Raw genomic sequence first — 56,610 nt, 5'->3', positions numbered from 1 at the left:
CACAGATCCCTGCCAGCCTGGACTACCGCCAGGTGCGCCAAGCGGTGAAGCTGGCGGTGCTGCCGGTGTTCCCAGGGTTGTGTGCGGATTACCTGCACGGGCTGTTCGACGCGGGGGTCCAGGGCTTGCTGCTTGAGTGCTATGGCAGCGGTACCGGCCCGTCCGATGACCAGGCACTGCTCGACGCGCTGCACGGTGCGCGTCAACGCGGGGTGATGATCGTCGCGATCAGCCAGTGTCCCGAGGGCGCGGTGGTGTTCGACACCTATGCCGCCGGCAGCAAGCTGCGCGATACCGGGCTGGTCAGTGGTGGCGGGATGACTCGCGAAGCGGCGCTGGGCAAGATGTTCGCGCTGTTGGGGGCTGGGTTGGATGTGGAGGCCGCAGAGCGGTGGTTTGCATTGGACCTGTGTGGGGAGCGGGCTTAGGTTTCAGCCTGTCATGGCCTCTTCGCGGGCAAGCCCGCTCCCGCAGGGATTTCCACAGTTCTTGAGAATTGTGCTGTACCTGTGGGAGCGGGCTTGCCCGCGAAGAGGCCTGGCGAAAATGGCGGAAGGCAGCGGGAGTCGAACCTGCCCGGGAACGGCTGCCGTCCCCAACCGGGTTTGAAGCCCGGCCGCGCCACCGGGCGCGATTGCCTTCCTTGAACTCAGGGCCTGGCCTGCTGCCGGGCCAGCGCGCTATCGGCGCGGATGTGACGTTGCTCGGCAACCCTGCGGGTCAGGCCAAGCCGGTCGAAGTACTCGAGAATCTGCACACTGCGCTTGCGACCGATGCCCAACATATCGCGAAACGCCGCCACCTGCACTACCGGCGTGTCCTGTATCTGGCGCAACAACATCTCGGCCATGCGCTGGATCGTCTCCTGCGGGTAGAACAGGTCGCGCACCACCTGGTGCAGCACTCCCAGCCGCGCCAGCTTGCGCATCAGCAGGCGCACCTGGGTTTCCTCCACCTGCTCGGCTGCAGCCAGGGTCCTGACCCAGGGCGGATCGAACGCACCTTCCAGCAAACGCGGTTGCAGACGCTCCCAGAGCGCAGTATCGGCGTCACTCAACTGCACCTTGTGATCCGGCAGGTGCAACCATGGGCCGCTGCTGGCGACTGCGCCCTCACCGAGCAACTCGTCCAGCAGGCTGACAAAGGCGGCACGCTCCAGCGGCAAGGCGCAGAAGCGGCGCAGGCGGTCGCGGTCGGGGCCAAGCTGATCGGGCTCCTGCTCGTGGAACTGCGCCAGTTGCTCGAGCACTTCATGCCTGAGCGCCTGCCATTGCTGACGATCGAACAGCAACGGCCCCTGGCGGGTGGCAATCACCTGGACGTCATCGGGCAACCGCCAACTGTCGCGCAGACGGTTGAACTGTCGCTCCAGGCGCTGCGGGTCGAGCCCGGCGGGAGCCGCCGCCAGAAGGGCCGGCAGGGCCTGCTCCAGATCGCAGGCATCGCGCAGCACCTGCAGTTGGCGCAAGCGCGACTCGCTGCGGCGCTGCCTGCTGGGGGCGAAAGGGTCGAGCACCCGACCACCGCCGAGGGTGCGCTGGGCACGCTGGTCGCGCAGCACCAGGCGGTCGCCATGCACCGCCTGCAGCGGCGCGTTGAGCAGCAACTGAGCGAACATGCGTTGGCCTGCCGTCAGAGCCTCGCCCTCCAGCAGCGCCACCCGCGCGGTCACGTCCTGGGTACCCAGGTGCACATGCACCGCGCTGAAATGCTCGAAGGTGCGCGTTTCGCCCGGCAACAATGACAACTCGATATCGATACGCGAACTGGGCGCATGCAGCCACTCGGGCACCAGCCAATCGCCACGGTGCACGTGCTCCACGGCCAGGCGCTCGGCACTGATGTTCAGCGCCACGCGCTGCCCGGCCTCGGCCACCAGCGCGGCCTGGTTCTGTGCATGCAGGCCACGCACCCGCACAGCTTTGCCAGCCTTGCCCAGCAACAGGGTGTCGCCCGCGCTCACCTGCCCGGCCAGCGCGGTGCCGGTCACCACCACACCGGCACCGGAAACGGCGAAAGCACGGTCAATTGCCAGCCGAAAGCCTCCTTGGCTCCCACGCCGCAGCACCTGCGTGCGCGCCTCGACCAACGCCTGGCGCAGCACTTCGACGCCTTCACCGGTCACGCTGGACAAGACGAACTGACGAGCCCCGGCATAAGGCCCGGGGGCCAGCAGCGCTTCGACCTCGTGCTGGACTTCCAGCAGTCGCGGTGCCTCGACCCGATCGCACTTGCTGATCGCCACCAGCGCTTGGGGAATGCCCAGCAGCTCGATGATCGCTAGGTGCTCACGGGTCTGCGGCATAACGCCGTCATCAGCGGCCACTACCAGCAACACCAGGTCGATACCGTGGGCGCCGGCGAGCATGTTGTGGATAAAACGCTCGTGACCGGGGACGTCGATGAAGCCGGTCAACGGCTCGCCTTCGGCCAGGGCCGCATAGCGATAGCCGAGGTCGATGGTCATGCCCCGGGCGCGTTCTTCCTGGCGCTGGTCGCCGGCCTGGCCGGTCAGGGCCTGGAGCAGCGCAGTCTTGCCGTGATCGATATGCCCGGCGGTGCCGACGATCACTGCACCGGCCCCAGCTGCAACGCCGGCAACTGCGCCAGCCACTGGGTTTCGTCATCCAACTGACGCAGGTCGAGCCACAGGGCATCGTCATCGATGCGTCCAAGCACCGGCACCGGCAACTCGCGCAGTGCGCGCTCCAGCACCCTCAGGCTGCGACCACGCAGCTTCTTCGACACCTGTGGCCGCAAGCACAGCGCCGCGCTTGGCAGCCGCGCTACCGGCTGGCTGCCGCTACCGATCATGCCCAATGCGGGCTCGACCGCGACCGTCCACTGCTCGCCCAGTCGCGCGGCCAGTTCTGGCGCCAGGCGCTGCGCCTGGGTTGCGATCTCGTCCTGGGGCCGGGTCAGCAGGCGCAGGCTGGGCAAGCGTTCGGCCAGGCTATCGGGGTCGCGGTACAGCGCCAGCACCGCCTCGAGCGCCGCCAGGGTGATCTTGTCCACACGCAGCGCGCGCTTGAGCGGGTTCTTCTTGATCCTGGCGATCAGCTCCTTGCGCCCGACGATGATGCCCGCCTGCGGACCACCCAGCAGTTTGTCGCCGCTGAAGGTGACGATATCGGCGCCGTCCGCCAATGCCTGACGCACCGTCGGCTCGGCGGGCAGGCCCCAACGGGTGAGGTCGAGCAGGCTGCCGCTACCCAGGTCTTCGAGCAGCGGCAGATCATGTTGATGGGCGATGCGCGCAAGCTCGGCGGTCGGCACCTGGGTGGTAAAGCCCTGGATGCTGTAGTTGCTGCAATGCACGCGCATCAGCAGGCCGGTGCGCGGATTGATCGCCGCCTCGTAGTCGCGGGCATGGGTGCGGTTGGTGGTGCCGATCTCGTGCAGGCGCACACCGGCACGGGCCATGATGTCGGGAATGCGGAAGGCGCCGCCGATCTCGATCAGCTCGCCACGGGAGATGATCCCTTCCTTGCGCGCACCCAGGCTGTTGAGCGCCAGCAGCACGGCAGCGGCGTTGTTGTTGACCACGGTGACTGCCTCGGCGCCGGTCAGCTCGCGGATCAGGCCCTCGATCAGGTCATCACGGTCACCGCGCTTGCCGGTGGCCAGGTCGAACTCGAGGTTGAGCGGATAACGGGCGGCGGTCTGCATCGCCTGTACGGCCTCTTCCGGCAACAAGGCACGACCGAGGTTGGTGTGCAGCACCGTGCCAGTGAGGTTGAAGACCCTTCGCACCTGGCTGCGCTGCTGGATCGCCAGGCGCTCGCCGGCGCGGCCAAGCAGGATTTCAGCAGCCAGTTCGACGGCGCTCAACTGGCCAAGGCGAGCGGGTTCGCGCAGGTCGTCTAGCAGTTGACGCAGGCTGGCCAGGGTGGCGTCGCGGCCATGGCGATCGAGCAAGGGCTGGCAGGCGGGGTGGCGTAGCAGGGTGTCGATGGAGGGCAGGCGTGGCGCTTGATTGGCGAGGCTTGACGACATGCGGTACTACCTTGGTTGATCCGGTGTCTGTAATGGCCCTTTCGCGGGCAAGCCCGCTCCTACAGGTTACCCGTCGTCCGCAAAGGTGGCGGGGTCATTGCAGGAGCGGCGGTTCGCCGCTGCGACTTGCCCCGCGATAGGGGCGGCTCGGTGTGCAGTGTAGACCCTCATCCTCCTCCAGGCGCCAACATCAGGTTCGGCGCCAGCCGATGAAAGCCCTCCTCGTCCAACCGGATATCCAGCGCCAGGCTGGCCAGGTCATCGGCCAACACCTCGCCCATCGCGTCATTTTCCAGGTAGCAGTGCTTGAGGTAGGTGCTGCAACCAGGGCAGCACTCCGCCCGCAGCGGAGCCTTGCCCGGGGCATGACGATCATCCTCAAGGCTGGAGTAGCGCAAATCCTTGCTCGACTCGCAGTACACACACTTGACCCGCACCACATGCCACTCACAGGCGCACAGCGAACAGGCCAGGTAGCGCAGCCCGTTGTGCTTGCCGCGGTTGCGCACCAGGCCCGCCATCGCTGGCGAGCCGCAGCACGGACACTGCGCGAGGCTGCTGCCGGGCTTGAGCTCATCGCTGGGCAAGCCCCGCCGCCAACTGGCCCAGGCCGCCTGCAACGCAGCGCCGATGAAAGGCACCAGCGCCGCGGGCACGGCATCGTACTGACCGCTCAGCAAGGCGATACCCCAACCTTTACGCTGGCTCTCTTCGCTGCTGTGCAGAACCTTCAGGGCATCCGCCAGGGCACCCTGCTCCGGGACCTCGAAGCGATCCAGCAGCGCCTGCAGCCAGAGCAACCACGGCCCTTCCCGCACCAGGCTGTCGGCCGCCAGCGGCGGCAGGCCGTGGCTGATGCACAGGCGCTGACGCTGCTCGGCGACCGGCACGCCGGAGGGTGGATTGTCGAGCAACTGCTGCTGCACCCGGCACAGGCGCGCAACCAGCCTCAGGTAGTCGCCAAGGGCATGGCCCTGGGCAAGCTGCTCCAGTCGCGCCGCGCGCAGTTCGAACAGGTTGTCGGCGGGCTGGTGGAGAAACGGCGGCATTACCGCCGACGCTTCGATCTGCCCGGGTTCGAGAATCGTGCTCAAGCGCTCATCCTTCTTTCCGTCCGGGGTTGTGCGGCGTCTTGTCGCCAGTCACGTCCCGGTACCACAGCTCATGATGTTTGCGTGCCCAGGCGCGGCTGACCCAGCCGTGCAGCATGGCGCCGACCGAGCCCTTGATCCAGATCCCGGCATAGATGTGCACGATGATGCTCAGCACCAGCACGAACGCCGCCAGGGCGTGCAGCAAGGTGGCCAGGCGAATCGCGCCGATGTCGAAGTACTGGCTGAACCAGGCGCGCCAGATCACCACGCCACTGACCAGCAGGATCAGCATGCACACCAGCAAGGTCCAGAACAGCAGCTTCTGCCCGGCGTTGTACTTGCCGATCGGCGGCACGCCTTCTTCCTCGTTGCGCATCACCCGATCCACACGGCGCAGCCACAGGCGGTCGTTGGCGGTGATGAAGTTGGCCCGCCAGAAGCGGATCACCAGCCCCAGGAAGAACACGAACATCGCCACCCCGAGGAAGGGGTGCAGGATGCGCGTCCAGGGGCCGCCACCGAACAGGTTGCTGAGCCAGAACAGCGCCGGATGGAACAGCGCCAGCCCCGACAGCCCGGCCATGAAGAACAGGATCGCGACGATCCAGTGGTTGGTCCGCTCGTTGGCGTTGTAGCGCAGGATAGGCTTGTTGTCGTTCATGGCCGCTGCTCCCCTTGCCCGCCGGGCTTGCCCGGGTCATAGACGTGCACTGCCGGGTCCACCTGGTGCACGCTGGTATCGGTCGGAGCGGGATGCTCGTCCTCCTCGACCCGCTGCGGCCCGACCCGCACATAGTGGAAGAACCCGGCCAGGACCGCCGCGCCCATGGCCAGCAGCGCCAGCGGTTTGCTGATGCCCTTCCACAACCCTACCAGCGGGCTGATCACCGGCTGGTCCGGCAGGCCTGCATACAGCCTGGGTGTATCGGCGTGGTGCAGCACGTACATCACGTGGGTGCCACCGACACCGTCCGGGTCGTACAGGCCGGCGTTCTCGTAGCCGCGCGACTTGAGGTCGACGATGCGCTCGTCGGCATGCACCTTCATCTCGTCCTTGCTGCCGAAGACGATCGCCCCGGTCGGGCAGGTCTTCACGCAGGCCGGCTCCAGGCCCACGGCCACGCGGTCGGAACACAGGCTGCACTTGTAGGCCTTGTGGTCTTTCTGCGAGATTCGCGGGATGTTGAACGGACAGCCGGTGATGCAATAACCGCAACCGATGCAGTGGTCCTGGTTGAAGTCGACGATGCCGTTGGCGTGCTTGATGATCGCGCCGGGGCTCGGGCAGGCCTTGAGGCAGCCAGGGTCGGCGCAGTGCATGCAGCCGTCCTTGCGGATCAGCCACTCCAGGTTCCCGTCGTCGCGCTCGTGCTCGGTAAAGCGCATCAGGGTCCAGGTGTCGGCGGTGAGGTCCTGCGGGTTTTCGTAGGTGCCGTGGTTGTGGCCGACCTCGTCGCGCAGCTCGTTCCACTCCGAGCACGCCACCTGGCAGGCCTTGCAGCCGATGCACTTGGTGGTGTCGATCAGCTTGGCGACCTGCTCCTGCTGGCGTACCGAAGGCGGTACGGTCGTGGTGGCCGAGCGGGCGATGATATCTTGCTGGGCCATCAGATTTTCTCCACGTTGACGAGGAACGACTTGGACTCCGGCGTCTGGGTGTTGCCATCACCGAGGAACGGCACCAGCGTGTTGGTCAGGTAGCCATGCCGGGTCGAACCGGTGAAGCCCCAGTGCAGCGGGATGCCGATCTGGTGCACGGTCTGGTTATTGACCTGCAGCGGACGGATCCGCTTGGTCACCACCGCTACCGCCTCGATATGCCCACGCTTGCTCGACACCCGCACCCGATCTCCCGCCTTGATGCCCTTCTCGCCGGCCAGCACTTCGCCAATCTCGACGAACTGCTCGGGCTGGATGATCGCGTTCAGGCGGCAGTGCTTGCTCCAGAAGTGGAAGTGCTCGGTCAGCCGGTAGGTGGTCGCTGCGTAGGGGAACTCCTCGTGCTTGCCGAGGGTGTCCCATACCGAATCGAAGATCCGGCCTGCCGGGTTGCTGGTGGCCTTCTTGTTGTTCGGGTGCAGCGGGTTGATCCCGATCGGTGTCTCGAACGGCTCGTAGTGCTCGGGGAACGGCCCCTCGGCCATCTTGTCGATGGCGAAGAAGCGCGCCACGCCTTCGGGGTTCATGATGAACGGATTCATCCCCGCTTCAGGCGGAGAGTCGACCTTGAAGTCGGGCACGTCAGTGCCGCCCCAGGCCTTGCCGTTCCACCACACCAGGCGTTTCTTGTGCGGGTCCCACGGGTTGCCCTGCGGGTCGCTGGAGGCGCGGTTGTAGAGGATGCGGCGGTTGGCCGGCCAGGCCCAGGCCCAGTTCTGTACCTGGTGCATGCCGTAAGGGTCGCTATTGTCGCGCCGGGCCATCTGGTTGCCTTGCTCGGTCCAGCAGCCGGCGAAGATCCAGCAGCCGGATGCTGTGCTGCCGTCATCTTTCAACTGACCGAAGCCCGACAACTGCTGACCGCCCTTGATGGCCAGGCCACTGGCGTCGGTCATGTCGCTCACCGCCCAGCCGTTCATTTCCTTGGCGAGCTCTTCGGGGGAAGGCTCCTCGGGGATCTTGTACGGCCAGCTGATGTTGAGCATCGGGTCGGGGTAAGCGCCGCCTTCCGACTTGTAGCGCTGACGCAGACGCAGGAACAGCTCGCTCATGATCTGCACGTCGGTGCGCGTCTCGCCGGGGCCGTCAGCGCCCTTCCAGTGCCACTGCAGCCAGCGGCTGCTGTTGACCAGCGAGCCGTCCTCCTCGGCAAAGCAGGTGGTGGGCAGGCGAATCACCTCGGTCTGGATATTGGCCGTATCGACATCGTTGTACGGCCCGGCGTTGCGCCAGAACTCGGATGTCTCGGTGGCCAGCGGGTCCATGATCACCAGCCACTTGAGCTTGCCCAGCGCCGCAGTGACGCGGTTCTTGTCCGGCAGCGCGGCGATCGGGTTGAAACCCTGGCACATGTAGCCGTTGACCTTGCCCTGGCTCATCATCTCGAACATGCGCAGCACGTCGTAGGCCGCTACATCGAGCTTGGGCAGCCAGTCATAGCCCCAGTTGTTCTCGGCGGTGGCGTTGGCGCCATACCAGGCCTTCATCAGGCTGACATGGAACTTGCCATAGTTCTGCCAATACGAGAGCTGGCCCGGACGCAGCGGCTTGGAGGCGCGCTTGTCGATGAACGCGGCGTAGTCCTGCTCGGCATCGCCGGCCAGCGTCAGGTACCCCGGCAGCGAGTTCGACAGCAGCCCCAGGTCGGTCAGCCCCTGGATGTTGGAATGCCCGCGCAGGGCGTTGACCCCACCGCCGGGCATGCCGACATTGCCCAGCAGCAGCTGGACCATCGCCGCACTGCGGATGATCTGCGCCCCGATCGAATGCTGGGTCCAGCCCAGGGCGTAGAGGATCGTCATGGTCTTGCCCGGCACGGCGCAGGTGGCGATCTCTTCCCAGACTTTCATCATCTGGTCCTGCGGCATGCCGCAGGTCATGCTGGCGATTTCCGGCGTGTAGCGGCTGTAGTGCTGCTTCATCAACTGGAACACGCAGCGCGGGTGCTGCAGCGTCGGGTCGACCTTGGCGAAGCCGTCCTCGCCCAGCTCGTAGCCCCAGCCGGACTTGTCGGCATAGATCCGCTTGGCCGCGTCATAGCCACTGAACAGGCCGTCTTCGAAGCCATAGTTCTCTTTGACGATGAACGACACGTCGGTGTAGTTGCGCACGTATTCGTGCTGGATCTGGTCGGTCGTCAGCAGGTAGTTGATCAGCCCTCCCATGAAGGCGATGTCGCTGCCGGTGCGAATCGGCGCGTAGTAGTCGGCCACCGAAGCGGTCCGGGTGAAACGCGGATCGACCACGATCAGGCGCGCTTTGTTGTGCGCCTTGGCCTCGGTCACCCATTTGAACCCGCAGGGGTGGGCCTCGGCTGCGTTGCCGCCCATGACCAGCACCAGGTTTGCGTTGGCGATGTCAGACCAGTGATTGGTCATCGCGCCACGGCCGTACGTCGGGGCAAGACTTGCCACCGTCGGGCCGTGTCAGACACGCGCCTGGTTGTCGAACCCCAGCATGCCGAGTGAACGGATGACTTTATGAGTCAGGTAGCCTGCTTCGCTGGACGCTGCCGACGCCGCGAGGAAGCCCGTACTCAACCAGCGGTTGACCGTCTGGCCCTGGGCGTTCTTCTCGATGAAGTTGGCATCGCGGTCCTGCTTCATCAGCGTGGCGACGCGGTCGAGCGCCTCGTCCCAGCTGACCCGCACCCATTCCTGGCTGCCCGGCTTGCGCATCTCGGGGTATTGCAGGCGGCTGGGGCTGTGGATGAAGTCGAGCAGCCCGGCACCTTTCGGGCACAGGGTGCCGCGGTTGACCGGATGATCGGCGTCGCCTTCGATGTGGATGATGTTCTGTTTGACGTTCTTGCCCGCATCGCCCTGGCTGTACAGGATCAGGCCGCAGCCGACCGAGCAGTAGGGGCAAGTGTTGCGGGTTTCTTTGGTGTGCGCCAGCTTGAAGTGGCGCACCTGCTCGGCGAACGCGGCTGTCGGGGCCATGCCCAACGCCGCGAGGCTCGAGCCTCCAAGGCCGACGGCGGCGACCTTGAAGAATTGCCGACGGTTCAGGTCCATCGTGCACTCCTGATCAGGTTTGGACGCACGGGACATTGCCGGCGCCTCTGGACTTCACGGTGGCGGTAGACAGATACCGCCAGCGTTAAGCCTAGACAAGATTCCGAGAAGTGCTATGACAAGGGTCAATGGATGCCGCCAAGGCACCTCGGCTTCCTGTAGGAGCGGGCTCGTCCCGCGATGGCGGCGGTGTGGCCAACATCGCATCGCGGAGCAAGCCCGCTCTACGAAAAAGCCCCGGACGGTCCGGGGCTTTTTCAGTTCATCCGCCTGACCTCACCCGCGCATGACACGCCAGGCCGGCACATCATCGTTGGGCTTGTAGGTCAGATCGCTCTTGTCGGTCTTCTCCACCCCGATCGCCTTGAGCCAGGTGTCCAGGTCACCCGTGCTGATCTTGCCGTCACGACGATCGTTCTTGGCCAGGTTGTCGAGCTGGTCGAAGAAGCCCTGGTTGTCGAGCAGGAAGCGCGCGGCCTTCTTCTCGGCGTCGCTGCCGTCGCCATCGGCGATCTTTTCCAGATCCTTTCTGCTGACGATGTCATCCTTGCCGTTCCAGTCGTCCCAACGGTCGCGGATGGTATCGATGATGTCCTTGTGCTCATCGAAGAAACCGCGGCCGTAGCCATCCTCGTGGGCACCGACGATCTTGAGCCAGGTGTTGAGATCGTCGGTGCTCACCTTGCCATCCTGGCCACCCTTGCCCCACTGGGTATCGAGCTGATCGAAGAAGCCCTCGTGCTCGAGCAGGAATCGCGCCGCCGCTTTTTCCTGCTCGCTGCCGCCGCCCTCGGCGATCTTGTTCAGATCCTTCCGGCTGACGATGTCGTCCTTGCCGTTCCAGGCATCCCAATATTCACGGATGTCGTGGATCACTTCACGGTTGTCCTGGTAGAACGCCTTGTCGTAGGTGTTCAGGTGCTTGTCGTCGTCCAGGCGGTTGACCGACGAGCCGCCCTCCTGCGGCGTCTCCCTGAAGTGATCCCACTCGTCCTTCTGGTAATCGAAGATGCTCTGCCCGTCCGGCGCATCGCGACCGTCGTATTCGTAGAAGCTGTAGCGGGCATATTCGAGCTTGTCGCCCCAGTCATCCTGCGTCAGGCCGATATCGGCGAGGTCCTTGAACCACTGACCTTCCTTGTCCGTGGCCTTCTGGCGCTTCTCGTGGTCGACGAAGATACCGATGATACCGGTGATCAGCCCAAGCCCAGCAGTCACCAGGAACAGCGGTCCGGTCACACCCGCCAGGGCGCCGATGTTGGCGACCAGACCAACCGTGCCGATCACCCCGGCACCGAAACCTGCCGCCCCACTGACCACCTGCAGCGCACCGTTGGCCTTGCCCAGGGCGCTGCCGCTCTTGATGGCGTCCTTGATCGCCAGGCCGCCGACAACGATGTCGGCAATGCTCAGCAGGTCCGGAGCCACGCCGAGCACTTTGGTCAGCGAGCCACCGATCTTCGCCGCAACGCCCGGCTTGACGGGTGGCTTGTCGGTGGTCGTGAGTGCGTCCTGGACGGTGCGGGTATCGATCACGCTCGGGGTAGACGGGGTGTTGCGGATGGACTCGTTGATCGGCTCAAGCGCGTCATCGATGACATCGGCCGGTGGCGGGGTGCGGTTGTCCAACTCGTACATCTCGTTGATGGATTCGCGATCCAGCTCGAAAGTGTCCGGGTGCGGGAGCTCCCCGCTACCCACCGAGGCACCACTGCCACGGTAGTTCTCGGGATCATTCCAGATCTGGTCGAAGGACCGGCGGCTCGGCGGCGTAAGATTGCGCGACTCGAAATACTCCACGACCCCTTCGTAGATCGAGGTGACGGTGTCGGAGGAGCTGATCGAGGGTGTGCGATGAGCCGAGTCCTGGACGCGCTCGGTGAACTCGAACACCGAATCGTCATCCGGCAGATCGCCCAAGCCATTGGCCGCACGGCGCTCGCTGATGCTGTCTCTGATGATCTCGTCGGTCAGTTCCACCCCCTGGTCCTGCGCCAGCTGCGACAGGGTCTGGTAGCGCGAGTAATCCGTAGGCGGCGTTCCGCCTGCGCGGGTGACGATGTCATCGAGCAATTCGCGGCTGCCGTTGTCCTCCAGCGAGCCGAGCCCCGAAGCTTCCCCGGACAGCCTGACCTCATCCAGTACGTCACCGCCGCCGCTGTTGTGCAGCGAGCCCAGCTCGATAAGGCTGCCGACCCGATCCGCCGCAGGATCCGGCACTCCGGAAATACCTTTGTCGTGCAGGGATTTCTCGATTTTCTTGCCGAGCGAGCTTTCTTTGCCCCAGATTTCCGGCAGGGTCTTGCTCAGCCCCAGCAACTTGGCGGTGTCGGTACCGGTCAACAGGTCGAAAACCTTGGTCTTTTCGAACTGCGCGCCAGCCCCGAGGAAGCCGATGAAGTCGCGGGCGATGGCCAGACGCTCCAGCGGCTCGTCTGCCAACTGGCCGTTCTTCGCCGACAGCGCATAGATGGCACCGCCCAATGAGCCGAACGCCGAAACGCTGCCCAGTACGCCGTACTTGTTGAGCGTCCCTATCGCCTTGGTGAAGTCGTTGCTGCTGACATCCAGCGGCTTGTACTTGCCAGTGAGCTCTTCGTTGAACTTGTCCTGGGTGATCTCACCACTGTTCAGGCGCTCGGTGAGCTTGTTGAAGTCGTCGAGCTTGGTCTTGTCGTTGAGCAGCTCGTTGTAGAACTTCTCGATGCTGTCTGCGACCCGACGTGGAATGTCGGCCGACTTGAGGATCGTCTTGACCAGCGCGCCGAAGTCTTTGTAGGCCAACTCCTTGTATTCATCGGGAATCGCTCCCGGATCACCGAGCAGGGTGTCGATCTCGGCGACGATGCTGTTCTGCTGCAACTGGGCCTCGGCCTTGCGCGCGCGCTCAGGGTCGAGCATCTCGAGGCTTGAGGTGAGGCCGGCGACTTCGGCCTTGGCCTCGGACTCCATGCCGTTCTTCTTCAGATCGGCCAGGTATTTGACGTAGTCGGGGCTGGTCAGGGTGTCGTAGAGCTGGTCGGCCAGCTTGTCCTTGTCTTCGCTACTGACCTTCTTGATCGCTTCATCGAGTTCGGCCTGGTACTCCTTGCCGATCTTGTCCTTTTCGCCGTTGCCGTTGGTGAACAGCTCATTGAGCAACTTGTCCACGGAGTTGCCATCGAGGATGTCCTGCATGTCCTCCTTGCTCAGGGTTTCCCCGTCACCGAACTGCCGCCAGGTTTCGCCGCCGCGCGGATCCTCGATGTAAGGCGTGATGCTGTGCCCGCCCTCCATGGTCGCCTTGGCTTCGATGGCCTTGACCAGTTTGTAGACGTCGCTGTCCTTGTCCACCTTGCCGTCGTCGACCAGCTTCTTGTACTTGTCGAGCAGGTTCTTGGTGGCCAGTTCGACCACCGACATCGACTCCTTGTCGTCCTTGTCGGCCTTTTCACCGGTCTTCTTGTTGAGCAGGTCCAGGCTGTCGAGGTCGGGCAGGTCGTATTTGTCGCGCAGATCCTGGATCGAGCCCTCGCTCTTGTTGTAGTCGCTGCGCTTGGAGGCCACGCGATCGTACATTTCCTTGTTCTCGAACTCGGAGACGACGTATTTCTTGCCGTCCTTGGTCTCGAACTGGATCACGCCATTGCCGAACTCGTCCGGCCAGCCGAAGGTGGAAATATCGTGGTCGGCAACATAGGTATCGGCGCCAGCGACTTCGCGGCCATCGTCGGCGCGCTTTTCCAGGGTGTAGCGCGACAGGGCCATGGGTTGCAACGAAGCGAAGAGCTCGGGTGTCAGGGCTTTCGACACCGTTACGGTTTCGCCGTCCTTGGTGGTGTAGGTGATGACCTCGGCTTTTTCCAGATCGCCCTTCCACTCGAACTGATCGTAGTTGCCCCACTTCTTCAATTCGGTATTGCGGTCGGCGATGGCATGATCGTCTTTCATCGCAGCGACCACCTGGGCCTTTTGCCCAGGCGATTTGTTCAGCTCGAAGAGATTGGCCAGGAACTTGTAGAGCTCGGGGTTTACCGAGCGCTCCACCACCACACCCTTGCCATCCAGCTCGTAGCGAATCTTGCCATCCAGTGCCGGCTCGACCTCGGTCTTGTCCACCGGCGGCCACTTCTCGTTGTCGGTGGCGGTACGGTCGTCGTTCGCTTTTGCATTCACCTTGGCGTTGAGCACGACCCCATCGAATCGCTTGCCGTCGGTTTCGGATCTTTCGCTGGAGCTCGGGTTCAGTGGTTTCACGTTCACGGTGCGGTCCTCGCGTGGCGGTAGCGTTTGGCCAAGCCCTTTCACAGATGCTTTCATGTTGTGCATCCGTGATCGGGAGCTGTCCATCGTTAGCCCATGTGGCGTGAATTGCTGTGAAACGCTGAGAATCGATGTGAACGGTAGGGAAGTTGAAACATTTATCGTTTTGGCGATGACGTGTCCTGGTTCTCGCCTGTTCTGTGAAGAGGTAATAAAAAACCCGATGAATCAAAGACTCATCGGGTTTTTTATTACCGGGCTAGCCGATGCAACAGACGCGATCAGAACGGAATATCGTCATCGAAGCTGTCGAAATCAGCGGCAGGCTGCGGAGCCTGCTGTTGCGGCGCTGGGCGCTGTTGCGCCTGCTGCGGACGCGGCGCCTGCTGGCGTGGCGCCTGGTTGTACTGTTGCTGCTGGCCACCGCCCTGGTTGTAGTTGCCGCCGCCCTGGTTGTACTGATCGCCACCCTGGCCCTGCGGACGGCCGCCGAGCAGCTGCATGGTGCCCTGCATGTCGACGATGATCTCGGTGGTGTAGCGCTTGATGCCGTCTTTTTCCCACTCGCGGGTCTGCAGCTTGCCCTCGATGTAGCACTGCGAACCCTTGCGCAGGTACTCGCCGGCGATCTCGGCAACCTTGCCAAACAGCGAGACACGGTGCCATTCGGTGCGCTCGACCTTCTGCCCCGACTGCTTGTCGGTCCACTGCTCGCTGGTGGCCAGGCTCAGGTTGGTCACGGCGTTACCGTTGGGCAGGTAGCGGACTTCGGGATCCTGGCCGCAAGTACCAACCAGAATGACTTTGTTAACCCCACGGGCCATAACGTTCTCCTAGGCTTCGCACGCCGCCGAGGCTGGGTTCACCAGACGCTCGAGGGTCGCACGGTCCAAAATTTTCGTATCCAGTTTGATATAGATGGCGGCTTCTTCTGCCACCACCACGGCGTCGGTTACACCTGGCACAGCCATCAGGCGCTCGGTCAATCCGGCTTCGCGAACAGCCTCCGGTGTCAACGGCATGCGCAGGCTGGTGACGTACGGCGGTTCGTTCATGCCCAGGGCAGATACCAGCCAGATACCACACAGTACAGCACATCCCAGGAACACCATGCCAAGGCCACCGTGCTGGTACAACCAGCCACCGATGATTCCTCCCAGCGCGGCACCCAGGAACTGGCTCGTGGAGTAGACCCCCATGGCCGTTCCCTTGCCGCCGGCGGGCGACACCTTGCTGACCAGCGAAGGCAAGGATGCCTCCAGCAGGTTGAAGGCGGTAAAGAATATCACGGTGCCGGTCACCAGTCCTCGCAAGTCGTCAGCCCAGCGCCAGAAGAACACCTCGATCAGCAGCAGCACAGTGACCGCACCAACCAACACGCGTTTCATCTTGCGCTTCTTTTCGCCGTAGATGATGAACGGCACCATTGCAAAAAATGAGACGAGCAAGGCGGTCAGGTATACCCACCAGTGCTCTTCCTTGGGCAGGCCGCCACGCTCGACGAAGGCCAGCGGCAGGGCCACGAAGCTGGCCATGAGGATCGCATGGAGGATGAAAATGCTCAGGTCCAGACGCAGAAGGTCCGGATTACGCAGGGTCGGGCCGAGCGCCTGGCGTGCGACACCCGATTCACGGTGTTGCAGTGCGCTATGCGCGCTGGGCACGACGAAGGCGATCAGGGCGATACCGACGACGGCAAGTCCTGCGGTAGCGAGGAACAATCCCGACAAGCCAAAGGCACTTGTCAGCAGCGGCCCTATCACCATCGCCACCGCGAACGACAGGCCGATGCTCATGCCGATCATGGCCATGGCCTTGGTGCGATGCTGTTCGCGGGTGAGGTCGGAGAGCAAGGCCATGACCGCTGCGGAAATCGCCCCCGCGCCCTGCAGGATGCGTCCGGCGATCACGCCCCAGATCGAATCGGCCTGGGCCGCCAGCAAGCTGCCAAGGGCGAAGATCACCAGGCCCAGGTAGATCACCGGACGGCGCCCGATGCGGTCGGAAATCACCCCGAACGGGATCTGTAGCACGGCTTGCGTCAGGCCGTAGGCGCCAATGGCCAGGCCGATCAGCGCGGGCGTGGCACCGGCGAGGTCCATGCCATAGGTGGCCAACACGGGCAGGACCATGAACATGCCCAGCATACGAAAGGCAAAGACCAGGGCAAGGCCGCCTGCGGCGCGGGTTTCGCTGCCACTCATGCGCTCGTTGTGGGTGTCGTGCATGGATAAACCTCGTGTGAACCGGCGGCGATTCTATCAGTCCGACGGCTAGACGGCATATACGCGACGCTTTGCCGCGTAGTGGCAGCGCGCCGTATACTTCTTTGTTTATGCCCGCCAAGCGAGGCCGTAGTGGACAAGATCCTGATCCGTGGGGCACGTACCCACAACCTGAAGAACATCGACCTGACCCTGCCCCGGGACAAACTGATCGTGATCACCGGTCTGTCCGGTTCCGGCAAGTCGTCACTGGCCTTCGACACACTCTACGCCGAAGGTCAGCGTCGCTACGTGGAGTCGCTGTCGGCCTATGCCCGGCAGTTTCTGTCGATGATGGAAAAGCCCGATGTCGACACCATCGAAGGTCTGTCACCGGCAATCTCCATCGAGCAGAAGTCGACCTCGCACAACCCGCGTTCGACCGTCGGCACCATCACCGAAATCTACGACTACCTGCGCCTGCTCTATGCCCGCGTCGGTACGCCACGCTGCCCGGACCACGACATTCCGCTGGAAGCGCAAACGATCAGCCAGATGGTCGACCTGGTGCTCGAGCAACCCGAAGGCAGCAAGCTGATGCTGCTGGCACCCGTGGTGCGCGAGCGCAAGGGTGAGCACCTGGCGGTGTTCGATGAGCTGCGCGCCCAGGGCTTCGTTCGTGCGCGGGTCAACGGCAAGCTGTACGAACTCGACGAGTTGCCCAAGCTCGACAAGCAGAAGAAGCACAGCATCGATGTGGTGGTCGACCGCTTCAAGGTGCGCAACGACCTGCAGCAGCGCCTGGCCGAGTCCTTCGAGACCGCGCTGAAGCTGGCCGACGGTATCGCCCTGGTGGCGCAGATGGATGACGAAAGCGCCGAGGACATGATCTTCTCCGCGCGCTTCGCCTGCCCGGTCTGCGGCCATGCGATCAGCGAGCTCGAACCCAAGCTGTTCTCCTTCAACAACCCGGCTGGCGCCTGTCCGACCTGCGATGGCCTGGGCGTGAAGCAGTTCTTCGACACCAAGCGTCTGGTCAACCACGAGCTGACCCTGGCCGAAGGCGCGATCCGCGGCTGGGACCGGCGCAACGTCTACTACTTCCAGATGCTCGGCTCGCTGGCGGCGCATTACGGCTTCAGCCTCGACGAACCGTTCGGCCAGCTCTCGGCCGATCACCAGAAGGTGATCCTGCAAGGCAGCGGCAAGCAAAGCGTCGACTTCAAGTACCTCAACGACCGCGGCGACATCGTCAAGCGCTCGCACCCGTTCGAAGGCATCGTGCCGAACCTGGAGCGCCGCTACCGCGAGACCGAATCGGCGACCGTACGCGAGGAGCTGGCCAAGTTCCTTGGTACCCAGCCGTGCCCGGACTGCCGCGGCACCCGCCTGCGTCGCGAAGCGCGCCATGTATGGGTGGGCGAAAAAAACCTCCGGCCGTCACCAACCTGCCGATCGGCGATGCCAGCGAGTACTTCGCCGCCCTGACGCTCAGCGGTCGACGCGGAGAGATTGCAGCGAAGATCCTCAAGGAGATCTGCGAGCGCCTGCAGTTCCTGGTCAACGTCGGCCTGGACTACCTCACCCTCGACCGCAGCGCCGAAACCCTTTCGGGTGGCGAGGCCCAGCGAATCCGCCTGGCCAGCCAGATTGGCGCCGGCCTGGTGGGGGTGATGTACATCCTCGACGAGCCGTCGATCGGCCTGCACCAGCGTGACAACGACCGTCTGCTCGCCACGCTCAACCACCTGCGCGACCTGGGCAATACGGTGATCGTGGTGGAGCACGACGAGGACGCCATTCGCCTGGCCGACTATGTCGTCGACATCGGCCCGGGCGCCGGGGTGCATGGCGGGCAGATCGTCGCCGAAGGCTCACCACAGGAAGTCATGGCGCACCCCGACTCGGTGACTGGCATGTACCTGTCCGGTCGCAAGAAGATCGCCGTGCCGGCCAAACGCACGCCACGCAACAAGAAGCTGTCGCTCAAGCTCAAGGGGGCACGCGGCAACAACCTGCAGAACGTCGACCTGGAAGTGCCGATCGGCCTGCTGACCTGCGTCACCGGTGTGTCCGGCTCGGGCAAGTCGACGCTGATCAACAACACCCTGTTCCCTCTCGCAGCCACTGCGCTCAATGGTGCCAGCAGCCTGGAAGCGGCAGCGCACACCAGCATGGATGGCCTGCAGCACCTGGACAAGGTGGTCGATATCGACCAGAGCCCGATCGGCCGCACACCGCGCTCGAACCCGGCCACCTATACCGGCATTTTCACGCCGATCCGCGAACTGTTCGCTGGCGTGCCGGAGTCGCGTTCTCGGGGTTATGGCCCTGGGCGCTTCTCGTTCAACGTCAAGGGCGGGCGCTGCGAAGCGTGCCAGGGCGATGGCTTGATCAAGGTGGAAATGCACTTCCTGCCGGATATCTACGTGCCGTGTGATGTGTGCAAGAGCAAGCGCTATAACCGCGAGACGCTGGAGATCAAGTACAAGGGCAAAAATATCCACGAAGTCCTGGAAATGACCATCGAGGACGCACGCGAGTTCTTCGACGCAGTCCCAGCGTTGGCGCGCAAGCTGCAGACACTGATGGACGTGGGCCTTTCGTACATCAAGCTAGGACAGTCGGCTACGACGCTTTCAGGCGGTGAGGCGCAGCGGGTGAAGCTGTCGCGCGAGTTGTCCAAGCGCGACACCGGCAAGACCCTCTACATCCTCGACGAGCCGACCACCGGCCTGCACTTCGCTGACATCCAGCAGTTGCTGGACGTGCTGCATCGCCTGCGCGACCACGGCAACACCGTGGTGGTGATCGAGCACAACCTGGACGTGATCAAGACCGCCGACTGGCTGGTGGACCTGGGGCCGGAAGGTGGCTCCAAGGGCGGCCAGATCATTGCCAGCGGCACGCCCGAGGAACTGGCCAAGATGAAGCAGTCGTATACCGGGCATTACCTCAAGCCCCTGCTGGAACGCGACCGGGCCTGACGAAAAAAGCCCCTGGCATGCAAATGCCAGGGGCTTTTCTCTCTATGCGTGCCCACTGCAGGGACGTTACATCTGCGATTGCAGGTAATTCTGCAGCCCGATGGACTTGATCAGGCCCTGCTGCTTCTCCAGCCAGTAGGTGTGATCTTCCTCGGTGTCGGCCAGTTGCGCGCGCAGGATATCGCGGCTGATGTAGTCTTTGTGCAGCTCGCACAACTCGATGCCCTTGCACAATGCGGCGCGGACCTTGTACTCCAGGCGCAGGTCGGCAGCGATCATGTCAGGCACGGTGGTGCCCACGTCGAGGTCATCCGGGCGCATGCGCGGGGTGCCTTCGAGCATGAGAATGCGGCGAATCAGGGCATCGGCGTGCTGCGCCTCTTCTTCCATCTCGTGGTTGATGCGTTCGTAGAGCTTGGCCAAGCCCCAGTCTTCGTACATGCGCGAGTGAATGAAGTATTGGTCACGTGCCGCCAGTTCGCCCGTCAGCAACGTGTTGAGGTAATCGATTACGTCCGGGTGACCTTGCATCGCCCTGATTCTCCCTGAGTGAAAGCTTGATAGGAGATAGTGTGAACCATGATTTCTTCAAGGTCACTGAAAAATGCGCAATTTGTGTGAAAAAAGCGGGCAAACCGTAGTGATTTTCATTGAAAAACCGCCCAAATGAGGGCGGTTCTCCTTATCACTTCGACTTAGGCCAGCTTGATGCCCAAGGCGTTTGCAATCCCCTCGCCGTAAGCAGGATCTGCCTTGAAGAAGTGCTGCAACTGACGCTGCACCACATCTTCGCTGACGCCTTGCAGGGTGCCGGCAATGTTGTTTATCAACAGGGCTTGCTGCTCGGCGTTCATCAAGCGGAACAGCGCACCCGCATGGCTGTAGTAGTCATTGTCCTCACGGTGGTCGTAACGATCCGCCGCACCATTGAGGGCCAACGCGGGCTCGGCATGACGAGGCGACTGCTTGGGCGCATCGGCATAGCTGTTCGGCTCGTAGTTCGGAGCGCTGCCGTAGCTGCCCATGGTCATCGCCCCATCGCGCTGATAGCTGTGCACCGGGCTACGTGGCGCATTCACCGGCAAATGCTGGTGATTGGTACCAATGCGGTAGCGGTGGGCATCAGCGTAGGCGAATACGCGGCCCTGCAGCATGCGATCTGGAGACAGGCCAACACCTGGCACCATGTTGCTCGGCCCGAACGCGGCCTGCTCGACTTCAGCGAAGTAGTTGAGCGGGTTGCGATTGAGTTCCAGCACACCTACCTCGATCAGTGGGTAGTCCTTCTGCGACCAGGTCTTGGTGACGTCAAAGGGGTTCTCAGCGCGATTGGCCGCTTCTTCTTCACTCATCACCTGGATGCAGACGGTCCAGCGCGGGTAGTCGCCGCGATCGATCGCTTCGAACAGGTCACGTTGGGCGTAGTCTGGATCGGTACCCGCGATACGTGCCGCATCGGCCGGGGCCAGGTTCTTGATACCTTGCTGGGTCTTGAAGTGCCACTTGACCCAGGTCCGCCGGCCATCGGCGCTCAGCAGGCTATAGGTATGGCTGCCGAAACCGTGCATGTGGCGGTAGCCGTCCGGAATACCCCGATCAGAGAACAGGATGGTGACCTGGTGCAGCGCCTCGGGCGAATGTGACCAGAAGTCCCACATCATCTGGGCGTTCTTCAGGTTGGTCTGTGGGTGACGCTTCTGTGTGTGGATAAAGTCCGGGAATTTCAGCGGATCGCGAATGAAGAACACGGGGGTGTTGTTGCCGACGATGTCCCAGTTACCTTCTTCGGTGTAGAACTTGACGGCAAAACCACGTGGGTCACGCTCGGTGTCGGCCGAACCGCGTTCGCCTCCGACAGTGGAGAAACGCAGGAAGGTTTCGGTCTGCTTACCGATGCTCTCGAACAGACGAGCGCTGGTGTATTGCGTGATGTCTCGAGTGACGGTGAAGGTGCCGTAAGCGCCCGAGCCCTTGGCGTGCACGCGGCGCTCAGGGATGTTCTCGCGATTGAAGTGGGCCAGCTTCTCGATCAGATGGAAGTCGTCGAGCAGCAGCGGGCCGCGTGGGCCTGCCGAACGGGAATTCTGGTTATCGGCTACAGGTGCACCGCTGGCGGTAGTGAGAATCTTGCTCATGGGCTCTCCTTATCGGTCTCGAAATGCCGGCTCATCGGCCTGAGAGCAAGTATGGGTGCGCAACATGACAAGATCTAATTTATAGATATGCTTATATCGATAGTTTTTTACAATTTATTAAGACACAAAAAACCGGGCACTAGGCCCGGTTTCTTGTAGCAGACAGAACGTCTTACTCGGCAGCTTCTACAGCACCACCGACTGGACGATCAACCAGCTCGACGTACGCCATAGGCGCGTTGTCGCCAGCGCGGAAACCGCACTTCAGGATGCGCAGGTAGCCGCCCTGACGGGTGGCGTAACGCTTGCCCAGGTCGTTGAACAGCTTGCCAACAGCGGATTTCGAACGGGTACGGTCGAAAGCCAGACGACGGTTGGCGACGCTATCTTCCTTGGCCAGGGTGATCAGCGGCTCGGCAACGCGGCGCAGTTCCTTGGCTTTCGGCAGGGTGGTTTTGATCAGCTCGTGCTCGATCAGCGACACTGCCATGTTCTGGAACATAGCCTTGCGGTGAGAGCTGGTACGGCTCAGGTGACGTCCACTTTTACGATGACGCATGATTCATTCCTTACCAAACACTACGTTCGGTGATTACGACGATCAGGCAGTCGCCTTGTCGTCTTTCTTAAGACTTGCAGGCGGCCAGTTGTCGAGGCGCATGCCGAGAGACAGACCACGAGAGGCCAGGACGTCCTTGATTTCGGTCAGGGACTTCTTGCCCAGGTTAGGAGTCTTCAACAGCTCTACTTCGGTACGCTGAATCAGGTCGCCGATGTAGTAGATGTTCTCCGCCTTGAGGCAGTTGGCCGAACGTACAGTCAGTTCCAGGTCGTCAACCGGGCGCAGCAGGATCGGATCGATCTCGTCTTCCTGCTCGACCACGACCGGCTCGCTGTCACCTTTGAGGTCGACGAACGCGGCCAGCTGCTGTTGCAGGATGGTCGCGGCCCGACGGATGGCCTCTTCAGGGTCCAGGGTGCCGTTGGTTTCCAGATCGATGACCAGCTTGTCCAGGTTGGTACGCTGCTCAACACGGGCGTTCTCGACCACGTAGGCGATACGACGCACCGGGCTGAACGAAGCGTCCAGCTGAAGACGGCCAATGCTGCGGCTTTCATCTTCGTCAGTCTGACGGGAATCGGCCGGCTCGTAACCGCGACCACGAGCTACGGTGAGCTTCATGTTCAGGGCGCCGTTGGACGCCAGGTTCGCGATTACGTGATCGGGATTGACGATCTCGACATCGTGATCCAGCTGAATATCGGCAGCGGTAACCACCCCCGAACCCTTTTTCGACAAGGTCAGCGTAACTTCGTCACGACCGTGCAGCTTGATCGCCAGGCCTTTGAGGTTCAACAGGATTTCAATGACGTCTTCCTGTACACCTTCGATCGCGGAGTACTCATGGAGTACGCCATCGATCTCGGCCTCGACTACTGCACAGCCAGGCATGGAGGACAACAGGATGCGACGCAGCGCGTTGCCCAGGGTATGTCCGAAACCACGCTCGAGAGGCTCGAGCGTGATCTTGGCGCGGGTTGGACTGACTACCTGCACGTCGATGTGACGGGGAGTCAGGAACTCATTTACCGAAATCTGCATGGATGCACCTATTTTCTAGCCCTTACTTGGAGTAGAGCTCGACAATCAGGTTTTCGTTGATGTCGGCGGACAGATCGCTGCGAGCAGGAACGTTCTTGAAAACGCCCGACTTTTTAGCAGAATCAACGTCTACCCACTCAACGCGGCCACGCTGGGCGCACAGTTCAAGGGCTTGAACAATGCGCAGCTGGTTCAGCGACTTCTCACGAACCGCGACCACGTCACCCGGACGAACTTGGTAGGATGGAATGTTTACGGTCTTGCCGTTAACGCTGATCGCTTTGTGCGAAACCAGCTGACGGGATTCGGAACGAGTCGAACCGAAGCCCATACGGTAAACGACGTTGTCCAGGCGGCATTCCAGCAGTTGCAGCAGGTTCTCACCAGTAGCGCCTTTTTTCGAGGCTGCGACTTGGTAGTAACCGCGGAACTGGCGCTCCAGGACACCGTAGATACGGCGGACTTTTTGTTTCTCGCGCAGCTGGGTACCGTAGTCGGACTGACGGCCACGGCGCTGGCCGTGTACACCTGGGGCTGCTTCGATGTTGCACTTCGATTCCAGAGCGCGAACACCGCTCTTCAGGAACAGGTCAGTGCCTTCACGGCGAGACAGTTTGCATTTTGGACCAATGTAACGTGCCATTTATCTGTCTCCTGATTACACGCGACGCTTCTTCGGCGGACGGCACCCGTTATGCGGGATTGGCGTCACGTCGGTGATGCTGGCGATCTTGTAGCCGCAGCTGTTCAGTGCACGAACGGCGGACTCACGACCTGGACCTGGACCCTTGACGTTCACGTCGAGGTTCTTCAGACCGTATTCCAGCGCAGCTTGACCAGCGCGCTCAGCAGCGATCTGAGCTGCGAACGGGGTGGATTTGCGCGAACCACGGAAACCCGAACCACCGGAAGTCGCCCAGGACAAAGCGTTGCCCTGACGGTCGGTGATGGTCACGATGGTGTTGTTGAAAGACGCATGGATGTGGGCGATGCCATCAACCACTGTCTTTTTGACTTTTTTACGAGGACGAGCAGCAGGTTTTGCCATGTCTATATTCCTGGGCGATTACTTGCGGATCGGCTTACGCGGGCCCTTACGGGTGCGTGCGTTGGTCTTGGTGCGCTGACCGCGAACCGGCAGACCTTTACGATGACGCAGGCCGCGGTAGCAACCCAGGTCCATCAAGCGCTTGATCTTCATGTTGATGTCACGGCGCAGGTCACCTTCGGTGGTGAACTTCGCGACTTCGCCACGCAGGGTTTCGATTTGCTCGTCGCTCAGATCCTTGATCTTAGCGGCTGGATTTACACCAGCGTCTGCACAGATTTTCTGTGCAGTTGTGCGACCGACACCATAGATGTAGGTCAGCGAGATAACAGCATGCTTGTTATCTGGAATGTTGACGCCTGCAATACGGGCCATTCAGTGGGACTCCAATTGACAGCTACCTACGCCCCGGAAGCCAAGAAATAGGGCGCGAGATAATATCGCTGTAGAAACGAATAATCAACCCAGCAGCACACTAGCTGCTGGGTTTGAAGCGCAGATCACACTCAGCCTTGGCGCTGCTTGTGACGCGGTTCCGCGCTGCAGATCACGCGCACGATACCTTCGCGACGAATGATCTTGCAGTTGCGGCACAGCTTTTTCACCGATGCACGAACTTTCATTACCGACTCCTCGAACCTTAGGGGTCTATCAGCGCAGCAGACCGCTGCCACCGTAGCCTTTCAGGTTGGCTTTCTTCATCAGGGATTCGTACTGGTGCGAAACGAGGTGCGATTGTACTTGGGACATGAAGTCCATCACAACCACTACCACAATCAGCAACGAGGTCCCGCCAAGGTAGAACGGCACGTTTGCTGCCACCACCAGGAACTGGGGCAGAAGGCAGACGGCCATCATGTAAAGAGCACCGAACATGGTCAAACGAGTCAGAACGCCATCAATGTAGCGCGCCGACTGCTCACCAGGACGGATACCCGGAATAAAGGCACCGGACTTCTTCAGGTTTTCCGCTACGTCTTTCGGGTTGAACATCAACGCTGTGTAGAAGAAGCAGAAGAAGATGATCCCTGCACTAAACAGCAGAATGTTCAACGGCTGACCAGGAGCGATCGACTGCGAGATGTCCTGCAGCCAGCCCATACCCTCGGACTGACCGAACCAGGCACCCAGCGAAGCCGGGAACAGCAAGATGCTGCTCGCGAAAATGGCAGGAATGACGCCCGCCATGTTCACTTTCAGCGGCAAGTGGCTGGTCTGCGCAGCGAAGACCTTGCGGCCCTGCTGACGCTTGGCGTAGTGAACGGCGATACGACGCTGACCACGCTCAATGAACACCACAAAACCGATAATCGCTACTGCAAGCAAACCGATAGCGACCAGGGCGAAGATGTTGATATCGCCTGTGCGCGCAGACTCGAAAGACTGCCCGATTGCTCTCGGAAGACCGGCAACGATACCTGCGAAGATCAACATCGAGATACCGTTGCCCACACCGCGCTCGGTGATCTGCTCGCCGAGCCACATCATGAACATTGCGCCAGCCACGAAGGTGGAGACGGCAACGACATGGAAGCCCAGGCCAGCAGAAAACGCCACGCCCTGGTTGGCCAGGCCAATGGACATGCCAATGGCTTGAACCAGCGCCAGGATAACGGTGCCGTAGCGGGTGTACTGGCTGATCTTGCGACGGCCAGCTTCACCTTCCTTCTTCAACTGCTCCAGCTGAGGGCTGACTGCGGTCATGAGCTGCATGATGATCGATGCCGAGATGTACGGCATGATCCCCAGTGCAAAGATGCTCATGCGCTCCAGCGCACCACCGGAAAACATGTTGAACAAGCTAAGAATGGTCCCCTCATTCTGTCGAAACAGATCCGCCAGACGGTCTGGATTGATGCCAGGCACCGGGATATGTGCGCCGATCCGATAGACGATGATCGCCATGAACAGAAAGCGCAGACGAGCCCAGAGTTCCGACATCCCGCCCTTACCGAGCGAAGAGAGAGCACCTTGCTTAGCCATTTATTCCTCGAACTTGCCGCCAGCTGCTTCGATAGCCGCACGCGCACCTTTGGTGACGGCGATGCCCTTGATAGTGACTGCGCGAGTGACTTCGCCGGACAGCATGATTTTCACACGCTGTACATGCTGGCCAATCACGTTGGCGTCTTTCAGGGACTGTACGGAGATCACGTCGACTTCCACCTTGGCCAGCTCGGACAGACGCACTTCGGCGCGATCCATGGCTTTCAGGGAAACGAAGCCGAACTTCGGCAGACGACGGTGCAGCGGCTGTTGACCGCCTTCGAAGCCCGGAGCGATGGTGCCACCGGAACGGGAGGTCTGACCTTTGTGACCACGGCCACCAGTCTTGCCCAAACCGCTACCGATACCACGACCCGGACGATGCTTCTCGCGACGGGAACCCGGCGCTGGACTCAGATCATTGAGTTTCATCGATTAACCCTCGACGCGCAGCATGTAGTAAGCCTTGTTGATCATCCCGCGATTCTCGGGAGTATCCTGGACTTCTACAGTGTGACCGATGCGACGCAGACCCAGGCCTTTAACGCACAGGATGTGGTTAGGCAGGCGGCCGGCGGTGCTCTTGATCAGCGTTACTTTTACGGTTGCCATGATCAGAAGATCTCCTCAACGCTCTTGCCGCGCTTGGCAGCAATGGATTCAGGAGATTGCATGGCTTTCAGACCCTTGAAGGTGGCGTAAACCACGTTCACTGGGTTGGTCGAACCGTAGCACTTGGCCAGAACGTTCTGGACACCAGCAACTTCCAGGACAGCACGCATTGCGCCGCCGGCGATGATACCGGTACCTTCCGAAGCAGGCTGCATGTAAACCTTCGAGGCGCCGTGGGCAGCCTTGGTGGCGTACTGCAGGGTGGTGCCCTTCAGGTCAACCTGGATCATATTGCGACGGGCAGCTTCCATGGCTTTCTGGATCGCGGCAGGTACTTCGCGCGATTTGCCACGGCCGAAGCCGACGCGACCTTTGCCATCACCTACCACGGTCAGCGCGGTGAAGGTGAAGATACGGCCGCCTTTAACGGTTTTAGCAACGCGGTTAACTTGAACCAGCTTCTCGATGTAGCCTTCGTCGCGCTTTTGATCGTTATTTGCCATAACTTAGAACTCCAGTCCGCCTTCACGAGCAGCATCGGCCAGCGCCTTGACGCGACCATGGTACTTGAAGCCGGAACGGTCAAAGGCAACTTGAGATACACCGGCGGCTTTCGCACGCTCAGCTACCAGCTTGCCAACCTTAGTGGCCGCGTCGATGTTGCCGGTGGCGCCATCACGCAGTTCTTTGTCCAAGGTCGAGGCGCTTGCCAGAACCTTGCTGCCGTCGGCCGAAATGACCTGGGCATAGATGTGCTGCGAGGAGCGGAACACGCACAGACGCACGGCTTCGAGCTCGTGCATTTTCAGGCGTGCTTTGCGAGCGCGACGCAGTCGAATAACTTTTTTGTCGGTCATTTGCTAGGCCCTACTTCTTCTTGGCTTCTTTACGACGGACTACTTCGTCCGCGTAACGCACACCCTTGCCTTTGTAAGGCTCTGGCGGACGGAAGTCGCGGATTTCAGCGGCCACCTGACCCACCAGCTGCTTGTCGATACCCTTGATCAGGATGTCGGTCTGGCTTGGGGTTTCAGCGGTGATACCGGCTGGCAGTTCGTAGTCCACTGGATGCGAGAAGCCCAGAGCCAGGTTCAGGATGGTGCCCTTGGCCTGTGCCTTGTAACCAACACCGACCAGCTGGAGCTTGCGCTCGAAGCCTTGGCTTACGCCCTGGACCATGTTGTTCACCAGAGCACGGGTGGTACCGGCCATGGCACGAGCTTGCTGGTCACCGTTGCGAGCGACGAAGCGCAGCTCGCCGGACTCTTCGGTAACTTCAACAGACGAGTGAACGTTCAGTTCGAGAGTGCCCTTGGCACCCTTCACCGAAAGCTGCTGGCCGGCGAATTTGACTTCGACACCGGATGGCAGCTTAACGGGGTTCTTAGCGACGCGAGACATGCCTATCTCCCCTTAGAACACTGTGCACAGAACTTCGCCACCGACACCGGCAGCGCGCGCAGCGCGATCAGTCATCACACCTTTGTTGGTGGAGACGATAGACACGCCCAGACCGCCACGTACTTTCGGCAGGTCGGAGACGGACTTGTACTGGCGCAGGCCTGGACGGCTGGAGCGCTTCAGTTCCTCGATGACCGGACGGCCTTCGAAGTACTTCAGTTCGATCGACAGGGAAGGCTTGGCTTCGCCACTGACCTGGTAGCCAGCGATGTAACCTTCGTCCTTCAGAACTTTGGCAACCGCGACCTTCAGAGTGGAGGAAGGCATGCTTACGACGGACTTTTCAGCCATCTGGGCATTACGGATGCGAGTTAGCATGTCCGCTAACGGGTCCTGCATACTCATGGGCTAGATGCTCCTGATACAAGAATTATTAGCCTTGCGGCTATCACAACCACCTGACCGCCCCGGGCAAAAAACCCAGGCTCAGGTGAGCCGGTCATTCTAGACACAAGACAGAAACGAAACAAGCCCCACGAGGGGGCTTGTTTGTTGGCGATGTCACCGGCGGTCGGAAGATTGCTCCCCTTACGCCGGGATCACACCTGCAGCGATTACCAGGAGGCCTTGACCAGACCTGGTACGTCACCACGCATTGCAGCTTGACGCAGCATGTTACGGCCCAGGCCGAACTTACGGTAAACACCGTGAGGACGACCGGTCAGGCGGCAACGGTTGCGCAGACGCGAGGCGCTGGCATCACGAGGCTGCTTCTGCAGAGCGACAACGGCAGCGAAACGCTCTTCTGGAGAGGCGTTCAGGTTGACGATGGTCGCTTTCAGCTCGGCACGCTTTTTGGCGTACTTGGCTACCGTGAGCTGACGCTTCAGCTCGCGGTTTTTCATGCTCTTCTTGGCCATTTTCCTACTCCAATCAGTTGCGGAACGGGAACTTGAATGCACGCAGCAGAGCGCGGCCTTCGTCGTCCGAACGAGCAGTGGTGGTCAGGGTGATGTCCAAACCGCGCAGAGCATCGATCTTGTCGTAGTCGATTTCCGGGAAGATGATCTGCTCTTTCACGCCCATGCTGTAGTTGCCACGACCATCGAAGGACTTGGCATTCAGGCCGCGGAAGTCGCGAACCCGAGGCAGGGAGATCGCCAGCAGGCGGTCCAGGAATTCGTACATCTTGTCGCTACGCAGGGTCACCTTGACGCCGATCGGCCAGCCTTCACGGACTTTGAAGCCCGCGATGGATTTACGAGCGAAAGTCACGACCGGCTTTTGACCGGTGATCTTTTCCAGGTCGGCAACTGCGTGCTCGATGACTTTCTTGTCGCCGATCGCTTCGCCCAGACCCATGTTCAGGGTGATCTTGGTAACGCGCGGAACTTCCATCACGTTCGACAGCTTAAGTTCTTCCTTAAGCTTGGGAGCGATTTCGTTCCGGTAAATCTCTTTCAGTCGTGCCATGGTCTTCTACCTAGCAGTGTTCAAGCATCAACCGCTTTTTGGGTCGACTTGAAGACACGAATTTTCTTACCGTCTTCTACTTTGAAACCAACGCGGTCAGCCTTGTTGGTTTCGCCATTGAAGATGGCAACGTTGGAAGCGTGCAGAGGCGCTTCTTTCTCGACGATACCGCCCTGAACGCCTGCCATCGGGTTCGGCTTGGTATGACGCTTGACCAGGTTGACACCACCGATGACCAGACGGTCATCAGCGAGAACCTTCAGCACCTTACCGCGCTTACCCTTGTCTTTGCCGGCGATCACGATGATCTCGTCGTCACGACGAATCTTTTGCATGTCGGATCTCCTTACAGCACTTCAGGGGCGAGCGAGACGATCTTCATGAACTTCTCGTTACGAAGCTCACGGGTCACTGGCCCGAAGATGCGGGTACCGATCGGCTCTTGCTTGTTGTTCAGCAGAACAGCAGCGTTGCCGTCGAAACGAATGATGGAACCGTCAGCGCGACGTACACCGTGACGGGTACGGACGACAACAGCGGTCATCACCTGGCCTTTCTTGACCTTACCGCGAGGAATCGCTTCCTTGACGGTAACTTTGATGATGTCACCGATGCCGGCGTAACGGCGGTGCGAACCGCCGAGAACCTTGATGCACATGACGCGACGAGCGCCGCTGTTATCGGCCACATCGAGCATGGATTGAGTCTGAATCATAAAATTTCTCCGACCCCTAGCCCTTAGACTTCAACAGCGCGTTCGAGGACTTCAACCAGTGCCCAGGACTTGGTCTTGGCCAGCGGACGAGTTTCGGTGATCGAAACCTTGTCGCCGATCTTGCACTGGTTGGTTTCGTCGTGCGCGTGCAGCTTAGTCGAACGCTTAACGTATTTACCGTAGATCGGGTGCTTAACGCGACGCTCGATCAGAACGGTGATGGTCTTGTCCATTTTGTCGCTGACGACACGGCCAGTCAGCGTACGGACGGTTTTTTCAGCTTCAGCCATGATCACTTACCTGCCTGCTGGTTGAGCACAGTTTTCACGCGAGCGATGTCACGCTTAACTTGCGAGAGCAGGTGCGACTGCCCCAACTGGCCAGTTGCTTTCTGCATACGCAGATTGAACTGGTCGCGCAGCAAGCCGAGCAGTTGCTCATTCAGTTGCTGTGCCGATTTTTCACGAAGTTCATTCGCTTTCATCACATCACCGTCCGCTTAACAAAGGAGGTGGCGAGAGGCAGCTTTGCAGCAGCCAGGGCGAAAGCTTCGCGCGCCAGCTCTTCAGAAACACCCTCGATCTCGTACAGGACTTTGCCTGGCTGGATCTGGGCAACCCAGTACTCCACGGAACCCTTACCTTTACCCATACGAACCTCGAGAGGCTTCTTGGTAACCGGCTTGTCCGGGAATACACGGATCCAGATCTTGCCGCCACGTTTTACGTGACGGGTCAGCGCACGACGCGCCGACTCGATCTGGCGGGCGGTGAGACGACCGCGAGCGACAGCTTTCAGAGCGAACTCGCCGAAGCTGACCTTGCTACCGCGCAGTGCCAGACCACGGTTGTGGCCGGTCATCTGCTTGCGGAATTTTGTACGCTTTGGTTGCAACATTTGGCGTACCCCTTACTTAGCAGCTTTTTTACGAGGCGCTGGTGCTTGCGGCTTCAGCTCTTCCTGGCGACCACCAATTACTTCGCCTTTGAAGATCCAAACCTTCACACCGATCACACCATAGGTGGTGTGAGCTTCGTAGGTGTTGTAGTCGATATCGGCACGCAGGGTGTGCAGAGGCACACGACCTTCGCGATACCACTCAGTACGGGCGATCTCGGCACCGCCGAGACGACCGCTCACCTGGATCTTGATGCCTTTGGCACCAATACGCATGGCGTTTTGTACGGCGCGCTTCATGGCGCGACGGAACATAACGCGGCGCTCCAGCTGCTGGGCAACGCTTTGCGCAACCAGCATGGCGTCGAGTTCCGGCTTGCGGATCTCTTCGATGTTGATGTGCACAGGCACACCCATCTGCTTGGTCAGGTCCTGACGCAGCTTCTCTACATCCTCACCCTTCTTGCCGATAACGATACCGGGACGAGCGGTGTGGATGGTGATGCGTGCAGTTTGAGCCGGACGATGAATATCGATACGGCTTACGGACGCGCTTTTTAGTTTGTCTTGGAGGTACTCACGCGTTTTCAGATCCTTCAACAGGTAATCTGCGTAAGTAGCACCGTCTGCGTACCAGACGGAGGTGTGCTCCTTGACGATTCCCAGGCGAATGCCAGTGGGATGTACTTTCTGACCCATCTGATCGACTCCGTTACTTGTCCGCAACCTTGACAGTGATATGGCAAGACCGCTTGACGATGCGATCAGCGCGGCCTTTGGCACGCGGCATGATGCGCTTCAGCGAACGCCCTTCGTTGACGAAAACGGTGCTGACCTTCAGGTCATCAACGTCTGCGCCTTCGTTGTGTTCGGCGTTGGCAACGGCCGACTCGAGGACTTTCTTCATGATTTCAGCGGCTTTTTTGCTGCTGAAGGCCAACAGGTTGAGCGCTTCGCCCACCTTCTTCCCGCGGATCTGGTCGGCGACCAAGCGGGCTTTCTGGGCGGAGATTCGAGCGCCCGACAACTTAGCGGCTACTTCCATTTCCTTACCCCTTAACGCTTGGCTTTCTTGTCAGCCACGTGCCCGCGATAGGTGCGGGTACCGGCGAACTCGCCCAGTTTGTGGCCGACCATGTCTTCGTTCACGAGAACTGGGACGTGTTGGCGACCGTTGTGTACCGCGATGGTCAGACCGACCATTTGTGGCAGGATCATCGAACGGCGCGACCAGGTTTTCACCGGCTTGCGATCGTTCTTCTCCACCGCCACTTCGATCTTCTTCAGCAGGTGAAGATCGATAAAAGGACCTTTTTTCAGAGAACGTGGCACTGTCGTATCCCTCTAGTTACTTGCGACGACGGACGATCATGTTGTCGGTACGCTTATTACCACGGGTTTTCGCACCCTTGGTTGGGAAGCCCCATGGCGATACCGGATGACGACCGCCGGAGGTACGACCTTCACCACCACCATGTGGGTGGTCAACCGGGTTCATGGCAACACCACGAACGGTTGGGCGAACGCCGCGCCAGCGTTTGGCACCAGCTTTACCCAGCGAACGCAGGCTGTGCTCGGAGTTCGAGACTTCACCCAGGGTCGCACGGCATTCAGCCAGTACTTTGCGCATCTCACCGGAGCGCAGACGCAGAGTCACGTAGGCACCTTCACGAGCGATCAGCTGAGCCGAAGCACCAGCGGAACGAGCGATCTGTGCACCTTTACCCGGCTTCAGTTCGATGCCGTGAATGGTGCTACCTACCGGGATGTTGCGCAGTTGCAGGGAGTTACCGGCCTTGATTGGGGCCAGGGCACCTGCGATCAGCTGGTCGCCAGCGCTCACGCCTTTAGGGGCGATGATGTAGCGACGCTCGCCGTCTGCGTAGCACAGCAGGGCGATGTGAGCAGTACGGTTTGGATCGTATTCCACGCGCTCGACAGTGGCTGGAATGCCATCTTTGTCGTTGCGACGGAAGTCGACCAGACGGTAATGCTGCTTGTGACCACCACCAACGTGACGAGTGGTAATGCGGCCATTGTTGTTACGACCACCAGACTTCGATTTCTTCTCGAGCAGCGGTGCGTGAGGAGCGCCTTTGTGCAGCTCCTTGTTGACCACCTTGACCACGAAACGGCGGCCAGGGGAAGTCGGTTTGCATTTAACGATTGCCATGATGCACCCCTTCCTTACTCAGCACTGCTGCTGAAATCGAGATCTTGGCCTGGCTGAAGGGAGACGATCGCCTTCTTCCAGTCATTACGCTTGCCCAGACCACGTGCGGTACGCTTGGTTTTACCCAGGACGTTGACAGTCGACACGTTTTCAACTTTTACGTTGAACAGGCCTTCGACAGCTTTCTTGATTTCCAGCTTGGTTGCATCGGTAGCAACCTTGAATACGAACTGGCCTTTTTTCTCAGCCAGAACGGTAGCCTTCTCGGAAACGTGCGGGCCAAGGAGGACTTTGAATACGCGTTCCTGGTTCATCCCAGCAGCTCCTCGAATTTCTTCACGGCGGAGACAGTGATCAACACTTTCTCGTAGGCGATCAGGCTGACCGGGTCGGAACCCTGGACGTCACGTACGTCGACGTGCGGCAGGTTACGAGCAGCCAGGTACAGATTCTGATCAACTGCGTCCGAAACGATCAGTACGTCGTTCAGGCCCATGCCGTTCAGCTTGTTCAGCAGGTCTTTGGTTTTCGGCGCTTCGACAGCGAAGTCCTGAACCACGACCAGACGATCGCTACGCACCAGCTCGGAGAGGATGGAGCGCAGTGCAGCGCGGTACATCTTCTTGTTGAGCTTCTGCGAGTGATCCTGAGGGCGAGCTGCGAAGGTGACACCACCGCCACGCCAGATCGGACCGCGAGTGGTACCGGCACGAGCACGGCCAGTACCCTTCTGACGCCATGGGCGCTTACCGCCACCGGCTACGTCAGAGCGGGTCTTCTGCTGCTTGGTGCCCTGACGGCCGCCGGCCATGTAGGCCACGACTGCTTGGTGTACCAGCGTCTCGTTGAATTCGCCACCGAAAGTCAGTTCGGAAACTTCGATCGCCTGAGCGTCATTTACATTGAGTTGCATGTCAGTTTCCCCTTAACCGCGAGCCTTGACAGCCGGACGCACAACCACGTCGCCGCCAGTAGCGCCTGGAACGGCACCCTTGATCAGCAGCAGGTTGCGTTCAGCGTCTACGCGTACTACTTCCAGGGACTGTACAGTCACGCGCTCAGCGCCCATGTGACCGGACATCTTCTTGCCCTTGAATACACGACCAGGAGTCTGGCACTGGCCGATGGAGCCAGGGACACGGTGCGATACGGAGTTACCGTGGGTGTTGTCCTGACCACGGAAGTTCCAACGCTTGATGGTACCGGCGAAGCCTTTACCTTTGGACTGACCGGTTACGTCTACCAGCTGGCCTGCAGTGAAGAGTTCAGCTTTGATCAGATCGCCAGCCTGGAAATCGCCTTCTTCAAGACGGAACTCCCAGACACCGCGACCAGCGGCAACGTTAGCCTTGGCGAAGTGACCTGCCTGAGCGGCAGTCACGCGCGAAGCACGACGCTCGCCGACAGTGACTTGCACTGCACGGTAGCCATCGGTTTCTTCAGTTTTGAACTGGGTGACACGATTCGGCTCGATCTCGATGACCGTGACCGGAATGGAGACACCTTCTTCGGTGAAAATGCGGGTCATACCGCACTTGCGACCGACTACACCAATAGTCATGTTGTAAACCTCATGAGTGTACGGGGCTTTCACCCGCTATGGCCGCCCATTTCAGAGCGTTACACGACTCAGACCGAAGTCTTAGCCGAGGCTGATCTGCACTTCCACACCTGCCGCGAGATCAAGCTTCATCAGCGCATCAACGGTTTTATCCGTTGGCTGGACGATGTCCAGAACGCGCTTATGAGTGCGAATCTCGTACTGGTCACGCGCGTCTTTGTTGACGTGCGGGGAGACCAGAACGGTGAAACGCTCTTTGCGGGTAGGCAGTGGAATTGGACCACGCACTTGTGCACCAGTACGTTTCGCGGTTTCCACGATTTCCTGGGTGGATTGGTCGATCAGGCGATGGTCGAAAGCCTTCAACCTGATACGGATTTGCTGATTTTGCATTGGATTTCAGACTCCAGGCTGTTCCCAACGGACGCACTACGCCCGCTAAAAGGAGGCGTGATTCTATAGACGCCCCTATTTAGTGTCAACCCAATAAAAAAAACCCCCGCTAAGCGGGGGTTTTTTCAATCGGTCGAGTGATTACTCGATGATTTTGGCTACGACGCCGGCGCCGACGGTACGACCGCCTTCACGGATGGCGAAGCGCAGACCGTCTTCCATTGCGATGGTCTTGATCAGGGTGACAGTCATCTGAATGTTGTCACCTGGCATTACCATTTCAACGCCTTCCGGCAGTTCGCAGTTACCGGTCACGTCAGTGGTACGGAAGTAGAACTGAGGACGGTAGCCTTTGAAGAACGGAGTGTGACGACCGCCTTCTTCCTTCGACAGAACGTAGACTTCTGCGGTGAACTTGGTGTGCGGCTTGACCGAACCTGGCTTGACCAGAACCTGGCCACGCTCAACGTCGTCACGCTTGGTACCACGCAGCAGAACGCCGCAGTTCTCGCCAGCACGACCTTCGTCCAGCAGCTTGCGGAACATCTCAACACCGGTGCAGGTGGTGGTGGTGGTGTCACGCAGACCAACGATTTCCAGCGGATCCTGAACGCGAACGATGCCACGCTCGATACGGCCGGTAACAACGGTACCACGACCCGAGATCGAGAATACGTCTTCGATCGGCATCAGGAACGGCTGGTCGACGGCACGAACTGGCTCAGGGATGTAGGCATCCAGAGTTTCTACCAGCTTCTTGACAGCGGTAGTGCCCATTTCGTTGTCGTCTTTGCCTTCCAGCGCCATACGAGCCGAACCGATGATGATCGGAGTGTCGTCGCCTGGGAAGTCGTAGGTGGACAGCAGGTCGCGAACTTCCATCTCGACCAGTTCCAGCAGCTCAGCGTCGTCTACCAGGTCAGCCTTGTTCAGGAAGACCACGATGTACGGAACGCCTACCTGACGGGACAGCAGGATGTGCTCACGGGTTTGTGGCATCGGACCATCGGCAGCCGAGCAAACCAGGATCGCGCCGTCCATCTGGGCAGCACCGGTGATCATGTTCTTCACGTAGTCAGCGTGACCTGGGCAGTCAACGTGAGCGTAGTGACGAATGTTCGAGTTGTACTCGACGTGAGCGGTGTTGATGGTGATACCGCGCGCTTTTTCTTCCGGAGCCGAGTCGATCTTGTCGAACTCAACGACTGCCGAACCGAAAACTTCGGAGCAGACGCGAGTCAGAGCTGCGGTCAGAGTGGTCTTACCGTGGTCAACGTGGCCGATAGTGCCGACGTTAACGTGGGGAAGGGAACGATCAAATTTTTCTTTAGCCACGACAGTGAACCTCTTGCCTAAAGGGGATTAGCCTTGTTTTTTAACGAGTGCTTCGACGATGTTCGACGGAGCTTCGGCGTATTTGGAGAATTCCATGGAGTAGCTTGCGCGACCCTGAGACATGGAACGAACGTCGGTCGCGTAACCGAACATCTCTCCGAGCGGTACCTCAGCAGTGATTACCTTGCCGGACACCGAGTCTTCATTACCCTGGATCATCCCGCGACGACGGCTCAGGTCACCCATCACGTCACCCAGGTAGTCTTCCGGGGTTACAACTTCGACCTTCATGATCGGCTCAAGCACCACGCCACCGCCCTTCTGGGCCAGCTGCTTGGTCGCCATCGAAGCGGCGATTTTGAACGCCATTTCGTTGGAGTCGACGTCGTGGTACGAACCGTCGAATACCGTAGCCTTCAGGCCGAGCAGCGGATAGCCGGCAACAACGCCGTTTTTCATCTGCTCTTCGATACCCTTCTGGATCGGGGCGATGAATTCCTTAGGAATCACACCACCAACGACTTCGTTGGTGAACACCAGACCTTCGGTGATGTTGCCTTTCTCGTCCACGTCCGGCTCCGAGAAACGGATCCAGCAGTGACCGAACTGACCACGACCACCCGACTGACGAACGAACTTGCCTTCGATCTCGACGTTGGACTTGGTGATCTTCTCGCGGTACGAAACCTGCGGCTTGCCGACGTTGCACTCGACGTTGAACTCGCGCTTCATGCGGTCAACGAGGATGTCCAGGTGCAGCTCACCCATACCGGAGATGATGGTCTGGCCGGTTTCTTCGTCGGTCTTGACGCGGAACGACGGGTCTTCCTGGGCCAGCTTGCCCAGAGCGATACCCATCTTCTCCTGGTCAGCCTTGGTTTTCGGCTCTACGGAGAGCGAAATTACCGGCTCAGGGAAGTCCATACGCTCGAGGATGATCGGCTTGTCGGCGTTGCACAGGGTGTCACCGGTGGTGACGTCCTTCATGCCGATCAGAGCAGCGATGTCGCCAGCGCGTACTTCTTTGATCTCTTCACGCTGGTTGGCGTGCATCTGCACCATACGACCAACGCGCTCTTTCTTGCCTTTGACCGAGTTGATGACGGAGTCACCGGAGGTCAGGAAGCCCGAGTAGACGCGGACGAAGGTCAGAGTACCCACGAACGGGTCGGTGGCAATCTTGAACGCCAGGGCCGAGAACGGCTCGTTGTCGTCAGCAGGACGCTCGTCGTACTGCTCTGGAGTGACTTCATCCTTCGGCACGTCGATCAGATCAGGGTGGATACCCTTGATCGCAGGGATCTCGGTTGGCGCAGGCAGGAAGTCAATGACGGCGTCGAGAACCAGGGGAACACCCTTGTTCTTGAACGAGGAACCGCAGACAGCAGGAACGATCTCGCTCGCCAGGGTACGGGCGCGCAGACCAGCCTTGATGTCTTCGACGGACAGGTCACCTTCTTCGAGGTACTTGTTCATCAGCTCTTCGTTGGCCTCGGCAGCAGCCTCGACCATGTTGCTGCGCCATTCGTTGGCCAGGTCCACCAGCTCGGCAGGAATCTCTTCCTCGCGATAGGTGGTGCCCTTGTCGTCATCGTTCCAGTAGATGGCCTTCATCTTGATCAGGTCAACCTGACCCTGGAAGTCATCTTCAGCACCGATGGCCAGCTGGACCGGAACCGGGGTGTGACCCAGGCGGTTCTTGATCTGACCGACAACGCGCAGGAAGTTGGCACCGGCACGGTCCATCTTGTTCACGTAGACAACACGTGGAACGCCGTACTTGTTGGCCTGACGCCATACGGTTTCGGACTGAGGCTCAACGCCGGAAGTACCGCAGAACACGACGACCGCGCCGTCGAGTACACGCAGCGAACGCTCTACTTCAATGGTGAAGTCAACGTGGCCGGGGGTATCGATGACGTTTACGCGGTAGTTGTCGTACTGACCACGGGAGCCTTTCCAGAAGGTGGTAACGGCAGCGGAGGTAATGGTGATACCGCGCTCCTGCTCCTGCACCATCCAGTCGGTGGTCGCGGCGCCATCATGCACCTCGCCCATCTTGTGGCTCAGACCTGTGTAGAACAGGATCCGCTCGGTAGTGGTGGTCTTGCCCGCGTCAACGTGGGCACAGATACCAATGTTACGGTAGCGGTTAATTGCTGTAGTACGAGCCATAAAGCCCTCGCAAAATGATTGATGCTTGAATTAGAAGCGGTAGTGCGAGAACGCTTTGTTGGCTTCGGCCATACGGTGCACGTCTTCACGCTTCTTGACTGCAGCACCCTTGCCTTCGGCAGCATCCAGCAGCTCGCCGGCCAGGCGCAGGGCCATCGACTTCTCGCCGCGCTTGCGGGCGTAGTCTACGAGCCAGCGCATTGCCAGAGCGTTACGACGGGATGGACGAACTTCAACCGGAACCTGGTAAGTGGCACCGCCGACACGACGGGACTTTACTTCGACCAGCGGAGCGATGGCGTCGAGAGCTTTCTCGAAGATTTCCAGGGGGTCGCTGTTCTTGCGTGCTTTGACAGTATCCAGGGCACCGTAAACGATGCGCTCGGCTACGGCCTTCTTGCCGCTTTCCATCACGTGGTTCATGAACTTGGCGAGGATCTGAGATCCGTATTTCGGATCGTCAAGGATCTCACGTTTTGCTGCTACACGACGTCTTGGCATGATAAGCCCTCAAACGGTCTTCAGGTTAGCCCGGGACGCGGGTCTTCGACCCCTGCCCGACCTTACTCTTATCGACTCAAATAAATGGATGTCTGCAAACGACCGATTACTTCGGACGCTTGGTACCGTACTTCGAACGGCCCTGGTTACGGCCTTTGACGCCCGAAGTATCCAGAGAGCCGCGAACGGTGTGGTAACGAACACCTGGCAAGTCTTTTACACGGCCGCCACGGATCAGGACGACGCTGTGCTCTTGCAGGTTGTGGCCTTCACCGCCGATGTACGAGGAAACCTCGAAACCGTTGGTCAGACGCACACGGCATACTTTACGCAGTGCCGAGTTAGGTTTTTTCGGCGTGGTGGTGTACACACGGGTGCACACGCCACGACGCTGCGGGCAGTTCTGCAGCGCAGGAACGTCGGACTTCTCGACCGAACGCTTGCGCGGCTGACGTACCAGCTGGTTGATAGTTGCCATCTACTAGCTCCACTGATTGTCTTGCGACTCTATTGTCTTGCAAGAAAGCCAAAAATTGGCGAGACGGAGCCTCACCAAATTTAAGGGTACAAAAGTCTAAAGAGGATCTTGCACCCAGTCAAGACAAGGCCCCGACCCTTCCTGCCCGATCATCGGCAACAAATCATGTCACCGAGACTCGGGAGGAAGGGGCCGGGGCCCCGCCTCTTCTTAGTTACCGCTGGAGTTCAGCGCTTCGGTCAGTGCGGCTTCCACCTCACTGGCGCTCACACGCAGCGGCTTGTCGGCATCACGGCGACGCTTGCGCTCGCTGTGGTACGCCAGACCGGTACCGGCCGGGATCAGACGACCCACGACCACGTTCTCTTTCAGGCCACGCAGGTAGTCGCGCTTGCCGGTTACCGCCGCTTCGGTCAGTACGCGGGTGGTTTCCTGGAAGGAAGCCGCGGAGATGAACGACTCGGTCGACAACGACGCCTTGGTGATACCCAGCAGGACACGGGTGAACTTGGAGATGAACTTGTCTTCGCCAGCCAGACGCTCGTTCTCTACCAGTACCTGGGTCAGCTCCATCTGGTCGCCCTTGATGAAGCTGGAATCGCCCGACTCGCTGATCTCGACCTTGCGCAGCATCTGGCGCAGGATGGTCTCGATGTGCTTGTCGTTGATCTTCACGCCCTGCAGACGGTAAACGTCCTGGATCTCGTTGACGATGTATTTCGCCAGCGCGCTGACACCCAGCAGACGCAGGATGTCGTGCGGATCACTTGGACCGTCGGAGATGACTTCGCCGCGGTTTACCTGTTCGCCTTCGAAGACGTTCAGGTGGCGCCACTTCGGAATCAGCTCTTCGTACGGATCGCTGCCGTCGGTCGGCGTGATGACCAGGCGACGCTTGCCCTTGGTCTCTTTACCGAACGCGATGGTACCGCTGACTTCAGCCAGGATCGACGCTTCCTTCGGACGACGCGCTTCGAACAGGTCGGCAACGCGCGGCAGACCACCGGTGATGTCACGGGTCTTCGACGTTTCTTGCGGGATACGCGCGATAACGTCACCGACGCCGATCTGGGCACCGTCAGCCACACCGACGAGGGCGTTGGCCGGCAGGAAGTACTGAGCCGGCACGTCGGTACCCGGCAGGTACAGATCCTTGCCGTTGGCATCGACCATCTTGATGGCCGGACGGATTTCCTTGCCAGCAGCAGGGCGATCCTTGACGTCCAGGACTTCAATGTTGGTCAGGCCGGTCAGTTCGTCGGTCTGGCGCTTGATCGTGATGTTTTCTTCCATGCCCACGAAGGTCACGGTACCTTTCAGCTCGGTAACGATCGGGTGGGTGTGCGGGTCCCACTTGGCGACGATGGCGCCAGCTTCGACCTTCTCACCTTCCTTGACCGAGATCACGGCACCGTAAGGCAGCTTGTAGCGCTCACGCTCACGACCGAACTCGTCGGCAATGGCCAGCTCGCCGGAACGCGATACCGCGACCAGGTTGCCATCGGCACGCTCGACCTGCTTCAGGTTGTGCAGACGTACCATACCGCCGTTCTTCACCTGGACGCTGTCGGCAGCCGAGGTACGGCTTGCAGCACCACCGATGTGGAAGGTACGCATGGTCAGCTGGGTACCCGGCTCACCGATCGACTGTGCAGCGATGACGCCGACAGCTTCACCGATGTTCACCTGGTGACCACGAGCCAGGTCACGACCGTAGCACTTGGCGCAGATGCCGTAGCGGGTTTCGCAGCTGATCGGCGAACGCACGATCACTTCGTCGATGCTGTTCAGCTCGATGAACTCGACCCACTTCTCGTCGACCAGGGTGCCAGCAGGAACGATGACGTCCTCGGTACCAGGCTTGAACACGTCGCGGGCGATGACACGACCCAGAACACGCTCACCCAGCGGCTCTACAACGTCGCCACCTTCGATGTGCGGCGTCATCAACAGGCCCTGGTCGGTGCCGCAGTCGATCTCGGTCACGACCAGATCCTGCGCCACGTCTACCAGACGGCGAGTCAGGTAACCGGAGTTCGCAGTCTTCAGTGCGGTATCCGCCAGACCTTTACGAGCACCGTGGGTCGAGATGAAGTACTGCAGTACGCTCAGACCTTCACGGAAGTTCGCAGTGATCGGCGTCTCGATGATCGAGCCGTCCGGCTTGGCCATCAGACCACGCATACCAGCCAGCTGACGAATCTGTGCAGCGGAACCCCGCGCACCCGAGTCAGCCATCATGTACATCGAGTTGAAGGACTCTTGCTCGACTTCCTTGCCCTCGCGGTCGATGACCTTCTCTTTCGAGAGGTTGGCCATCATCGCCTTGGACACTTCGTCGTTCGCCTTCGACCACAAGTCGATGACCTTGTTGTACTTCTCGCCCTGGGTAACCAGGCCGGAGGCGTACTGGCTCTCGATTTCCTTCACTTCATCGGTGGCAGTACCGATAATGCGGGCTTTTTCGTCCGGGATAACGAAGTCGTTAACACCGATCGAGACGCCGGAAATGGTCGAGTAAGCGAAACCGGTGTACATCAGCTGGTCAGCGAAGATCACGGTCTCTTTCAGACCAACCACGCGGTAGCACTGGTTGATCAGCTTGGAGATCGCCTTCTTCTTCATGGGCTGGTTGACCACGTCGTACGGCAGACCTGCCGGAACGACCTGGAACAGCAGCGCACGGCCAACGGTGGTGTCGACGATACGGGTGTTCTTGGTGACGCTGCCATCACGGTCTTTCACGGTCTCGTTGATACGGACCTTGATTTTCGCGTGCAGGGCAGCCTCGCCGGCGCGGAATACGCGGTCAACTTCCTGCAGGTCGGCGAACACGCGACCTTCGCCCTTGGCGTTGATGGCTTCGCGGGTCATGTAGTACAGACCCAGTACGACGTCCTGCGAAGGAACGATGATCGGCTCACCGTTGGCTGGCGACAGGATGTTGTTGGTCGACATCATCAGCGCGCGCGCTTCGAGCTGGGCTTCCAGGGTCAGCGGCACGTGAACGGCCATCTGGTCACCGTCGAAGTCGGCGTTGTACGCAGCACAGACCAGCGGGTGCAGCTGGATCGCCTTGCCTTCGATCAGCACCGGCTCGAACGCCTGGATACCCAGACGGTGCAGCGTCGGTGCACGGTTCAGCAGGACGGGGTGTTCGCGGATGACTTCGGCGAGAACGTCCCAGACCTCTGGCAACTCGCGCTCGACCATCTTCTTGGCCGCCTTGATGGTGGTCGCCAGACCACGCATTTCCAGCTTGCCGAAAATGAACGGCTTGAACAGCTCGAGGGCCATCTTCTTCGGCAGACCGCACTGATGCAGACGCAGGGTCGGACCTACGGTAATTACCGAACGACCGGAGTAGTCCACGCGCTTACCGAGCAAGTTCTGACGGAAGCGACCTTGCTTACCTTTGATCATGTCGGCCAGCGACTTCAGCGGACGCTTGTTCGAGCCAGTGATGGCGCGACCGCGACGGCCGTTGTCGAGCAGGGCATCGACTGCTTCCTGCAGCATGCGCTTTTCGTTGCGCACGATGATGTCCGGCGCCGACAGATCGAGCAGGCGCTTCAGACGGTTGTTACGGTTGATCACCCGACGATACAGGTCGTTCAGGTCGGAGGTCGCAAAGCGGCCACCATCCAGCGGAACCAGCGGACGCAGGTCCGGCGGCAGCACTGGCAGGACGGTCAGGACCATCCACTCAGGCAGGTTGCCCGAGCCCTGGAAAGCTTCCATCAGCTTCAGGCGCTTGGACAGCTTCTTGATCTTGGTTTCCGAGTTGGTTTGCGGAATTTCTTCACGCAGACGGCCAATCTCGTGCTCCAGGTCGATCGCGTGCAGCAGCTCGCGAACAGCCTCGGCACCCATGCGGGCGTCGAAGTCGTCACCGAACTCTTCCAGCGCTTCGAAGTACTGCTCGTCGTTCAGCAGCTGACCCTTCTCGAGGGTGGTCATGCCTGGATCGATCACCACGTAGCTCTCGAAGTAGAGCACGCGCTCGATGTCACGCAGGGTCATGTCCATCAGCAGGCCGATACGGGACGGCAGCGACTTCAGGAACCAGATGTGGGCGACCGGCGAGGCCAGTTCGATGTGCGCCATGCGCTCACGACGAACCTTGGCCAGGGCAACTTCAACGCCGCACTTCTCGCAGATCACACCGCGGTGCTTGAGGCGCTTGTACTTGCCGCACAGGCACTCGTAGTCCTTGACTGGGCCAAAGATCTTGGCGCAGAACAGGCCGTCACGCTCAGGTTTGAACGTACGGTAGTTGATGGTTTCCGGCTTCTTAACTTCACCGAACGACCACGAACGGATCATTTCAGGCGACGCCAGACCGATGCGGATGGCGTCGAACTCTTCGACTTGACCCTGGTTTTTCAGCAAATTCAGTAGGTCTTTCAAGGCCTTTCCTCCTGGCGGAGCAGGAAGCGGGCTATACCAGCCCCGCTCCCCTTCGCGTCACGTGTTATTCGGTTTCCAGATCGATATCGATACCGAGCGAACGGATCTCTTTGATCAACACGTTGAAGGACTCGGGCATGCCCGGCTCCATACGGTGATCGCCATCCACGATGTTCTTGTACATCTTGGTACGGCCGTTCACGTCGTCCGACTTCACTGTGAGCATTTCTTGCAGGGTGTATGCCGCGCCGTATGCTTCCAGCGCCCACACTTCCATCTCCCCGAAACGCTGACCACCGAACTGCGCCTTACCACCCAACGGCTGCTGGGTAACCAGGCTGTAGGAACCAGTGGAACGCGCGTGCATCTTGTCGTCCACCAAGTGGTTCAGCTTGAGCATGTACATGTAACCAACGGTCACAGGACGCTCGAACTTGTTGCCGGTACGGCCGTCGAACAGCACCATCTGGCCGCTCTCTGGCAGGTCGGCCAGCTTCAGCATGGCCTTGATCTCACGCTCCTTGGCACCGTCGAAGACAGGCGTCGCCATCGGCACACCTTTCTTGAGGTTGTTGGCCAGGGCGAAGATCTCTGCGTCGGAGAACTCGTCGAGGTTTTCCTGACGACCACCGATCTCGTTATAGATCTCGGTCAGGAAGGTACGCAGCTCGGCTGCCTTGCGCTGTTCTTCGATCATGCGGTCGATCTTCTCGCCCAGACCTTTGGCCGCCAGGCCCAGGTGGGTTTCGAGAATCTGACCGACGTTCATACGCGAAGGTACGCCCAGCGGGTTCAGTACGACGTCGACCGGAGTACCGTTGGCGTCGTGCGGCATGTCTTCTACCGGCATGATCACCGAGACGACACCCTTGTTACCGTGACGACCGGCCATCTTGTCACCCGGCTGGATGCGACGGCGGATTGCCAGGTAGACCTTGACGATCTTCAGTACGCCTGGAGCCAGGTCATCGCCCTGCTGCAGCTTGCGCTTCTTGTCTTCGAACTTGTCGTCCAGCAGACGGCGACGATCGACGATGTACTGCTGAGCCTTTTCCAGCTGCTCGTTCAGTGCATCTTCGGCCATGCGCAGTTTGAACCACTGGCCGTGCTCCAGACCGTTCAGTACGTCGTCAGTGATCACGGTGCCTTTCTTCAGGCCCGCACCACCGTCGACCACCTGGCCGTTCAGAGCCGAACGCAGACGCTCGAAGGTTGCGCCTTCGACGATGCGGAACTCTTCGTTGAGGTCCTTGCGGATCTCGTCCAGCTGCATCTTCTCGATGGCCAGGGCGCGGCTGTCGCGCTCGACGCCATCACGGGTGAAGACCTGTACGTCGATGACGGTGCCCTTGGTGCCGGTCGGCACGCGCAGGGAAGTGTCTTTGACGTCGCTGGCCTTCTCACCGAAGATCGCACGCAGCAGTTTCTCTTCCGGCGTCAGCTGGGTCTCGCCTTTCGGAGTGACCTTGCCGACCAGGATGTCACCGGCGCCGACTTCGGCACCGACGTAGACGATACCGGCTTCGTCCAGCTTGTTCAGCGCAGCCTCACCCACGTTCGGGATGTCCGCGGTGATTTCCTCTGGGCCAAGCTTGGTGTCACGAGCCACACAGGTCAGTTCCTGGATGTGGATCGTGGTGAAGCGGTCTTCCTGAACCACACGCTCGGACAGGCAGATGGAGTCTTCGAAGTTGAAGCCGTTCCACGCCATGAACGCGATGCGCATGTTCTGGCCCAGTGCCAGTTCACCCATATCGGTGGACGGACCGTCAGCCATGATGTCGCCACGCGCAACCACATCACCCTTGCTCACCAGCGGGCGCTGGTTGATGCAGGTGTTCTGGTTCGAACGGGTGTACTTGGTCAGGTTGTAGATATCCACACCTGCTTCACCGGTCTCGACTTCGTCGTCAGCTACACGCACGACGATACGGCTGGCGTCGACCGAGTCGATCACACCACCACGGCGAGCCACGACGCAGACGCCGGAGTCACGGGCGACGTTGCGCTCCATGCCGGTACCTACCAGCGGCTTGTCCGCACGCAGGGTCGGTACAGCCTGACGCTGCATGTTCGAACCCATCAACGCACGGTTGGCGTCGTCGTGCTCGAGGAACGGAATCAGCGAGGCAGCAACGGAAACAACCTGCTTCGGCGAAACGTCCATCAGGGTGACGTCTTCCGGCGCCTTGACGGTGAATTCGTTCAGGTGACGGACCGCTACCAGCTCGTCGATCAGGTGCTTCTGCTCGTTCATCGCAGCCGAAGCCTGGGCGATGACGTGATCAGCTTCTTCGATCGCCGACAGGAACACGATGTCGTCGGTGACCACACCCTCTTTCACTACACGGTACGGGCTTTCCAGGAAGCCGTACTGGTTGGTGCGGGCGTAGGCCGCCAGGGAGTTGATCAGACCGATGTTCGGACCTTCCGGCGTTTCGATCGGGCACACGCGGCCGTAGTGGGTCGGGTGTACGTCACGGACTTCGAAGCCGGCGCGCTCACGGGTCAGACCGCCAGGGCCGAGTGCGGAGACACGACGCTTGTGGGTGATCTCGGAGAGCGGGTTGTTCTGGTCCATGAACTGCGAGAGCTGGCTGGAACCGAAGAACTCCTTCACCGCCGCCGCAACCGGCTTGGCGTTGATCAGGTCCTGCGGCATCAGGCCTTCGCTTTCGGCCATCGACAGACGCTCTTTGACCGCACGCTCGACGCGCACCAGGCCAACGCGGAACTGGTTCTCGGCCATCTCGCCGACACAACGCACGCGACGGTTACCCAGGTGGTCGATGTCGTCGACGATGCCCTTGCCGTTACGGATGTCGACCAGGGTCTTCAGTACATCGACGATGTCTTCCTTGCTCAGCACGCCCGAACCTTCGATCTCGGTGCGACCGATACGACGGTTGAACTTCATGCGGCCTACGGCGGACAGGTCGTAACGCTCGGCGCTGAAGAACAGGTTGTTGAACAGGGTCTCGGCGGCGTCCTTGGTTGGTGGCTCGCCTGGACGCATCATGCGATAGATTTCGACCAACGCTTCCAGCTGGTTGCTGGTGGTATCGATCTTCAGCGTGTCGGCGATGAACGGACCGCAATCGATGTCGTTGGTGTACAGGGTCTCGATGCGGACGACCTGGGCCTTGGCGATCTTGACCAGCAGATCGGTGGTCAGCTCGGTGTTGCACTCGGCCAGGATTTCACCAGTTGCCGGGTGCACGATGGCCTTGGCAGTGGTACGGCCAATCATGTACTCGAGCGGAACGTCCAGCTGCTTGACGCCAGCTTTCTCGATCTGGTTGATGTGGCGCGCAGTGATACGGCGGCCTTGCTCGACGATGACCTTGCCGGTCTCGTCGGTGATGTCCATTACCGCAACTTCACCGCGCAGACGCTGGGCAACCAGCTCCAGGCTCAGCTTCTCACCGGAAACGTGGAACACGTTGGTGGTATAGAAGGTGTCCAGGATCTCTTCGGTGCTGTAGCCCAGGGCGCGCAGCAGTACGGAGGCCGGCAGCTTGCGGCGACGGTCGATACGGACGAACACGCAGTCCTTCGGATCGAACTCGAAGTCGAGCCAGGAGCCGCGGTAAGGAATGATGCGAGCGGAGTACAGCAGCTTGCCGGAGCTGTGAGTCTTGCCACGGTCGTGGTCGAAGAACACACCAGGCGAACGGTGCAGCTGGGAAACGATCACACGCTCGGTACCGTTGATAACGAAGGTACCGTTCTCAGTCATCAGGGGAATTTCACCCATGTAGACTTCTTGCTCTTTGATGTCCTTGATCGCTTTGTTCGACGATTCCTTGTCGAAGATGATCAGGCGCACCTTGACCCGCAGTGGGACCGCGAAGGTCACGCCACGCAGGACACATTCCTTCACATCGAAGGCAGGCTCGCCCAGGCGATAGCCTACGTACTCCAGGGCAGCATTGCCGGAGTAGCTGATGATCGGGAATACCGATTTGAAGGCCGCATGCAGACCGACGTCGCGGAACTGATCCTTGGATGCTCCCGCCTGCAGGAATTCGCGATACGAATCCAGCTGGATGGCCAGGAGATACGGCACATCCATGACGTCCGGCAACTTGCTAAAGTCCTTGCGGATACGTTTTTTCTCAGTGTATGAGTAAGCCATCAGCGTTCCCCAGCTTGGTCACCTGCTTGTTTGGCTTCTCCCGGCGGGAGCAGCCAGAAAATCGTGCAAACCCCTTGGTTTGCGCCACCCACATGGGTGTCTTGCAGCTCATTATCGGGGCCGACATGATCGGCCACCAATAACGGAAAAAGGCCGGTGGCACAGGCCACCAGCCATCAGCCCTACGCTTGACGCTCAGGCTGCAGTCGCAAAGTCGAAATTACTTCAGCTCGACTTTAGCGCCAGCTTCTTCCAGCTTCTTCTTAGCGTCTTCAGCGGCTTCTTTCGAAACGCCTTCAGCTACAACCTGAGGAGCGCCATCGACTTTCTCTTTGGCTTCTTTCAGGCCCAGACCGGTCAGTTCGCGAACGGCTTTGATAACGTTCACTTTCTTGTCGCCGGCTTCAACCAGGACAACGTTGAACTCGGTCTGCTCTTCAACAACGGCGGCGGCAGCAGCTGGGCCAGCGGCAACAGCGGCAGCAGCGGTAACGCCGAAGGTTTCTTCCATTGCTTTGATCAGTTCAACAATTTCCAGAACGGTTTTCTGGCCGATTGCTTCGATGATTTGCTCGTTAGTCAGAGACATGACTATGAATTCCTGTATTGGGGGACAGCCTTACACGGCCATCAAATTAAACGTTTGATTTCGAGAGAAGCTACGCCGCCTTAGGCAGCAGCGGCTTCTTTCTGGTCGCGCAGAGCTGCCAGGGTACGAGCCAGCTTGCTGGTTGCACCTTGGATTACGCTCATCAGCTGTGCGATAGCCTCGTCGCGAGTTGGCAGGGTTGCCAGCACGTCGATCTGGTTAGCGGCAAGGAACTTGCCGTCGAACGCAGCTGCCTTGATCTCGAACTTGTCCTGACCCTTGGCGAATTCCTTGAACAGACGGGCAGCAGCGCCCGGGTGTTCGTTGGAGAACGCAATCAGGGTAGGGCCGGTGAAGGCGTCGTTGAGGACACTGAATTCAGTGTCAGCAACAGCGCGCTTGAGCAGGGTGTTACGTACGACACGCACGTATACGCCAGCTTCACGAGCCTCTTTACGGAGTCCGGTCATTGCGCCTACAGTCACACCACGGGCATCGGCCACGACAGCGGACAGAGCGACTTTGGCAGCCTCGTTGACTTCAGCGACGATGGCCTTCTTGTCTTCGAGTTTAATTGCCACGGGTTTACTCCTGGTTTCTACCGTTTCATCTGGCCGAGGCCGGATGTCGTTTTGGTGTCTGACTCGCGAGCGAATCGGGAGCACCATCTGCGTAGGCTTGTGTTTTAAGACTTGCGTCGCCTACGGTCTTGGATAGCCCCCGCCAGGCAGGGACCCCAATCTTGTTGCAGTCGGCGCGCTCGAGAGACCGCGCCGACTTTGCATTACACGTTCAGCGAGCTCTGATCGATGATCAGACCTGGGCCCATGGTGGTGCTCAGGGTAACGCGCTTGACGTAGATACCTTTCGAGGAAGCCGGCTTGATACGCTTCAGATCAGCGATCAGGGCTTCAACGTTTTCCTTCAGCTTGTCGGCTTCGAAGCCGATCTTGCCAACGGAGGTGTGGATGATACCGTTCTTGTCGGTACGGTAGCGAACCTGACCAGCCTTGGCGTTTTTCACGGCAGTGGCTACGTCTGGGGTCACGGTACCGACTTTCGGGTTAGGCATCAGGCCACGAGGACCCAGAACCTGACCCAGCTGACCGACAACGCGCATGGCATCCGGGGATGCGATGACGACGTCATAGTTCAGGTCGCCGCCTTTCATTTCGGCAGCCAGATCGTCCATACCTACGCGGTCAGCGCCGGCAGCCAGAGCGGCCTCGGCAGCTGGACCCTGGGTGAAGACAGCAACGCGTACGGTCTTGCCAGTGCCGTGCGGCAGCACAGTAGCGCTACGAACGACCTGGTCGGATTTACGCGGGTCAACACCGAGGTTTACGGCGATGTCGTACGACTCGACGAATTTGGCAGCCGGCAGCGAAGCCAGCAGGGTAGCGGCCTCTTCGAAGTTATAGGCCTTGCCTGCTTCGATTTTCTCGGCGATTGCCTTTTGACGCTTGGTCAGCTTAGCCATTACACACCCTCCACGTTCAGGCCCATGCTGCGGGCAGAGCCAGCGATGGTGCGTACAGCTGCATCCAGGTCAGCGGCGGTCAGATCAGCCTGTTTTGCCTTGGCGATATCTTCCAGCTGAGCGCGGGTGACGGTACCGACCTTGACGGTGTTCGGACGGGCCGAACCACTGGTCAGGCCAGCAGCTTTCTTCAGCAGAACCGAGGCAGGGGTGCTCTTGGTTTCGAAGGTGAAGCTACGGTCACTGTAAACAGTGATGATCACAGGAGTCGGCAGGCCGGCTTCTTGACCCTGAGTACGGGCGTTGAAGGCCTTGCAGAATTCCATGATGTTCACACCGTGTTGACCCAGTGCTGGACCAACGGGTGGGCTTGGGTTGGCCTGGCCGGCCTTTACTTGCAGCTTGATGTAAGCCTGAATCTTCTTAGCCATGAGCTACTCCAAAATCGGGTTCGAACGCCTGGTGGCTCCCCGGATGACTTGCGTTTTATCCCAGTGACGACAAAACCCCGCAGCACATAGGGCTGCGGGGTATGGGATGCGTCGCTCAGTTAGACCTTCTCGACCTGACTGAACTCAAGCTCTACCGGAGTAGAGCGACCGAAAATGAGCACTGCGACCTGCAGACGGCTCTTCTCGTAGTTAACCTCTTCGACGCTACCGTTGAAGTCGGCGAATGGACCGTCAATGACGCGAACCACTTCACCCGGCTCGAACAGCGTCTTCGGCTTCGGCTTGTCACTGCCGTCGGCAACGCGACGCAGAATAGCTTCTGCCTCTTTATCGGTGATCGGCGCGGGCTTGTCCGCGGTACCACCAATGAAACCCATGACTCGAGGGGTATCCTTGACCAAGTGCCAAGTCCCTTCGTTCATTTCCATCTGCACCAGGACATAGCCCGGGAAGAATTTACGCTCACTCTTGCGCTTCTGGCCGTTGCGCATTTCGACGACTTCTTCGGTCGGAACGAGAATCTCGCCAAACCCGTCTTCCATGCCTGCCAGCTTTACGCGCTCGATGAGGGAGCGCATGACATGCTTCTCGTAACCCGAGTAAGCATGCACAACATACCAACGCTTAGCCACGAGACACCCTTAGCCAACAATCAAGGAAACCAACCAGCCGAGCAGGGAATCCAGACCCCACAACAGCAGCGCCATCACGAGGACCACAGCCACCACGATCAACGTAGTTTGGGTAGTCTCCTGGCGGGTTGGCCACACGACTTTACGGATCTCGGTACGAGCTTCCTTCGCCAGCGTAAAGAACGACTTACCCTTCGCAGTCTGCAGAGCAACGAAGCCTGCGACAGCTGCCAGGGCGAGCAGCGCGAGAACGCGATACAGGATAGGAGCGGCGGAGTAATACTGATTACCCACGACACCTACGACAACCAATGCAACTACAGCCAGCCACTTGAACAGATCAAAACGCGATTCTTGGGCTTCAGTTTTGGGAGTCATCGGGGAGGATCCTGTAAGAAGAAAGCCAATCACACCGAGGTGAATGGCAGGTCAGGAGGGAATCGAACCCCCAACCTACGGTTTTGGAGACCGTCGCTCTGCCAATTGAGCTACTGACCTGTAACGCTGTATCAGGCCGGCCATTATGCCGGCCTGATTTAGATAAATCAACTACTTATTCAATAATCTTCGCTACAACACCGGCGCCGACGGTACGACCGCCTTCACGGATGGCGAAGCGCAGACCGTCTTCCATTGCGATGGTCTTGATCAGGGTGACAGTCATCTGAATGTTGTCACCTGGCATTACCATTTCAACGCCTTCCGGCAGTTCGCAGTTACCGGTCACGTCAGTGGTACGGAAGTAGAACTGAGGACGGTAGCCTTTGAAGAACGGAGTGTGACGACCGCCTTCTTCCTTCGACAGAACGTAGACTTCTGCGGTGAACTTGGTGTGCGGCTTGACCGAACCTGGCTTGACCAGAACCTGGCCACGCTCAACGTCGTCACGCTTGGTACCACGCAGCAGAACGCCGCAGTTCTCGCCAGCACGACCTTCGTCCAGCAGCTTGCGGAACATCTCAACACCGGTGCAGGTGGTGGTGGTGGTGTCACGCAGACCAACGATTTCCAGCGGATCCTGAACGCGGACGATGCCACGCTCGATACGGCCGGTAACAACGGTACCACGACCCGAGATCGAGAATACGTCTTCGATCGGCATCAGGAACGGCTGGTCGACGGCACGAACTGGCTCAGGGATGTAGGCATCCAGAGTTTCTACCAGCTTCTTGACAGCGGTAGTACCCATTTCGTTGTCGTCTTTGCCTTCCAGCGCCATACGAGCCGAACCGATGATGATCGGAGTGTCGTCGCCTGGGAAGTCGTAGGTGGACAGCAGGTCGCGAACTTCCATCTCGACCAGCTCCAGCAGCTCAGCGTCGTCTACCAGGTCAGCCTTGTTCAGGAAGACCACGATGTACGGAACGCCTACCTGACGGGACAGCAGGATGTGCTCACGGGTTTGTGGCATCGGACCATCGGCAGCCGAGCAAACCAGGATCGCACCGTCCATCTGGGCAGCACCGGTGATCATGTTCTTCACGTAGTCAGCGTGACCTGGGCAGTCAACGTGAGCATAGTGACGAATGTTCGAGTTGTACTCGACGTGAGCGGTGTTGATGGTGATACCGCGCGCTTTTTCTTCCGGAGCCGAGTCGATCTTGTCGAATTCAACGACTGCCGAACCGAAAACTTCGGAGCAGACGCGAGTCAGAGCTGCGGTCAGAGTGGTCTTACCGTGGTCAACGTGGCCGATAGTGCCGACGTTAACGTGGGGAAGGGAACGATCAAACTTTTCCTTAGCCATCGATACAGTCCTCCGCAGAAGAAATAGTCACTACGCTGATAAAACAAAGGCAGATATTTTCATATCTGCCTTGTTTATATGGAGCTCTTGAGCGGACTTGAACCGCTGACCTCACCCTTACCAAGGGTGTGCTCTACCAACTGAGCTACAAGAGCGAAACTCTTTGTGCCAAAACAGCAAACTTGGAGCGGGTAGCGGGAATCGAACCCGCATCATCAGCTTGGAAGGCTGAGGTTCTACCACTAAACTATACCCGCGGAGCTTGCAGCTCTCGCTAAAACTGGTGGAGGGAGAAGGATTCGAACCTTCGAAGCTCTCGCAACGGATTTACAGTCCGTCCCCTTTGGCCGCTCGGGAATCCCTCCAGACGTGGCGGGCATTCTATTTACCTGCCGGCCTGTAGTCAAGCATTTTTTTCAATTAAATCTGAAAGTTAGCTGCTTTGACTATGCTTCCGGTACTACCACCTGAGCGGTGTTCCCTGCGAAGCGGGCGCCATTCTATCAAGCTATTCGCCAGTTGCAATACCCTGGCAGAAAATAATTTTATGTTTTAAGTCTTTGAAATCACTGGAAAGACTGGCAATGACCGCCTCATCCAGCAAACGCTCGCTATCAGGGCTGACCTTGAGCCAGAAGCCGTCCGCGCCAGCCAACTGCCCCTGCACTGGCTGAGCGGCGATATCCAGGCTCAGCAACCGCTGGCGCAAGGCCACGAGCTCATCCTGCCCGGTAAATCCCCCCACCACCAGGCACTCATCCCTGCGTCTGGCGGGAGCCGCTGCTCCCGTCTCCCGAAGCAGGCGGATCTCCTGCTGACTTCCCTTGTAGAGGGAAAGGGGTGCAACTTCCTTGACCCGTACCGGCGCCTCCTGCTGCTGCCACACGTAATAGACGGCATTTAGCACTACCAACAGCAGAAACAACCAACGCATAGGCACCTCAACTCAAGGGGCAGGCCATCGCCAGGCCAACAAAGACCAGGTCCGGTACAACCCGCGCGCCAGGTGCAGACACCTGGACCAGGGGCGCATCGCCTCCCGTGAGGAAGACGCTGAACTCATTACCCCACAGCGCGCGCGCCTGATCGATCTGCGTATGGGCGAACCCCTGCAGCATCAGCACGCACCCACGTTCGACTGCCTCGACCGTGGAGCGCCCGGGCTCAAGACTGCTCAATGCTCGCTCGGCCGAGGCATCGTCATAACGAATACGGCGGGTATGGGTCCGCAGCTGGCTACGCATCAGAGGCATCCCCGGACAGATATATCCACCCAGGTGCTGACCATCCGCCGCCACGAAGTCCGCCTTGGCGGCTGTGCCAAAATCCATCACCAGGCAAGCCCCTTTGGCCAAGTGGAATGCACCGAGGGCGGCCAGCCAGCGATCCATGCCCAGGCGCTCATGATCTTCATAGCCATTGCGTACTCCCGCCATTTCAATGACAGGACGCGCAACCTGCACGTCAACAGCGAAGGCTTGCCTGATCGCCTCGCACAGCGCATCGGTTTCTTCCTCGCTGCGCACGCTGACCATCCGTGCACCCGCCAGGCGCGCGGCAGCCAGCCCTCCGACAGCGGCCAGCAGCGCCTGATCCGAATCGACGATACCGCCACCCACAATGGTGGCATCCGCAGCATGAATCACACGCCACTTGATAAAGCTATTACCGCAATCGAGCTCAAGAATCATCGCGCAACCTCAACCCGAGCTCTCCACCACTGAAGCTCTTCTCCACACCCTCGACATCCATGCGTAGACCGCCCTGCCCGTCCACACCCAGCACAATGCCATCGACCGTCTGATTGCCGGCGATCAGCGAGACCTTGCGCCCCTGCCACAGATGCGCCTGCTCCCATTCCTCCTGGAAAGCAGCGAAACCATAGCGACGATGGCGTGAAAGCTCATGCTGCAATTGCTGGTTCAACTGCGCAACCAGACGATTGCGATCAATGAGATCGCCAGTCTCCCGACGCATCGATGTCCATTGCTGGTCGACCTGATCATTGCTCTGCATGTTCACATTGATGCCGACACCTAGCACGACGTGACAGACATCCGCGGGGTCGCCAACCAGCTCCAGAAGAATGCCGACAATCTTCTTGTTAGCGACAAGAACGTCATTGGGCCATTTCAGCCCCGCTCCCTTTACACCGAACGTATGCAGCGTGCGCATTACCGCGAGGCCAACGACCAGACTCAGCCCCTCGAGCTGGCGCATGCCACCCTCTACCCGGAGCACCAGGCTGTAATAGAGATTCTCAGCGAACGGGCTGACCCAGTGTCGGCCGCGCCGACCACGACCAGCACTCTGGCGCTCGGCGAGCACCAGGAAGGGAGCTGCTTGCCCCTTCCCAATCAGACGCAGGGCCTCGGCATTGGTCGAATCTATCGAGTCATGGACAAGAACAGGCCATTGCTCACCCTGCGTGAATGCAGCAATCGCCGACGCCTCGAGCAGGCTCAATGGCGTAGCGAGCTGGTATCCACGACCACGCACCTTGTGAATGGTGAGGTTCAGCTCGCTTTCGAGGTGCTGCAGCTGCTTCCACACAGCACTGCGGCTTACCCCCATGGCTTCCCCCAGGGCCTGGCCAGAATGAAATCGGCCATCCTTGAGGAGATTCAACAACTTCAGCATGCCAGTCTCGACTTGGAATAAGGCTGGCATGATAGCCACGGGCTGCTGGATTGCATAGGAAAAGGGCTGGGATATCCCCGCGAGAAAGGGAGGGCGCCGATGTGTCCCGTGGCGTGCGCGGTGTCGGCGCGGGGGAGCGATGAGATCTGGCGAACGCCAGAAAGACAAAACCCCTACCTGCTCGCGCAGATAGGGGTTTTGCGAAATGAATCTTGACGATGACCTACTCTCACATGGGGAAACCCCACACTACCATCGGCGATGCATCGTTTCACTGCTGAGTTCGGGATGGGATCAGGTGGTTCCAATGCTCTATGGTCGTCAAGAAATTCGGTTGCCAGTGCGTCCTTGCAGACACGCCAGCCAATTCGGATATGTGATCTTTGTGAGTCGCTTCGAACTTTCGGTTCGTTTCGTCTTCACCACCGCAATCTGCAAGGCAGATTGCTTGGGTGTTATATGGTCAAGCCTCACGGGCAATTAGTATTGGTTAGCTCAACGCCTCACAGCGCTTACACACCCAACCTATCAACGTCGTAGTCTTCGACGGCCCTTTAGGGGATTCAAGATCCCAGTGAGATCTCATCTTGAGGCAAGTTTCCCGCTTAGATGCTTTCAGCGGTTATCTCTTCCGAACATAGCTACCCGGCAATGCCACTGGCGTGACAACCGGAACACCAGAGGTTCGTCCACTCCGGTCCTCTCGTACTAGGAGCAGCCCCTCTCAAATCTCAAACGTCCACGGCAGATAGGGACCGAACTGTCTCACGACGTTCTAAACCCAGCTCGCGTACCACTTTAAATGGCGAACAGCCATACCCTTGGGACCGGCTTCAG

General features: G+C 59.7%; 56 protein-coding genes, 5 tRNA genes, 2 rRNA genes and 1 pseudogene (2 of these 64 running past the window's edge). 2 read left to right on the top strand and 62 right to left on the bottom strand.

What is annotated here, in order from left to right:
• Positions 1-428 carry the final stretch of an asparaginase gene (locus ACMGGG_RS00335; protein ID WP_063542495.1) on the top strand. It extends 562 nt beyond the left edge of the window, so 428 of the gene's 990 nt are visible here — the last part of the coding sequence; the start codon falls outside the window, past its left edge; the stop codon is at positions 426-428.
• Positions 429-547: 119 nt separating this feature from the next.
• Here ACMGGG_RS00335 and ACMGGG_RS00330 read toward each other — a convergent pair.
• The 10 genes from ACMGGG_RS00330 to ACMGGG_RS00285 form a co-directional block, all read right to left on the bottom strand.
• Positions 548-643: transfer RNA gene (locus ACMGGG_RS00330), tRNA-Sec, on the bottom strand.
• A 6-nt stretch (positions 644-649) separates the two neighbouring features.
• The gene (selB, locus tag ACMGGG_RS00325; protein WP_414155844.1) at positions 650-2,572 is read right to left on the bottom strand and encodes a selenocysteine-specific translation elongation factor; all 1,923 of its coding nucleotides are present in this window, start codon (positions 2,570-2,572) and stop codon (positions 650-652) included.
• Entirely contained in the window at positions 2,569-3,996 is a 1,428-nt protein-coding gene (selA, locus tag ACMGGG_RS00320; RefSeq protein ID WP_414154687.1) for an L-seryl-tRNA(Sec) selenium transferase, read from the bottom strand. The genes selB and selA overlap by 4 nt, the downstream gene beginning before the upstream one ends.
• Positions 3,997-4,163: 167 nt before the next feature.
• A complete protein-coding gene (gene fdhE / locus ACMGGG_RS00315) occupies positions 4,164-5,090 on the bottom strand; it encodes a formate dehydrogenase accessory protein FdhE (protein WP_414154686.1) in 927 nt (308 codons plus the stop codon).
• Positions 5,091-5,094: 4 nt separating this feature from the next.
• Complete coding sequence (locus tag ACMGGG_RS00310) at positions 5,095-5,751, bottom strand: formate dehydrogenase subunit gamma (protein WP_054893574.1); 657 nt, start codon at positions 5,749-5,751, stop codon at positions 5,095-5,097.
• Positions 5,748-6,698 carry a formate dehydrogenase subunit beta gene (gene fdxH, locus ACMGGG_RS00305; protein WP_414154685.1) on the bottom strand — a complete coding sequence of 317 codons (951 nt, stop codon included), beginning with the start codon at positions 6,696-6,698 and terminating at the stop codon, positions 5,748-5,750. The genes ACMGGG_RS00310 and fdxH overlap by 4 nt, the downstream gene beginning before the upstream one ends.
• Entirely contained in the window at positions 6,698-9,766 is a 3,069-nt protein-coding gene (gene fdnG / locus ACMGGG_RS00300; RefSeq protein ID WP_414154684.1) for a formate dehydrogenase-N subunit alpha, read from the bottom strand. Before fdnG ends, fdxH begins: the two co-directional genes overlap by 1 nt.
• Before the next feature lie 276 nt (positions 9,767-10,042).
• A complete protein-coding gene (locus tag ACMGGG_RS00295; RefSeq protein ID WP_414154683.1) occupies positions 10,043-14,065 on the bottom strand; it encodes a hypothetical protein in 4,023 nt (1,340 codons plus the stop codon).
• Between the two features lie 224 nt (positions 14,066-14,289).
• Positions 14,290-14,832: a single-stranded DNA-binding protein gene (locus ACMGGG_RS00290; protein ID WP_054893569.1), complete on the bottom strand. Its 543-nt coding sequence runs from the start codon at positions 14,830-14,832 to the stop codon at positions 14,290-14,292.
• 9 nt (positions 14,833-14,841) lie between these two features.
• A complete protein-coding gene (locus ACMGGG_RS00285) occupies positions 14,842-16,236 on the bottom strand; it encodes an MFS transporter (RefSeq protein WP_063542485.1) in 1,395 nt (464 codons plus the stop codon).
• A gap of 129 nt (positions 16,237-16,365) precedes the next feature.
• On the opposite strand from ACMGGG_RS00285, the pseudogene uvrA reads away from it, so the two are divergent.
• Positions 16,366-19,199: pseudogene (uvrA, locus tag ACMGGG_RS00280) on the top strand (excinuclease ABC subunit UvrA).
• Between the two features lie 66 nt (positions 19,200-19,265).
• On the opposite strand, the gene bfr reads toward uvrA, so the two are convergent.
• The 52 genes from bfr to ACMGGG_RS00020 form a co-directional block, all read right to left on the bottom strand.
• Positions 19,266-19,730, bottom strand: a complete 465-nt coding sequence (gene bfr, locus ACMGGG_RS00275) for a bacterioferritin (protein ID WP_063542481.1) — start codon at positions 19,728-19,730, stop codon at positions 19,266-19,268.
• A gap of 164 nt (positions 19,731-19,894) precedes the next feature.
• On the bottom strand, positions 19,895-21,334 hold the full coding sequence (locus tag ACMGGG_RS00270) for a catalase (protein WP_063542479.1): 1,440 nt from the start codon (positions 21,332-21,334) through the stop codon (positions 19,895-19,897).
• A 172-nt stretch (positions 21,335-21,506) separates the two neighbouring features.
• Complete coding sequence (gene rplQ, locus ACMGGG_RS00265) at positions 21,507-21,893, bottom strand: 50S ribosomal protein L17 (RefSeq protein WP_003255451.1); 387 nt, start codon at positions 21,891-21,893, stop codon at positions 21,507-21,509.
• 42 nt (positions 21,894-21,935) lie between these two features.
• Positions 21,936-22,937 (bottom strand): DNA-directed RNA polymerase subunit alpha, encoded by a 1,002-nt coding sequence (locus ACMGGG_RS00260; protein WP_003255452.1) that lies wholly within the window; start codon positions 22,935-22,937, stop codon positions 21,936-21,938.
• A gap of 22 nt (positions 22,938-22,959) precedes the next feature.
• The gene (gene rpsD / locus ACMGGG_RS00255) at positions 22,960-23,580 is read right to left on the bottom strand and encodes a 30S ribosomal protein S4 (protein ID WP_063542477.1); all 621 of its coding nucleotides are present in this window, start codon (positions 23,578-23,580) and stop codon (positions 22,960-22,962) included.
• 15 nt (positions 23,581-23,595) lie between these two features.
• Positions 23,596-23,985, bottom strand: a complete 390-nt coding sequence (gene rpsK / locus ACMGGG_RS00250) for a 30S ribosomal protein S11 (RefSeq protein ID WP_003255454.1) — start codon at positions 23,983-23,985, stop codon at positions 23,596-23,598.
• An 18-nt stretch (positions 23,986-24,003) separates the two neighbouring features.
• Positions 24,004-24,360 carry a 30S ribosomal protein S13 gene (rpsM, locus tag ACMGGG_RS00245; protein WP_003257112.1) on the bottom strand — a complete coding sequence of 119 codons (357 nt, stop codon included), beginning with the start codon at positions 24,358-24,360 and terminating at the stop codon, positions 24,004-24,006.
• 131 nt (positions 24,361-24,491) lie between these two features.
• Positions 24,492-24,608, bottom strand: a complete 117-nt coding sequence (gene rpmJ / locus ACMGGG_RS00240; RefSeq protein WP_011531897.1) for a 50S ribosomal protein L36 — start codon at positions 24,606-24,608, stop codon at positions 24,492-24,494.
• 28 nt (positions 24,609-24,636) lie between these two features.
• Complete coding sequence (secY, locus tag ACMGGG_RS00235) at positions 24,637-25,968, bottom strand: preprotein translocase subunit SecY (RefSeq protein WP_003255459.1); 1,332 nt, start codon at positions 25,966-25,968, stop codon at positions 24,637-24,639.
• Complete coding sequence (gene rplO / locus ACMGGG_RS00230) at positions 25,969-26,403, bottom strand: 50S ribosomal protein L15 (RefSeq protein ID WP_414154681.1); 435 nt, start codon at positions 26,401-26,403, stop codon at positions 25,969-25,971.
• Positions 26,404-26,406: 3 nt separating this feature from the next.
• Positions 26,407-26,583 carry a 50S ribosomal protein L30 gene (rpmD, locus tag ACMGGG_RS00225; protein ID WP_029614570.1) on the bottom strand — a complete coding sequence of 59 codons (177 nt, stop codon included), beginning with the start codon at positions 26,581-26,583 and terminating at the stop codon, positions 26,407-26,409.
• A gap of 2 nt (positions 26,584-26,585) precedes the next feature.
• Complete coding sequence (rpsE, locus tag ACMGGG_RS00220; RefSeq protein ID WP_003255465.1) at positions 26,586-27,086, bottom strand: 30S ribosomal protein S5; 501 nt, start codon at positions 27,084-27,086, stop codon at positions 26,586-26,588.
• 3 nt (positions 27,087-27,089) lie between these two features.
• Positions 27,090-27,440 (bottom strand): 50S ribosomal protein L18, encoded by a 351-nt coding sequence (gene rplR / locus ACMGGG_RS00215; RefSeq protein WP_023629183.1) that lies wholly within the window; start codon positions 27,438-27,440, stop codon positions 27,090-27,092.
• Positions 27,441-27,450: 10 nt separating this feature from the next.
• Complete coding sequence (gene rplF / locus ACMGGG_RS00210; RefSeq protein ID WP_027594874.1) at positions 27,451-27,984, bottom strand: 50S ribosomal protein L6; 534 nt, start codon at positions 27,982-27,984, stop codon at positions 27,451-27,453.
• 12 nt (positions 27,985-27,996) lie between these two features.
• Positions 27,997-28,389, bottom strand: a complete 393-nt coding sequence (gene rpsH / locus ACMGGG_RS00205) for a 30S ribosomal protein S8 (RefSeq protein ID WP_023382627.1) — start codon at positions 28,387-28,389, stop codon at positions 27,997-27,999.
• A gap of 209 nt (positions 28,390-28,598) precedes the next feature.
• Positions 28,599-28,904 (bottom strand): 30S ribosomal protein S14, encoded by a 306-nt coding sequence (gene rpsN / locus ACMGGG_RS00200; protein WP_013970638.1) that lies wholly within the window; start codon positions 28,902-28,904, stop codon positions 28,599-28,601.
• Positions 28,905-28,917: 13 nt separating this feature from the next.
• Positions 28,918-29,457, bottom strand: a complete 540-nt coding sequence (gene rplE / locus ACMGGG_RS00195) for a 50S ribosomal protein L5 (protein WP_003255474.1) — start codon at positions 29,455-29,457, stop codon at positions 28,918-28,920.
• Positions 29,458-29,477: 20 nt separating this feature from the next.
• Positions 29,478-29,792, bottom strand: a complete 315-nt coding sequence (gene rplX, locus ACMGGG_RS00190; RefSeq protein ID WP_003255476.1) for a 50S ribosomal protein L24 — start codon at positions 29,790-29,792, stop codon at positions 29,478-29,480.
• Positions 29,793-29,803: 11 nt separating this feature from the next.
• Positions 29,804-30,172, bottom strand: coding sequence for a 50S ribosomal protein L14 (gene rplN, locus ACMGGG_RS00185; RefSeq protein ID WP_011063774.1), 369 nt, complete (start codon positions 30,170-30,172; stop codon positions 29,804-29,806).
• Positions 30,173-30,195: 23 nt separating this feature from the next.
• Complete coding sequence (gene rpsQ / locus ACMGGG_RS00180) at positions 30,196-30,462, bottom strand: 30S ribosomal protein S17 (RefSeq protein ID WP_023534981.1); 267 nt, start codon at positions 30,460-30,462, stop codon at positions 30,196-30,198.
• 2 nt (positions 30,463-30,464) lie between these two features.
• Entirely contained in the window at positions 30,465-30,656 is a 192-nt protein-coding gene (rpmC, locus tag ACMGGG_RS00175) for a 50S ribosomal protein L29 (protein WP_002555481.1), read from the bottom strand.
• Complete coding sequence (gene rplP, locus ACMGGG_RS00170) at positions 30,656-31,069, bottom strand: 50S ribosomal protein L16 (RefSeq protein ID WP_009397508.1); 414 nt, start codon at positions 31,067-31,069, stop codon at positions 30,656-30,658. The genes rpmC and rplP overlap by 1 nt, the downstream gene beginning before the upstream one ends.
• Before the next feature lie 12 nt (positions 31,070-31,081).
• Complete coding sequence (gene rpsC, locus ACMGGG_RS00165; RefSeq protein WP_003255481.1) at positions 31,082-31,768, bottom strand: 30S ribosomal protein S3; 687 nt, start codon at positions 31,766-31,768, stop codon at positions 31,082-31,084.
• A 13-nt stretch (positions 31,769-31,781) separates the two neighbouring features.
• The gene (gene rplV, locus ACMGGG_RS00160; protein ID WP_003103908.1) at positions 31,782-32,114 is read right to left on the bottom strand and encodes a 50S ribosomal protein L22; all 333 of its coding nucleotides are present in this window, start codon (positions 32,112-32,114) and stop codon (positions 31,782-31,784) included.
• Positions 32,115-32,125: 11 nt separating this feature from the next.
• The gene (gene rpsS / locus ACMGGG_RS00155) at positions 32,126-32,401 is read right to left on the bottom strand and encodes a 30S ribosomal protein S19 (protein WP_010486981.1); all 276 of its coding nucleotides are present in this window, start codon (positions 32,399-32,401) and stop codon (positions 32,126-32,128) included.
• Positions 32,402-32,417: 16 nt separating this feature from the next.
• A complete protein-coding gene (rplB, locus tag ACMGGG_RS00150; protein WP_029614573.1) occupies positions 32,418-33,242 on the bottom strand; it encodes a 50S ribosomal protein L2 in 825 nt (274 codons plus the stop codon).
• 14 nt (positions 33,243-33,256) lie between these two features.
• Positions 33,257-33,556, bottom strand: a complete 300-nt coding sequence (gene rplW / locus ACMGGG_RS00145; RefSeq protein ID WP_003255484.1) for a 50S ribosomal protein L23 — start codon at positions 33,554-33,556, stop codon at positions 33,257-33,259.
• Positions 33,553-34,155: a 50S ribosomal protein L4 gene (gene rplD, locus ACMGGG_RS00140; RefSeq protein WP_009397517.1), complete on the bottom strand. Its 603-nt coding sequence runs from the start codon at positions 34,153-34,155 to the stop codon at positions 33,553-33,555. The genes rplW and rplD overlap by 4 nt, the downstream gene beginning before the upstream one ends.
• Before the next feature lie 12 nt (positions 34,156-34,167).
• Positions 34,168-34,803 (bottom strand): 50S ribosomal protein L3, encoded by a 636-nt coding sequence (gene rplC, locus ACMGGG_RS00135; RefSeq protein WP_054893562.1) that lies wholly within the window; start codon positions 34,801-34,803, stop codon positions 34,168-34,170.
• 81 nt (positions 34,804-34,884) lie between these two features.
• Positions 34,885-35,196, bottom strand: a complete 312-nt coding sequence (rpsJ, locus tag ACMGGG_RS00130) for a 30S ribosomal protein S10 (protein ID WP_003186070.1) — start codon at positions 35,194-35,196, stop codon at positions 34,885-34,887.
• A 141-nt stretch (positions 35,197-35,337) separates the two neighbouring features.
• Entirely contained in the window at positions 35,338-36,531 is a 1,194-nt protein-coding gene (tuf, locus tag ACMGGG_RS00125) for an elongation factor Tu (RefSeq protein WP_013970626.1), read from the bottom strand.
• A gap of 27 nt (positions 36,532-36,558) precedes the next feature.
• Positions 36,559-38,706 (bottom strand): elongation factor G, encoded by a 2,148-nt coding sequence (gene fusA, locus ACMGGG_RS00120; protein WP_054893561.1) that lies wholly within the window; start codon positions 38,704-38,706, stop codon positions 36,559-36,561.
• Between the two features lie 30 nt (positions 38,707-38,736).
• The gene (gene rpsG, locus ACMGGG_RS00115) at positions 38,737-39,207 is read right to left on the bottom strand and encodes a 30S ribosomal protein S7 (RefSeq protein ID WP_003246741.1); all 471 of its coding nucleotides are present in this window, start codon (positions 39,205-39,207) and stop codon (positions 38,737-38,739) included.
• A 106-nt stretch (positions 39,208-39,313) separates the two neighbouring features.
• Positions 39,314-39,685 carry a 30S ribosomal protein S12 gene (gene rpsL / locus ACMGGG_RS00110; RefSeq protein ID WP_003255492.1) on the bottom strand — a complete coding sequence of 124 codons (372 nt, stop codon included), beginning with the start codon at positions 39,683-39,685 and terminating at the stop codon, positions 39,314-39,316.
• A gap of 210 nt (positions 39,686-39,895) precedes the next feature.
• On the bottom strand, positions 39,896-44,095 hold the full coding sequence (gene rpoC / locus ACMGGG_RS00105) for a DNA-directed RNA polymerase subunit beta' (RefSeq protein WP_054893560.1): 4,200 nt from the start codon (positions 44,093-44,095) through the stop codon (positions 39,896-39,898).
• Between the two features lie 64 nt (positions 44,096-44,159).
• Positions 44,160-48,233, bottom strand: coding sequence for a DNA-directed RNA polymerase subunit beta (gene rpoB, locus ACMGGG_RS00100; RefSeq protein ID WP_054926048.1), 4,074 nt, complete (start codon positions 48,231-48,233; stop codon positions 44,160-44,162).
• A 220-nt stretch (positions 48,234-48,453) separates the two neighbouring features.
• Entirely contained in the window at positions 48,454-48,822 is a 369-nt protein-coding gene (gene rplL, locus ACMGGG_RS00095) for a 50S ribosomal protein L7/L12 (RefSeq protein WP_054893558.1), read from the bottom strand.
• An 80-nt stretch (positions 48,823-48,902) separates the two neighbouring features.
• The gene (gene rplJ, locus ACMGGG_RS00090; RefSeq protein ID WP_029614620.1) at positions 48,903-49,403 is read right to left on the bottom strand and encodes a 50S ribosomal protein L10; all 501 of its coding nucleotides are present in this window, start codon (positions 49,401-49,403) and stop codon (positions 48,903-48,905) included.
• Between the two features lie 203 nt (positions 49,404-49,606).
• The gene (gene rplA / locus ACMGGG_RS00085) at positions 49,607-50,302 is read right to left on the bottom strand and encodes a 50S ribosomal protein L1 (protein WP_054893557.1); all 696 of its coding nucleotides are present in this window, start codon (positions 50,300-50,302) and stop codon (positions 49,607-49,609) included.
• Positions 50,302-50,733 (bottom strand): 50S ribosomal protein L11, encoded by a 432-nt coding sequence (rplK, locus tag ACMGGG_RS00080; RefSeq protein ID WP_003255500.1) that lies wholly within the window; start codon positions 50,731-50,733, stop codon positions 50,302-50,304. Before rplK ends, rplA begins: the two co-directional genes overlap by 1 nt.
• A 119-nt stretch (positions 50,734-50,852) precedes the next feature.
• Positions 50,853-51,386 (bottom strand): transcription termination/antitermination protein NusG, encoded by a 534-nt coding sequence (gene nusG / locus ACMGGG_RS00075; RefSeq protein ID WP_003255501.1) that lies wholly within the window; start codon positions 51,384-51,386, stop codon positions 50,853-50,855.
• Between the two features lie 9 nt (positions 51,387-51,395).
• Entirely contained in the window at positions 51,396-51,764 is a 369-nt protein-coding gene (secE, locus tag ACMGGG_RS00070; protein ID WP_063542475.1) for a preprotein translocase subunit SecE, read from the bottom strand.
• A 44-nt stretch (positions 51,765-51,808) separates the two neighbouring features.
• Positions 51,809-51,884: transfer RNA gene (locus ACMGGG_RS00065), tRNA-Trp, on the bottom strand.
• A 55-nt stretch (positions 51,885-51,939) separates the two neighbouring features.
• Positions 51,940-53,133, bottom strand: a complete 1,194-nt coding sequence (tuf, locus tag ACMGGG_RS00060; RefSeq protein ID WP_013970626.1) for an elongation factor Tu — start codon at positions 53,131-53,133, stop codon at positions 51,940-51,942.
• Positions 53,134-53,212: 79 nt separating this feature from the next.
• Positions 53,213-53,288, bottom strand: a tRNA-Thr gene (locus ACMGGG_RS00055).
• A gap of 28 nt (positions 53,289-53,316) precedes the next feature.
• Positions 53,317-53,390: transfer RNA gene (locus tag ACMGGG_RS00050), tRNA-Gly, on the bottom strand.
• Between the two features lie 24 nt (positions 53,391-53,414).
• Positions 53,415-53,498, bottom strand: a tRNA-Tyr gene (locus tag ACMGGG_RS00045).
• Positions 53,499-53,641: 143 nt separating this feature from the next.
• Positions 53,642-54,067, bottom strand: a complete 426-nt coding sequence (locus ACMGGG_RS00040; RefSeq protein ID WP_054895647.1) for a hypothetical protein — start codon at positions 54,065-54,067, stop codon at positions 53,642-53,644.
• 7 nt (positions 54,068-54,074) lie between these two features.
• Complete coding sequence (locus ACMGGG_RS00035) at positions 54,075-54,824, bottom strand: pantothenate kinase (protein ID WP_151926570.1); 750 nt, start codon at positions 54,822-54,824, stop codon at positions 54,075-54,077.
• The gene (gene birA, locus ACMGGG_RS00030) at positions 54,814-55,773 is read right to left on the bottom strand and encodes a bifunctional biotin--[acetyl-CoA-carboxylase] ligase/biotin operon repressor BirA (RefSeq protein WP_054895649.1); all 960 of its coding nucleotides are present in this window, start codon (positions 55,771-55,773) and stop codon (positions 54,814-54,816) included. Before birA ends, ACMGGG_RS00035 begins: the two co-directional genes overlap by 11 nt.
• A gap of 210 nt (positions 55,774-55,983) precedes the next feature.
• A 5S ribosomal RNA gene (gene rrf, locus ACMGGG_RS00025) occupies positions 55,984-56,099 on the bottom strand.
• Between the two features lie 133 nt (positions 56,100-56,232).
• A 23S ribosomal RNA gene (locus tag ACMGGG_RS00020) occupies positions 56,233-56,610 on the bottom strand; it runs 2,515 nt beyond the window's last position.

Source organism: Pseudomonas sp. BNK-44-b (assembly GCF_047456245.1).
Taxonomy (GTDB): Bacteria; Pseudomonadota; Gammaproteobacteria; order Pseudomonadales; family Pseudomonadaceae; genus Aquipseudomonas; species Aquipseudomonas machongensis.
Note: the sequence above shows the minus strand (reverse complement) of the source record. Positions and strands in the feature narration are given on the sequence as shown.

Bases quoted from the DNA above. Each gene is read 5' to 3' on its own strand.
- rplE (WP_003255474.1), bottom strand. From the start codon at position 29,457: ATGGCACGACTGAAAGAGATTTACCGGAACGAAATCGCTCCCAAGCTT.
- ACMGGG_RS00040 (WP_054895647.1), bottom strand. From the start codon at position 54,067: ATGCGTTGGTTGTTTCTGCTGTTGGTAGTGCTAAATGCCGTCTATTAC.
- rplP (WP_009397508.1), bottom strand. From the start codon at position 31,069: ATGTTGCAACCAAAGCGTACAAAATTCCGCAAGCAGATGACCGGCCAC.
- rpoB (WP_054926048.1), bottom strand. From the start codon at position 48,233: ATGGCTTACTCATACACTGAGAAAAAACGTATCCGCAAGGACTTTAGC.
- rplD (WP_009397517.1), bottom strand. From the start codon at position 34,155: ATGCAACTCAATGTAAATGACGCTCAGGCGATCGAAGTTTCCGAACTG.
- ACMGGG_RS00285 (WP_063542485.1), bottom strand. From the start codon at position 16,236: ATGCACGACACCCACAACGAGCGCATGAGTGGCAGCGAAACCCGCGCC.
- rplF (WP_027594874.1), bottom strand. From the start codon at position 27,984: ATGTCTCGCGTCGCTAAGAACCCCGTTAAGCTGCCATCCGGTGTCGAA.
- rpsJ (WP_003186070.1), bottom strand. From the start codon at position 35,196: ATGCAAAATCAGCAAATCCGTATCAGGTTGAAGGCTTTCGACCATCGC.
- birA (WP_054895649.1), bottom strand. From the start codon at position 55,773: ATGCTGAAGTTGTTGAATCTCCTCAAGGATGGCCGATTTCATTCTGGC.
- ACMGGG_RS00035 (WP_151926570.1), bottom strand. From the start codon at position 54,824: ATGATTCTTGAGCTCGATTGCGGTAATAGCTTTATCAAGTGGCGTGTG.
- secE (WP_063542475.1), bottom strand. From the start codon at position 51,764: ATGACTCCCAAAACTGAAGCCCAAGAATCGCGTTTTGATCTGTTCAAG.
- bfr (WP_063542481.1), bottom strand. From the start codon at position 19,730: ATGCAAGGTCACCCGGACGTAATCGATTACCTCAACACGTTGCTGACG.
- rpsL (WP_003255492.1), bottom strand. From the start codon at position 39,685: ATGGCAACTATCAACCAGCTGGTACGTCAGCCGCGCAAGCGTTCGGTC.
- rplC (WP_054893562.1), bottom strand. From the start codon at position 34,803: ATGACTATTGGTGTAGTCGGTCGCAAGTGCGGTATGACCCGCATTTTC.
- rpmJ (WP_011531897.1), bottom strand. From the start codon at position 24,608: ATGAAAGTTCGTGCATCGGTGAAAAAGCTGTGCCGCAACTGCAAGATC.
- fusA (WP_054893561.1), bottom strand. From the start codon at position 38,706: ATGGCTCGTACTACAGCAATTAACCGCTACCGTAACATTGGTATCTGT.
- rplL (WP_054893558.1), bottom strand. From the start codon at position 48,822: ATGTCTCTGACTAACGAGCAAATCATCGAAGCAATCGGCCAGAAAACC.
- rpsE (WP_003255465.1), bottom strand. From the start codon at position 27,086: ATGGCAAATAACGATCAAAAGCGCGACGAAGGCTACATCGAGAAGCTG.
- rplK (WP_003255500.1), bottom strand. From the start codon at position 50,733: ATGGCTAAGAAGATTCAGGCTTACATCAAGCTGCAAGTAAAGGCCGGC.
- ACMGGG_RS00290 (WP_054893569.1), bottom strand. From the start codon at position 14,832: ATGGCCCGTGGGGTTAACAAAGTCATTCTGGTTGGTACTTGCGGCCAG.
- rpsQ (WP_023534981.1), bottom strand. From the start codon at position 30,462: ATGGCTGAAGCTGAAAAAACCGTCCGTACGCTGACTGGCCGTGTCGTC.
- rplO (WP_414154681.1), bottom strand. From the start codon at position 26,403: ATGAAACTCAATGATCTGAGTCCAGCGCCGGGTTCCCGTCGCGAGAAG.
- rpsC (WP_003255481.1), bottom strand. From the start codon at position 31,768: ATGGGTCAGAAAGTACATCCCACTGGCATTCGCCTGGGAATCGTCAAG.
- rpsK (WP_003255454.1), bottom strand. From the start codon at position 23,985: ATGGCAAAACCTGCTGCTCGTCCTCGTAAAAAAGTCAAAAAGACAGTG.
- fdxH (WP_414154685.1), bottom strand. From the start codon at position 6,698: ATGGCCCAGCAAGATATCATCGCCCGCTCGGCCACCACGACCGTACCG.
- rpsH (WP_023382627.1), bottom strand. From the start codon at position 28,389: ATGAGTATGCAGGACCCGTTAGCGGACATGCTAACTCGCATCCGTAAT.
- ACMGGG_RS00260 (WP_003255452.1), bottom strand. From the start codon at position 22,937: ATGCAGATTTCGGTAAATGAGTTCCTGACTCCCCGTCACATCGACGTG.
- rpmD (WP_029614570.1), bottom strand. From the start codon at position 26,583: ATGGCAACCGTAAAAGTAACGCTGATCAAGAGCACCGCCGGCCGCCTG.
- ACMGGG_RS00310 (WP_054893574.1), bottom strand. From the start codon at position 5,751: ATGAACGACAACAAGCCTATCCTGCGCTACAACGCCAACGAGCGGACC.
- rpmC (WP_002555481.1), bottom strand. From the start codon at position 30,656: ATGAAAGCGAATGAACTTCGTGAAAAATCGGCACAGCAACTGAATGAG.
- rplV (WP_003103908.1), bottom strand. From the start codon at position 32,114: ATGGAAGTAGCCGCTAAGTTGTCGGGCGCTCGAATCTCCGCCCAGAAA.
- rpsD (WP_063542477.1), bottom strand. From the start codon at position 23,580: ATGGCACGTTACATTGGTCCAAAATGCAAACTGTCTCGCCGTGAAGGC.
- selA (WP_414154687.1), bottom strand. From the start codon at position 3,996: ATGTCGTCAAGCCTCGCCAATCAAGCGCCACGCCTGCCCTCCATCGAC.
- rplX (WP_003255476.1), bottom strand. From the start codon at position 29,792: ATGCAAAAGATTCGTCGTGACGACGAGATCATCGTGATCGCCGGCAAA.
- rpsN (WP_013970638.1), bottom strand. From the start codon at position 28,904: ATGGCCAAGAAGAGCATGAAAAACCGCGAGCTGAAGCGTCAGCTCACG.
- rplN (WP_011063774.1), bottom strand. From the start codon at position 30,172: ATGATTCAGACTCAATCCATGCTCGATGTGGCCGATAACAGCGGCGCT.
- rplB (WP_029614573.1), bottom strand. From the start codon at position 33,242: ATGGCAATCGTTAAATGCAAACCGACTTCCCCTGGCCGCCGTTTCGTG.
- ACMGGG_RS00270 (WP_063542479.1), bottom strand. From the start codon at position 21,334: ATGAGCAAGATTCTCACTACCGCCAGCGGTGCACCTGTAGCCGATAAC.
- rpsM (WP_003257112.1), bottom strand. From the start codon at position 24,360: ATGGCCCGTATTGCAGGCGTCAACATTCCAGATAACAAGCATGCTGTT.
- rplA (WP_054893557.1), bottom strand. From the start codon at position 50,302: ATGGCTAAGCTGACCAAGCGTCAAAAGGCAATCGCCGAGAAAATCGAA.
- rplW (WP_003255484.1), bottom strand. From the start codon at position 33,556: ATGAACCAGGAACGCGTATTCAAAGTCCTCCTTGGCCCGCACGTTTCC.
- rplR (WP_023629183.1), bottom strand. From the start codon at position 27,440: ATGACCGACAAAAAAGTTATTCGACTGCGTCGCGCTCGCAAAGCACGC.
- rplQ (WP_003255451.1), bottom strand. From the start codon at position 21,893: ATGCGTCATCGTAAAAGTGGACGTCACCTGAGCCGTACCAGCTCTCAC.
- secY (WP_003255459.1), bottom strand. From the start codon at position 25,968: ATGGCTAAGCAAGGTGCTCTCTCTTCGCTCGGTAAGGGCGGGATGTCG.
- tuf (WP_013970626.1), bottom strand. From the start codon at position 53,133: ATGGCTAAGGAAAAGTTTGATCGTTCCCTTCCCCACGTTAACGTCGGC.
- ACMGGG_RS00295 (WP_414154683.1), bottom strand. From the start codon at position 14,065: ATGAAAGCATCTGTGAAAGGGCTTGGCCAAACGCTACCGCCACGCGAG.
- rpsG (WP_003246741.1), bottom strand. From the start codon at position 39,207: ATGCCAAGACGTCGTGTAGCAGCAAAACGTGAGATCCTTGACGATCCG.